Below are 55,303 nucleotides of genomic sequence, written 5' to 3'. Positions count from 1 at the left end.
GTCGATGCCATCGACACTGCCATGCGGCTCGGCGCCAATCACCCGATGGGACCGTTGCAGCTGGCTGACTTCATCGGCCTCGATACCTGTCTGTCGATCATGCAAGTGCTGCATGAGGGTCTGTCGGATTCGAAATACCGGCCCTGCCCGCTGCTGGTGAAATATGTCGAGGCCGGCTGGCTCGGCCGCAAGACCGGCCGCGGCTTCTACGACTATCGCGGCGAACATCCGGTGCCGACGCGCTGAAGCGGGCTAGACGCTCGTATTCGGCTGACGTCAGGACGCCGCGGCAAGCGGCGCCGGCGTCGTCTCGTCCTTGATATATTCGTCCGGCGCCGCCGAAACGCAGCCGCGGCCGGCGGCCTTGGCGGCATAGCAGGCGGCGTCGGCGCGGGCGATGATCTCGTCGACCTCGCCGCGCCCGGCGCGGATCGGCGCAAGCCCGATGCTGGCGCCGATCGAATGCGGGCGGCCTTCCCAGTTGAAGTTCAAATTGCGGATGGCATCGATGATCGAGCGCGCCGCGACCGGCGCGCGCGCCGCAGCGCCCGACTTCAGGATGACGGCGAACTCGTCGCCGCCGAGCCGCGCGACGATATCTTCCGACCCCAGCACGTTGCGGATGGCATCGGCCACGAGCTTCAAGAGAGCATCGCCCGCGGCATGGCCGCCGGTATCGTTGACCGCCTTGAAATGGTCGAGGTCGACGAACATGAACTGGTGCTCGCCGCCGTTGAGCCGGCATTGGTCGACCAGATCCTCCATGGTGCGGATGAAGCTCGAACGGTTGGCAAGCCCGGTCAGCGCGTCATGCGCCGCGGCGTAAGCCAGTTGCCGCTGCAGGGCGCGCGCGTCGGTGAAATCCTGGAAGACGATGACCAGACCGCAGAATTCGTTGCGGTCGTTCATGATCGGCGACACCACCTGGCGGATGCTGCAGCGCGTGTCGTCGCGCCGCACCAGAACGGCCCGCGTGTTCTGGTCGCAATGCGGCCGCTCGCTCGCGGAGGGGCGCGTCAGGCCGATCCGCTGCCCGGTCTCCTCATCGACCGCCCAATAGACATGGCCGAGCACCTTGCCGAGCGCCTCGCCGACGGCAATGCCGGTCAGCTTTTCGGCGACCGGGTTCATGAAGGTGATGCGATTTGCGGCATCGGTGCAGATCACCGCGTCGCCGATCGATTGCAGCGTGACCCTGAGCCGCTCCTTCTCGTCGGCCAGCATCGCTGCCGACACCATCAGCCGCGCCTCGGCTTCCTTGCGTTCGGTAATGTCGGTCAGGCTGCCGATCGCCCTTATCAGCCGGCCCTCGGCGTCGCGCTCGATCGTCTTGCCGCGGTCGAGGATCCAGATCCAGCGGCCGTCCTTGTGCCGCATGCGGAATTCGGCCTCGAAGAAGGGCGTCTCCCCGGCAAGATGCGCCCTGTCCGCTTCGGCGACGCGCTCGCGGTCGTCCGGATGGATCATGGTCAGCCAACGGTCGGGATCGCCGTCGAGTTCGCCATCGGCATAACCCAGCATCCTCACCCAGGTCTCGGAATAGGTGGTGCCGCCCTTGCGCATATCGAGGCTCCACACACCTTGTCCGGTGCTGGTGAGCGCGAAGTTCCAGCGCGTCTCCGCCTCGGCGATGCGCGCCTCGGCCAGCTTGCGCGCGTCGATGTCCTCGATCTGCGACACCAGATAGAGCGGCTTGCCGGTGTCTTCATCGCGAATGACCGAGCCCGCGAGCTGCGCCCAGACCGGCGTTCCGTCCTTCCTCAGATAGCGCTTTTCGAAATGGTAGGAACTGACCCTGCCTTCCTTCACACCCAGCATCGTCTCGCGGCCGATCGGCAGATCGTCCGGATGCGTGATCTGCGGAAAGGTCAGCGCCTCGATCTCAGCACGGCTGTAGCCCAGCATCGCGGCAAAAGCGGCGTTGGTTTGCTGGATACGGCCATCGAGACCAACGATCACGACGCCGATAGCCGAATCCTCCATGGCGCGACGGAAGCGCTGTTCGCTCTCGGCGATCTGGCGGCGATCATCGATGATGCGGTGGATGAACAGCGCCGATAGGAACAAGGTGGCGGCGGTAATGGCGACGCAGATCTGCAGCAGGAGCTTCAGCGCATCCGCGCCGAGTTCCAGGCGCGGCGACAGGACCGCCACGGCGGTAGCGGCCACGCCGAACGCCGTAAAGCCCAACGCGGCGTGCCTGTCGACACGAAGCCCTTTCCCGTTCAACCACGCCACAATGCGATACCACCCCAATGCGCAACTGCACGCGGCACAACCCTGGCGGATCGATTTTAAAGAAAGGTTGCGTAGGCGGGCGCGATCGCTCCGCCAACCGGCAAACAATTGCCGGCATGATTAAAGGACTGTTTCGAAATCGCTGCTGCGGCTACCAGCGCACGAAAAGCCGCCCGCCTATGGCGCCGAGCAAGGCGAGGAAGGCGATTGCGATCGTGTACCAGGTGGCGACGAAAAGCGGCGAATCGTCGAAGCAGTGCGCGGCGTAGAAGGTTGCCGCAAGCCCGCCCGCAAGCAGGCCGGCGACCGCACCCGCCAGCACCGGCCGCGTCGGCGCGCCGTAGCGCAGCATGCCGAGGAAAATCGCCAGCGGCCCGATACCGATCAGCGGGATAAAGCTCATGCAGATCATCATATTGGAACCGACCATCCGCGTGCCCCAGTCGGCTTGAGGCACGACGAAGAGCTCCAGCACCACGGCGATCACGACCAGCACAGGCGCCGCGACCATCCAGGCCATCGCCCGCCTGGTTGTGGCGCCCGGCATCGACAGGGCGCGGATCAGCGCGAAGGCGCTGGCGGCAAGCACCAGCGTGAAGACGAATTTCGACATGAATCGCATCGTGTGCATGGCCGGCATGATGTCGGGCCGCGGTCCGATGGTGGCGAAGAAGACCACCGCCGCGATCGCGACGGCCACGCCGAAGGCCAGCCACCAGGCCTTGCCGAGCGGCATCGCCTTGTCGCGAGCATCGGCGTCCAGCGCCTTTATGAGATCCTCTGTCTTCATGTCACTGTCGCCCAAATCGCTTGGCGATCGCGGTCAACCCGCGATGCAGCGACACCCGCACTGCCGTCTCGCTGATGCCGAGCTTCGAAGCTGTCTCGCCGATCGAATGGCCGTCGACCGAAATCGAGGAAACGACGGAGCGCTGCGCCGGCGGCAGCCCGTCGAGCGCCCGATTGATGTCGCGCTCGCTGACGGTCTCTGTTTCCGGCTCGGCGAAGGTCTCGGCGATCTCGTCGATCTCCACCTCGATGCGCCGCCCGCGCCGGCGGAAGGCGTCGATCAGCTTGAAGCGGGCGATCGCATAGACCCACGGCAGCACCGGCGCGTCCTGCCGCCAGGTGTGGCGTTTGACATGAATGGCCAGCAAGGTTTCCTGCACGACATCCTCGGGGTCGACCCCGCCCTGAACGATCTTGCGCCGAACGAAGCCGCGAATGAGGGCGGCTATCCGGTGCAGAAAATCTGCATACGCCTTCTCGTCTCCCGCGATCGCGGCCTTGAGCAGCCCGGAGAGTTCTGCCTCGTCCTTGCCGGTCACAAGAGTTTACCCCCGATGTTCGCGTCTCGGCCCCGGTTTGTTACGTGGCCGGCGAAATAATGTCCAAGCCAAATTGCCGCAAAGTCACGAAAGTTTGCAGGCGTGGCGGCCGATTGAAGCAGGGTCACAATGTTGACTAAGACGATCAGGTATTGGTAGGTCGGGCCGTGCCTGAATCCCTGTTTTTGAAATCGAGGACGACACCTATGAAATCTGCCCTTTCCACGCTCGCCGGCGCCGCATTGGCGTTCGGTCTGGTTACCGGTCCGGCCATGGCCGAGGACGCCGGCATCATCGTCTACAACGCCCAGCATGAGAGCCTTGCCAAGGAATGGGCCAAGGGCTTCACCAAGGAAACCGGCATCAAGGTGACGCTGCGCAACGGCGGCGACAGCGATTTCTCCAACCAGATCGTCGCCGAGGGCGCGGCTTCGCCGGCCGATGTGTTCCTGACCGAGAACTCGCCGGCCATGGCGCTGGTCGAGGCTGCCGGCCTGTTCGCGCCGGTCGATGCCGAGACGCTGGCCCAGGTGCCGCAAGAATATCAGCCGTCGAGCGGCAAATGGGTCGGCGTCGCCGCCCGCAGCACCGTCTTTGCCTACAACACGACGAAGCTGAAGGAAGACCAGCTGCCCAAATCGCTGCTCGACCTCGCTGATCCGAGCTGGAAGGGCCGCTGGGCGGCATCGCCCTCGGGCGCCGACTTCCAGGCCATCGTCAGCGCCCTGCTTCAGATCAAGGGCGAAGCCGCGACCGCCGACTGGCTGAAGGCGATGAAGCAGAATTTCACTGCCTATAAAGGCAACGGCACGGTGATGAAGGCCGTCAATGCCGGCGAGATCGATGGCGGCGTCATCTACCACTATTACTGGTTCGGCGATCAGGCCAAGACCGGCGAGAACAGCAAGAACGTGGCCCTGCACTACTTCAAGAACCAGGACCCGGGCGCCTTCGTGTCGGTCTCCGGCGGCGGTGTGCTGGCCTCCAGCAAGCATCCGAAGGAAGCCCAGGCCTTCCTGAAGTGGGTGACCGGGAAGGGCGGCCAAGAGGTGCTGAAGACCGGCACGTCCTATGAATACGCCATCGGCAAGGGCGCCGAATCCAACCCGAAGCTGGTGCCGCTGGCCGATCTGCAGGCGCCGAAAGTCGACCCGGCGACGCTGAATTCCAAGAAGGTCATCGACCTGATGACGCAAGCCGGCTTGCTTTAGTCCACGTTGGTCCTAAAAGGGCAAACGACCGTGCTCCCGCGGGAATCTGCTTTCCGTGGGAGCCTTTTTGTTTGGAGACCGCCTCGTCGATGACGATCGGCCGCGCTTCCCGCCGCATTCGCGACGCATCGGACCGCTGCCGCCGGCAGACGGCGGCGAGCCATTGGCCTGCCTGATGCAGTCGGCGATCGACATCACCCCCTCCAGGCCGGCTGCCCGGATGAAGAAGCGGCGGTCCGCGTCGTGGATAATGCTTGCCGCCGCGCTCATTTCGCTGATCGCGCTGTTGCCGCTCGGCTTCATCGTCTGGGTCGCAATCCAGACCGGCTGGGATACGGTGGTGGCACTGATCTTTCGTCAGCGCGTCGGCGATCTCTTGGTCAACACGATCCTGCTCGTCGCCGTCGCCGTCCCGGTCGCCATTGTGCTGTCGGTGGCGCTGGCCTGGCTCACCGAGCGCAGCGACCTGCCCGGCGCCCGTCTCTGGGCCTGGCTTTGCGTCGCGCCTTTAGCCATCCCCGCTTTCGTGCACTCCTATGCCTGGATCAGCCTGGTGCCCGGCCTGCACGGGCTCTGGGCCGGCGTGCTGGTCTCCGTGATCGCCTATTTCCCCTTCCTCTATCTGCCGATCTCGGCGGCGCTGCGCAGGCTCGATCCCGCGCTCGAGGATGCGGCGGCGGCCCTCGGCCTTGGCCCGTGGCGCGTCTTCGCGCGCGTCGTGTTGCCGCAGCTCAGGCTTGCCATATGCGGCGGCGCCCTGCTGGTCGGCCTGCATCTGCTGGCCGAATACGGCCTCTATGTCTTCATCCGCTTCGACACCTTCACCACAGCGATCGTCGACCAGTTCCAGTCGACCTTCAACGGACCGGCAGCGAACATGCTCGCCGCCGTGCTGGTCGCTTGCTGCTTCGTGCTGCTCGCCTTCGAGGTGATCCTGCGCGGCGAGGAGCGCTATGCGCGCGTCGGCGCGGGCGCGGCGCGCAAGCAGCAGCGGGCCCGGCTCGGCCGCGCCAACTTGCCCTGTCTGCTTTTGCCCGCCGGCGTCGCGCTGCTTTCGCTCGGCGTGCCTTTCATCACCGTCAGCCGCTGGCTCTTAGCCGGCGGCGCCGATGTCTGGCGCTGGGACGAGATCAGCCTGGCGCTCGGCCAGACGCTGTTCCTCGCCATTGCCGGCGCGCTGTTGGCCACGATCGCCGCCATGCCGATGGCCTGGATCTCCATCCGCGCGCCGGGTCGCCTGCAGCGCCTGTTGGAGGGCTGCAATTATATCGTCGGCGCGCTGCCGGGCGTGGTCATTGCGCTTGCGCTGGTCACCATCACGGTGCGGGTGGCGCTGCCGCTCTACCAGACGCTGTTCACCATCCTGTTCGGCTACGCGCTGATGTTTTTGCCGCGCGCGCTGGTCAGCCTGCGCGCCTCGATCGCACAGGCGCCGGTGGAGCTGGAACGCGCCGCTTCCAGCCTCGGCCGGCCGCCGATGAAGGCGCTGTGGTCGACGACCATCCGGCTCTCGGCGCCAGGGGCGGCTGCCGGCATGGCGATGGTCGCGCTTGGCATCACCAACGAGCTCACCGCCACCCAGATGCTGGCGCCCAACGGCACGCGCACGCTGGCCATGGCCTTCTGGTCCTATAGCGGCGAGATCGACTACGCCTCCGCCGCCCCCTACGCCCTGATCATGGTGGCGATGTCGTTGCCGATGACCTGGCTGCTCTATGTCCAGTCGAAACGGATGGCCGGACGATGAGCTTCCTCGAACTCAGCGGCGTGTCGAAAAAATACGGCCCGGTGACGGCGCTCGGCGGCGTCGACCTGAAGGTCGAAAGCGGCAGCCGCACAGCGATCGTTGGTCCGTCCGGATGCGGCAAGACCACTTTGCTGAGGCTGATCGCCGGCTTCGAGGCGCCCGACAGCGGCCGCATCGCGCTCGACGGCAAGGTGCTGGCCAACGGCCATGCCGCGGTGCCTGCGCATCGCCGCGGCATCGGCGTCGTGGCGCAGGACGGCGCCTTGTTCCCCCATCTCAGCATCGCCGACAATATCGGTTTCGGCATGGCGAGAGGCGAGGACAAGCGCCACGAGCGCATCGTCGAGCTCGCCTATATCGTCGGGCTTGACAAGGCCGTCCTGAAACGCCGGCCGCACGAGCTCTCCGGCGGCCAGCAGCAGCGTGTAGCGCTTGCCCGCGCCATGGCGATGAAGCCGAGGCTGATGCTGCTCGACGAGCCGTTCTCGGCGCTCGACACCGGCCTGCGCGCCTCGATGCGCAAGGCCGTGGCGGAGCTTCTGGAAGAAGCCGGCATCACCACTATCCTGGTCACCCACGATCAGGCCGAGGCGCTGTCCTTCGCCAGCCAGGTGGCGGTGATGCGCGACGGACTGTTCTCGCAGGTCGGCACGCCGCGCGAGCTCTATTTCCAGCCCAGGGACAGGATGGTCGCCGAATTCCTCGGCGACGCCATCATCCTTCCGGCGAAAATCGCCGGCGGCTTTGCCGTCACCCCGCTCGGCCGCATCGCCGTCGACACCAAGGAGCGCCGAGATGTCGCTCGCATCATGCTGAGGCCCGAGCAGGTCGTCGTCAAACGGACCTCGCGCGAGGGCATGTCGGGCACGCCGGACACCATGTTCGGCGAGGTGACCGAGGCGGAATTCGCGGGCTCTGTCTGCACGATCGCGGTGCGGCTGCTCAACAACCCCGACCCGCCGGATGCCGCCGCGATCGGCTCGACGCCGCTCATCCTGCGCAAGACCGGCGTCGACGCGCCGGCCGTCGGCGAGATCGTACGCCTTACCGTCTCCGGCAAGGCGCATGTGTTCGCCTGAAGGTCGAGTCTGAGCCCGGCCTTACCGCACGCGCTGGCCGGTTGCCGGCGACCACAGCGGCCATTGCTCGAGGAAATCGCAGCTATGGATGACGACGCGGGCGCCGTCGATCAGGATGATCGAATAGGCGGGCGGCGCCTGCTCGACCATTTCGTCGCCGACCAGGTCGAGCATGAAGCGGGCATGCAGCCCGCGCTGCACCGAGAACGGAATGCCGGCGACCGTGCCGGCGATGTCGCGATGCACATGGCCGAAAAAGATGTAGCGGACATTGCCGTGGCGGGTCAGCACATCGAGCAGCCGATGCGGCTGTTCGAGGCCGAGCGGGTCGAGCAACGTCAGCCCGAGCTCGACCGGCGGGTGATGCAGGAAGATATAGGCGCCCCTGCCCGCCGCCTCGCCGAGCCGCGCATCGAGCCAGGCGAGCCGGTCGTCCGACAATTCGCCGGTGACGCGGCCTTCGGCCAGGCTGTCGAGGAAGACCAGCCGCCCCTCCGGCGCATCGAAGACCGATTGCACGAAGCCGTTGCCGTCCGATCCGTTATCCGGGAAGGCGGCGATAAGATTGGCGCGCAGGTCGTGATTGCCGGGCAAAAGGCGATACGGCACGGTAAGCCGGCTCAACGCCGCCTTGAGGTCGGCATAGGCTTCGGGGTCGCCGGCATCGGTAAGGTCGCCGGTGAAGATGCACAGCGCCGCATCGCCGTGCCGGGCATTGATATGGTCGATGCAGCGATCGAGCCGCTCATGCAGATCGGCGCCGTAACGCAAGACGCCGCGACGGCCGAGATGGACGTCCGTGACCTGGATGATCTTCATGCAATGAACCCTCAATCAGCTTTCGGAAGTCCGGTCGCGTCGCCTACAGGGCCGGCTCCGGCACCGAAGCCTTGAAAACGTCAAGCCGGCCGCCGGTTTCGGACGAGAAGAAATGCAGGTCGGACTCCGCAAATTGCAACCCTATCGCGCTGCCTGGCTCCGGATGCACGGTTTCCGATGTCACCACCGAGAACGGCGCGCCGTCTAGATCGACATAGATGACCCGGCCGGCGCCGAGTTCCTCCACGAGATCGACGGTCGCCTCGAGCGCCCCGGGCGTGCCCGGCGCCACCATGCGCACGGCTTCCGGCCGGATGCCGACCGCGACCTTGGAGCCGACCGCCAGGCCGGCGCGCGAGACGTTGAGCTTGCGGCTGCCGCCGAGCAGCGACAGACCTTCGAGCGTGACCTCGCCCTCCAGCATGTTCATCGCCGGCGCGCCGACGAAGGTCGCGACGAAACGGCTTGCCGGCCGGCTGTACACCTCGGCCGGCGTCCCGACCTGCTCGACGCGGCCGCCATTCATCACCACCAGCCGGTCGGCCAGCGTCATCGCCTCGACCTGATCGTGCGTGACGAAGACCGAGGTGGCGCTAAGGCGTCGGTGCAGCTTGCGGATTTCCGAGCGCATCTGCACGCGCAATTTGGCGTCTAGGTTGGAGAGCGGCTCGTCGAAGAGGAAAACCTTGGGCTCGCGGATCATGGCGCGGCCCATGGCGACACGCTGGCGCTGGCCGCCCGACAGCGCCATCGGCTTGCGGTCGAGGAGATGTTCCAGTTCCAGGACGCGGGCGACCGCCTGGATGCGCTGGGTGCGTTCGGCGGTGGGAACGCCGGCCACCTTGAGCGAATAGCCGATGTTCTGCGAAACGCTCATATGCGGATAGAGCGCGTAGTTCTGGAACACCATGGCGCAGCCGCGCTCGCGCGGCTCGAGCTTGTTGACCACCATGTTGTCGATGGCGATGGTGCCGTCGGAAATCTCCTCCAGCCCGGCGATCATCCTGAGCAGCGTGGACTTACCGCAGCCGGACGGCCCCAGGATAACGACGAATTCGCCTGAGGCGAAGTCGAGGTCGACGCCATGCACGACCTGTGTCTTGGCGTAGTTCTTCTTGACGCCGCGGATGGTGATGGAGGCCATTTGTCGTCTCCCTATTTCTCGGTGGCGATCAGGCCGCGCACGAACCAGCGCTGCATCAGCACCACGACGACCAGCGGCGGCAGCATGATGATCAGCGTGCCGGCCATGGCGATATGCCATTCCGGCGCGCCGCCGACATTGGGGATGAGCTGCTTGAGCTCGGTCACCGCCATCGCGTGCGACTGGTCGGTGGTGATCAACAGCGGCCACAGATACTGGTTCCAGGCCCACAGGAACATGATGGTGCCGAGTGCGGCCATGTTGTTGCGCGACAGCGGCAACAGGATATCGACGAAGAAGCGCATCGCGCCGGCGCCGTCCATGCGCGCGGCTTCCGTCAATTCGTCCGGCACGGTCAGGAAGAACTGGCGGTAAAGGAAGGTGCCGGTGGCGGTCGCCACCAGCGGCAGGATCAGGCCGCTATAGGAATTGAGCAGTCCCAGGCTGAGTTGGACCTGGACCCCCGATATCTTCTGGATCAGCCAGGAAATCCCGGTCAGATCCAGGATCGCCTGATAGGGCTCCAGCACATTGGCGACCACCGCATAGGTCGGCACGATACGGACTTCGAGCGGCAGCATCAGCGTGATGAAGATCAGCCAGAACATCAGCATGCGGCCGGGATAGCGGAAATACACGATCGAGAAGGCGGTGAGCGCCGAGATGATCACCTTGCCGGCAGCGACGCCGAACGCCATGATGAAGGAGTTGAGCAGCTTCGGGCCGAGATCGGCGGTCGTCCACGCCGTCTTGATGTTGACCCAGAAATCGCTGCCCGGCAGCAGCGACATCGGCACGTCGTTGACGTCCTTCAGATTATGCGAGGCCGCAATCGCTACGATGACGAACGGCGCCACGCAAAATACGAAGCCGGCAAACAGGATCAGATGCGTGAAGAAGTTGAGGATCGGAGTGCGCTCGACCATGGCCCGCCTCAGCGATAATGCACGCGCCGCTCGATGAAGCGGAACTGGACGATGGTGAGGGCGACGATCAAGATCATCAGGATGATGCTCTGCGCGGCCGCGCCCGAGTAATCCAGGCCTTTGAAGCCGTCGGAATAGATCTTGTAGACCATCAGGTTGGTGGCATTGGCTGGGCCGCCGGCGGTCATGATATCGACGATGCCGAAGGAATCTTGGAAACTCTCGGTGATGTTGATGACCAGAAGGAAGAAGATCGTCGGCGTGATCAGCGGGAGCTGGATATCCCAGAAGCGCCTGATGACCCCCGAACCATCCATCGCCGCCGCTTCGATCAGCGACCTCGGGATGGCCTGGAACGCGGCGAGGAAGAAGATGAAGTTGTAGCCGACATATTTCCAGGAAAAGGCGACGATGATGGAGGCCATGGCGTCGGCGCCGTCGAGACCCGGATCCCATACGCCGGGCCAAAAATGGTTGACGACGGCCATGAAGCCGGCTTCGGGCGCCAGGATGAAGCGGAACGCCAGCGCCAATGCGGGCGCGGCGATGCCGTAAGGCCAGATCAGCACCACGCGGTACAGCCATGAGCCGGCAAGCTGCCGGTCAGTCAAGGCCGCAAGCACAAGCGCGATGAACATCGCAAGGCCGGTGCTGATCCCGGCGAAGACGAGGCTGGCGGTGATTGAATTCCAGTAGTCGGCGTTGGACAGGATCGAGCGGAAATTGTCGAGACCGACCCAGATGTTGCCGCCGCCCCAGGGCTGCTGCAAGGTCAGCGACCAGTAGACCGCCTGCCCGGCCGGCCAGTAGAAGAAGGTGAAGATCAGAAGGAGCTGCGGCACCGCGAACAGGATGCCGATCCGCCATTTGCTGAAAGTGACGCGTTTTTCCATCGATCCGCCGTTGCCGCTGAACCGCCGACCCGCTTTTTGGTAACCCTAGATATGAAATGGCCGCCCGTCGAATCTCGGCGGGCGGCCGTTCCGCTATCCGGGATCAGGGCAGGGTCTTGCCCGGATAGGTCTGCTGGAAGCGCGCAAGGATCGCGTCACCGTTCTTGACCAGATTGTCGAGGCCTTCCTGGACGCTGACCTTGTTGGCGAAGATCGCCTGCATCTGCGTGCCGAACTCGGCGCGGATCTGGGTGAAATTGCCGAGGCGGATGCCACGTGTGATCTCGTTCGGCTCCGAGGCGGTGAGGCTGGCGATCGCCACTTCGCGGCCCTTGTAGGGCGCCTTGTCGTAAAAGCCCTGGCTTTTCATGTATTCGAAGCCGGATTTGGTCACTGGGATATAGCCGGTGTTGGTTGACCAGAACAAAGCGGTCTTGGGGTCGTGGATGAAGTTCAGGAATGCGGCAGCGCCCTTATACTCAGCGTCCGACTTGCCCGACAGGACCCACAGCGAAGCGCCGCCGACCAGCGAATTCATGCGCTGGGTACCGGCATAGACCGGCAGTTCGGCGACATCCCAGTTCATGCCTTCCTTCTGCGTGCGGCCGACCGTGCCGTGATCGCCGACCGAGGTCAGGATGACCTGGCAGGTCCCGGTGGCGAAGGCCTGCACCATGTCCTGTCCAAGATCCTTCGACTTGATCTTGATCAGGCCGGCGTCATACCACTTCTTGAGATCGGTGACGTATTGGACAAACTTGGTCTTGTTGACTTCGAGTTGGGCGTCGAGACCGTCATAGCCGTTGTTCTTGGTGGCGATCGGCTGGTTGTGCAGCGCCGAGAACTGCTCCATCAGCTGCCAGCTTTCATTGGCCGAGATGTTGATCGCCATCGGGCAATCGTAGCCGGCATCCTTAAGCGCCTTGAGGTCGGCGCCGACGTCTTCCCAGGTCTTCGGCGCTTCGGTCTTTCCGATCTTGGCGAAGGCGTCCTTGTTCCAATACATCAGCGGGGTCGACGAGTTGAACGGGAAGGACAGCATCTCGCCCTTCGAGGTCGCGTAGTAGCGGGCGATGCCGGGGAAATAGTCCGCGTAATCGATCTTATAGCCGTTCTCTTCCATCAGCTTGTCGGCGGGCTTGTAGGCGCCCGACAGCATCATGGTGGCGGTGCCGACGTCATAGACCTGGACGACGGTCGGCTGCTTGCCGGCGCGGAAGGCTGCGATGGTGTTCTGCAGCGTGGCGTCGTAATTGCCCTGGCTGGTGCAGACCACCTCGTAGTCGGACTGCGAGGCGTTGAAGTTCTTGCACAGCGTGTCGACGACGCGGGCGAGATCGCCCGACAGGCCGAACCAGAAATCGAACTTTACCGGCTCTGCAAAGGCAGGAACCGCGAGCGCGGCGCCGAACGCGCCGGCGGCAAGGGCAGTAAGGCCCCGCTTGATGATCGTCATGATTTGTCCCTCTTGAATGGCAGTGTGACAAGGGTTTTGCGCAAGTCCTTGCCCGCTCTCATAGAGAAGGTATGTGACAGTTCTGTTGTGGCCTCCGGACCGTTAGGCAAGCCCTGCGAACAGCCAGTCTCTCCTCCCTGGCAGCGGTCGCGCCGGCATGAAACCGTCACATCGGCGCTCTAGGAAGCTAGGGCGACTCGAAGCGATGAAAAGACCTTCCGTGATTAACCGGCTAACTGGATGAATGACATGCTTGTCCCGCAGCTCACGCACGTGCCCCTTGCCGAACGCAACGCCATGCGCGACGGCCCGCGCGACAGCGCCACCCATCTGCGCCACGCCGCCGCCGTCCCGGCGCTGGGCGAGATCGAGATCGGCGGCAAGACATCGCGCGAACGGGCCGGCGACAGCCTCACCGTCATGGCCTGGAATGTCGAGCGGCTGCGCCATGTCGACGCCATCGCCCAGACCATCGCCGGCCAGGCGCCCGAAATCGTGCTCTTGTCGGAGGTCGACAAGGGCATGGCGCGCTCCGGCAACACCCATCTTCTGAGCCGGCTAGCCTACAGGCTCGGCCATGCCTACGCCTATGGCATCGAATTTCTCGAATTGGGCAACGGCAATGAAGCCGAGCAGGCGGCCAATGGCGGGGCGCAGAACACGGAAGGTTTCCATGGCAACGCCGTGACCAGCGCCATACCTTTGCTTCGTCCGTTCCTCATTCGCTTCGATGCCGCCGGCGCCTGGTTCCTGCCGGAGCACGGCCAGCCGCGCGTCGGCGGCCGCATGGCGATCGGCGGCCAGCTTATGCTCGGCGAGCGCCGGGTTACGGTGATCTCGGTCCATCTCGAGAACCGCACCACCCCCGCCGGGCGGGCCGACCAGACGCGCCATTTGCTCGACGCCATCGACAAATATGACGCGGACGCGCCGGTGTTGATCGGCGGCGACCTCAACACGCTGACCGCCACCTATCCGGAACGCAATGACGACCCGGCGGCGTGGCGAGCGCGCATCGCCGCAGAACCAGACCGGCTGATGTATCCCGAACGCCACGAGCCCCTGTTCGCGGTTTTCGCTGAGTACGGCTACGATTGGCGCGACGCCAATGCGTTCGACAAACCCACCCAGCGGCGCGCGGCGGGCGACCTGACACCTGCCGGGCACATAGACTGGTTCTTCACGCGGGGCCTTGTGGCAAGCCAGCCGGTGACGCTACCGGCAGTCCTGCCGGACGGCAGCCCGAGCTCCGACCACGAAGCGCTGGTGGTCACCGTGCGGGTGGCGTGACCACTTGCCAACCCCGGTCGGTCCGGTCGGTCCTGGTATCGGTTCCGGCGCATGATCTTCTCAGGAAATACAACCTGGCAGGCGCGCGAGTGTTGCGGGCGGCATAACCGATTCTTCCGCCATCTTGCCGGGGGATCGGTCTGAATTCGCTACGGCGCCAGCGCCGCCTCCACCAGCCGCTTGGCGTCGGGGCTCGACCATTCGGCCGGGCCGTTCATATGCGCGATCAGGCACCCTTCGCCGTCGATCAGCATGGTGACGGGAAGGCCAAGCGCCAGTCCGCGCGTCTTGGCCTCGTTGAACAGGGCGATCGTCGGATCCCGGTAGAAGCCGAGCGTCTGCACGCCGATCTCGCTGAGGAACTTCTTCGGCTTGGTGTCGTCGCCGGTGTCGACATTGACCGCGACCACCTCGAAGTCCTTGCCGCCCTTTTCCTTCTGCAGCGCGTCGAGCGCCGGCATTTCGGCCCGGCAGGGCGCACACCAGGTTGCCCACAGGTTGAGCAGCACCGTCTTGCCGGCATGGTCGGCGATCGTCATCGGCTTGCCATCCGGGCCGTTGAAGGCGAGGCTTTTCAGCGATTGCGGCGGCTCGGCCGGCTGCAGCGCCGCGACCTGGCCGACGGCTTTGGCGGCGACGGCCTTGGCCCGCCCGGCCTTCGCCGCGCAGGCGACGTCGTCCTTGCTGTCGCCGACGGCGACCTGGGCTACAGGGGCATTGTTGCCAGACCGGCTCTCGCTGACATATACCGCGACCGCGCCGGCCAGCACGCCCGCCACCAGGGCGGCGAGGATGAGGCGCGGGGCCGGGAAGAATCTATTGCCGTCTGCCATGTCTCAAACTGCCATGTCTCAAAACTGCTCCGGAACGCGGGTTATATAAATGAGCGACAAGAAGGCCAGCAACCAGATGTGGGGCGGACGTTTTGCCTCGGGTCCGGCCGCCATCATGGAAGCGATCAACGCATCGATCTCGTTCGACCGCAAACTCTACGCGCAAGACATTCGCGGCTCGATCGCCCATAGCGAGATGCTGGCCGAAACGGGCATTATTTCGGCGGCCGATCAAGAAAAGATCGCGCACGGCCTGAACGCGATCCTGAAAGAGATCGAGGCCGGGACGTTCGAATTCTCGACCAGGCTGGAAGACATCCACATGAATGTCGAGGCCCGCCTTGCCGAGCTGATCGGCCCGGCGGCGGGACGCCTGCACACCGCGCGTTCGCGCAACGACCAGGTGGCGGTCGATCTGCGCCTCTGGGTCAAGGAAGAATGCCAACGCGTTGCCGAGGCGCTGAAGGAACTGATCGCCGCCTTCCTCGAACGCGCCGAGGAGCATGCCGCGACCGTCATGCCCGGCTTCACCCATCTGCAGGCGGCGCAGCCGGTGACCTTCGGCCATCATCTGATGGCCTATGTCGAGATGTTCGGCCGCGACCTGTGGCGCGTGCGCGACGCCATCCAGCGCATGGACGAAAACCCGCTCGGTGCGGCTGCCCTTGCCGGCACCAGCTTCGGCATCGACCGCCACAAGACGGCCAAGGCGCTCGGCTTCCGCGAGCCGACGCGCAATTCGCTGGACAGTGTCTCGGACCGCGATTTCGCGCTCGAATTCCTGAGCGTGGCCGCGATCTGCGCCACGCATCTGTCGAGGCTCGCCGAAGAGATCGTCATCTGGTCGACGCCGCAATTCGCCTTCATCCGCCTGTCGGACTCATTCTCCACCGGCTCCTCGATCATGCCGCAGAAGAAGAACCCGGACGCCGCCGAGCTGGTGCGCGGCAAGACCGGCCGCGTCAACGGCCATCTGATCGGTCTGCTCACCGTCATGAAAGGCATGCCGATGAGCTACGGCAAGGACATGCAGGAAGACAAGGAAGCCGTCTTCGACGCTGCCGAGACGCTCGACCTGATGCTGGCGGCGACCACCGGCATGGTGCGAGACATGACGGTCAACGCCGCCGCCATGAAGAAGGCCGCGGGCGCCGGCCACGCCACGGCGACCGACCTCGCCGACTGGCTGGTCCGGAGCCTTGGCCTCCCCTTCCGCGAAGCCCATCACGTCACCGGCCGCGCCGTGGCGCTTGCCGAGGAAAAGAAAATCGGGCTGGAAAAGCTTTCGCTGGAAGACCTGCAATCGATCCACCCGGGCATCACCGGCGACATCTTCTCGGTGCTGGCGGTGCAGAATTCGGTGAAGAGCCGGGTGAGTTTCGGCGGCACCGCGCCGTCGGAAGTGAAGAAGCAGATCCGCTACTGGAAAAAGCGCCTGACCAAGGCTTGATGCATGTCGCCCGGAAGCGTGCAGCGGTTCTGGGACAACGACATGCATCAAGGCAATTGCCAGGGGTGCAATGCGCTGAAAACTCCGCTAAAAGCGGCAGCACGACAAAACAGTTTCGAACGGATGGATCGATGACCGGACGCAGGATTTTGGTGACGCTCACGCTGCTCGCAGCGATGGCGGCAGTCACGGCTTGCGGCCGCAAGAGCGGTCTCGATACGCCCTACGAAGCCGCCGAGCAGGCGCGCAAGGATGCGGAAAAGGCCAAAGAGCCGCTGCCGCCGGAGCCGGAGAAACCGGTCAAGGACAAGAAGTTCATCCTCGACCCCCTTCTCTGACCTCGATCTCCGGAACCAAGTGACGTGAACCATTTCGATTACCGCGACGGCGTGCTCCATGCCGAGGACGTCGCCATCCCCGATATCGCAGCCGCAGTCGGCACGCCCTTCTACTGCTATTCGACGGCGACGCTGACCAGGCATTTCCGCGTCTTCAAGGAGGCTTTCGCCGGCCTCGACGCGCTGGTCTGCTACGCCATGAAGGCGAATTCCAACCTTGCGGTGCTGAAGACGCTGGCCAGGCAAGGCGCCGGCGCCGACGTGGTCTCGGAAGGCGAGTTGCGCCGCGCTCTGGCCGCCGGCATTCCGGCCAGCAAGATCCTGTTTTCCGGCGTCGGCAAGACCGCGCGCGAAATGGATTTTGCCCTCAACGCCGGCATTCTCTGCTTCAACGTCGAATCCGAGCCTGAGCTCGAATTGCTCTCGGCCCGAGCCGCGGCGCTCGGCAAGGTGGCGCCGATCTCCTTGCGCATCAACCCGGATGTCGATGCCAAGACGCATAAGAAGATCTCGACCGGCAAGGCCGAGAACAAGTTCGGCATTGCCTGGCAGCGAGCCCGCCAGGTCTATGCCCGCGCGGCCGAATTGCCCGGCATCAAGGTGACCGGCATCGACACCCATATCGGCAGCCAGATCACCGAGTTGCAGCCCTTCGACGACGCCTTCGCGCTCTTGGCCGAGCTGGTCGGCACTCTGCGCGCCGACGGGCATGCGATCGAGCATGTCGATCTTGGTGGCGGCCTGGGCATACCCTACCGCGTCGACAACAGCCCACCGCCGCTGCCCGACGCCTATGCCGAGATCGTCAAGAAGCATGTCACCAAGCTCGGCCTCAAGGTGATGTTCGAACCTGGACGCCTGATCGTCGGCAATGCCGGCATCCTGGTGTCGGAAGTCATCTATGTGAAGGAAGGCGACGCCAAGAACTTCCTCGTCGTCGATGCCGCCATGAACGATTTGATCCGGCCGACGCTTTACGACGCCTTCCACGACATCCGGCCGGTGGTGCAGCCGCCGGCTTCGACGCCGCGCATGAAGGTCGACGTCGTCGGCCCGGTCTGCGAGACCGGCGACTTCATCGGCCTCGACCGCGATCTGCCCAGGTTGAAGGCCGGCGACCTGATCGCCGTCGCCACCGCCGGCGCCTACGGCGCGGTGCAGGCCGGCACCTACAACACCAGGCTGTTGGTGCCGGAAGTGCTGGTCGACGGCGACCGCTTCCATATCGTGCGGCCGCGCCAAACTTATGAGGAATTGCTGGGGCTGGATTCTATTCCCGACTGGCTGAAGTAGCAGCCCAAGGAGCAAGATCATGCCGGATGCCAAAACCATCACGCGCGAGCGCATCGCGGCCGTCGAACCGCGCATCCGGCCTTATGTGCGCCACACGCCGGTGATGCGGGTCGACATGGCGGATTTCGGCAAAGCGCCCTTTCCGGTCGATCTCAAGCTCGAATGCCTGCAGCATTCCGGCTCGTTCAAGGCGCGCGGCGCCTTCACCAATCTGCTGACGCGACCGGTGCCGGAAGCCGGCGTCGTCGCGGCCTCGGGCGGCAATCACGGCGCGGCGGTCGCCTATGCCGCGATGAAGCTTGGCCACAAGGCGTCGATCTTCGTGCCCGAGGTCAGCCCGCCGGCCAAGCTCGAACGCATCCGTGGCTATGGCGCCGACCTGGTGGTCGGCGGCGCGCGCTATGCCGAGGCGCTTGCCGCCAGCGAGGCATTTGCTGAAAAGACCGGCGCCTTGCAGATCCACGCCTTCAACCAGGAGGAGACGCTGCTCGGCCAGGGCACGCTCGGCCTCGAGATCGAGGCCGATCTGCCCGATATCGACACGCTTCTCGTCGCCGTCGGCGGCGGCGGGCTGATCGGCGGCATCGCCGCATGGTTTTCCGGCCGCATCCGCATCATTGCCATCGAGCCCGAAGGCGCGCCGACGCTTTACCGCGCCTTAGAGGCCGGCAAGCCGGTCGATGCGCCAGCCGAAGGCGTCGCCGCCGATTCGCTGGCGCCGAAGCGCGTCGGCGAGATGATGTTCCCAATCGCCGAGGCTTTCGTCGAGCGCTCCATCCTGGTCAGCGACGACGACATCACCGCAGCGCAGAAGGCGCTGTGGGACCGGGCGCGAATCATCGCCGAGCCAGGCGGCGCCGCGGCCTTCGCCGCCATGCTTTCCGGCCGCTACACGCCGGCCGAAGGCGAGCGCGTCGCCGTTCTGGTCTGCGGTTCCAACACGAATCCAGCGAATTTCTGATCATAACCGGCCCCAGCCGCTTCACGATTTGGGAACGCGCCTCGCCTTTGCCGTGTTTGCTGGTATTCTTCTCTTCGTGACGTCTGGGCATTGTGCCCGGGCAGGAAGGGCCGATGACCGAACGACCCACTTCCGGCAACGAACGCGGCCTGGCCAGCGGTGAACGCGGCCTGGCCGGGCGCTTGGCGCTCAGCCGGCTGGCCACGCGGGCCGCCATGATCTTCGAGCGCGGCTGGCCGCTGCTCCTGCCGCTCTTGATCGTCGCCAGCCTGTTTCTGAGTTTCTCCTGGCTCGGGCTCTTCGCGCGCCTGCCGGACGCGGCCCGCATCGGCCTGCTAGCGCTGTTCGCTCTCTCGGCGCTTGCCGCTCTCTATCCGCTGCGCTTCTTCCGCCTGCCGTCGGCCGCCGAGGTCGACAGGCGCATCGAAGCGGCGAACGAATTACTGCACAGCCCGGTGCAAGTGCAGACCGACCGCCCAAGCGGCGCCGACAGCGTCTTTTCGCAGGCATTGTGGCGCGAGCACCAGAAGCGCATGGCCGAGCGGCTCTCCAGCCTCGGCCCCGACAAGCCGCGCACCGGCGTGCCGGACCGTGACCGCTGGGGCCTGCGCGCCGTTGCCGGGCTTTTGCTGGTCACCGCCTTCGCCTTCTCCTTCGGACCCTTTGGCGGCAGGATCAGCGATGGTTTCGTCGCCCGCGCCGCGCGCGATGCGGTGCCGCCGCGCATCGACGCCTGGGTGACGCCGCCCGCCTATACCGGCAAGCCGCCGCTGTTCCTGACCGCCGACGCCAACCAGGCGGCGCAGACCTTCACCGTGCCGCAAGGCAGCGACGTGTCGCTGCGCGTCACCGGCGGCAACGGCGAGGAGACGCTGAGCTATGCCGACACGGACGGCAATGCCCGCAACATCGACCCCGCCGCGCCGAAGACGCCGGCGCCGGCCAGCCAGACCGCGCCCAAGGTGCGCCAATTCACCGGCAAGCTGAACTCAAACGGCACGCTGACGCTGAAATCCGGCGAGGACAATCTCGGACGCTGGGCCTTCGCCGTCATCGCCGACAAGCCGCCGGCGATCCGTTTCGTCGGCGAGCCGAAGCGCGCCGTCAACGGCTCGATCGAGCTCAACTACCAGATCGACGACGATTATGGCGCGGCCTCCGCCAAGGCCGTCTTCGAACTGGCCGATCCGCCGCAGGCCAACGCACACCCGCTCTACGGCGCCCCCGACATGCCGCTGACGCTGCCGCGCCGCGGCGGCAAGGCGACCGCCGCCAAGACCACCAAGGACCTGACCGAGCATGTCTGGGCCGGCAGCACGATCAAGCTGACGCTGAGCGTCACCGATGATGCCGGCCACACCGCGACCAGCGAAACCAAGACCTGGACGATGCCGGAACGTCCCTTCGGCAACCCGCTGGCGCGTGCCGTGCTCGAGCAGCGCCGGCTGATCGCGCTCGACACCAACGCCAAGCCGCGCGCGCTCGACCTGATGGACGCCATCACGCTGCGTCCCGAGGACACGATCGACAACATGTCGAACTACCTCGCCATCATGAGCGCCAGGAGCCGGCTGAAGCTTTCCGAGACCGACGATCAGCTGCGCAACGTGGTGTCCTACCTCTGGGAGATCGCGCTCGGCATCGAGGAAGGCAATCTCTCGGCCGCCGAGCGGCGGCTTCGCCAGGCGCAGCAGGCGCTTCAGGACGCCATCAAGAACGGCGCCAGCGACGAAGAGATCGAAAAGGCGATGAAGGAACTGCGCGAGGCGATGAACCAGTTCCTGCAGGAATTCGCCCAGCGCGCTCAGCAGAACCCGAACGCGCCGCAGATGCAGCAGAACGGCCGCGAGCTGCGCCAGAGCGACATCGATCGCATGATGGACGAGATCGAGAAGCTCGCCAAATCCGGTGATCGCGACAAGGCCCAGCAGCTTCTGTCGGAACTGCAGGACATGATGAACAACCTGCAGGCCGGCCGCCAGCAGCCGGGCGGCGAGCAGGACGGCGAGATGCGCCAGCAGATGGACAAGCTCGGCGACATCATGCGCCGCCAGCAGGAGATGATGAACGACACCTTCCGCCTCGACCAGATGCAACGCGGCCAGCGCGGCCAGGATGGCGACCAGCAGCTTGGCGAGGATGGCGACCCGCAGCAGGGTCAGGACGAACAGCGGCCAGGCCCCGGCCAGGATCGCGATCCGCTCGGACGGCCGAAAATGTCGCCGAAGGACCTAGCCGACGCGCTGAAGCAGCTACAGGAAGGCCAGGGCCAGTTGCAGAGCGAGCTCGACCAGCTGAAGAAGGGTCTCGAAGGCATGGGCATGGAGCCCAATGAAGGCTTCGGCGAGGCCGGCAAATCCATGGGCAATGCCGAAAAGTCGCTCGGCGAGGCCGAGGGCGACCAGGCGGTCGGCCACCAGGGCCGCGCGCTTGAGGCGCTGCGCCGCGGCGCCAAGGAGATGATGAAGCAGATGCAGGCCATGCAGGGCGACCAGGGCGGCAGCGAGCAGGGCGGGCGCCAGCAGGGCGCCGACCGCGACCCGCTCGGACGGCCGCGCGCCACCAACGGCCCGGATGACGGCAACTCGGTCAAGGTTCCCGACGAGATCGACGTGCAGCGCGCCCGCCAGATCCTCGACGCCATCCGCAAGCGGCTCGGCAATGCGCTGAGCCCCGACATCGAGCGCAGCTATCTTGAGCGGCTGCTGGAATTGAAATAGCCAGCCCGCATCATTCTCGGATCGCAATCACACCATGCCGAAGCTTGGAGCCGTCACCCCGATCCTGCGCATGTTCGACATCGCCAAGGCGCGGGAGTTCTATCTCGGCTTCCTCGGTTTCGAAGTCCGCTTCGAGCACCGTTTCGACGACAATGCACCGCTCTACATGGGCATCGCTCGCGATGGCTGCGAACTGCATCTGAGCGAGCATCACGGCGACGGCTCGCCCGGCACTCATATCCGCATCGAGGCGGTCGACATCACCGACCTGCACCGCGAGTTGACGGCCAAGAAATATCGCTTCAACAGGCCCGGCCTGGAGACGACGCCGTGGCAGACGAAGGAAGTCACGGTCATTGATCCCTTCGGCAACCAACTGACCTTCTACGAACCATCTCAAATTTAAGGCTCGATCGTCGCGGCCGCCTGTCTGGTCAGCATGAATGCCTCGCGGATCGCGTTCTCCATGCCGTCGATCGCCTCGCCGGTCGCCAGCGGATTGCGGTGCAGCACGACATTGGACGAATCGATATCGCCGAACCCGTCGGCAGGCGTCAGTTCCCGGCAGTCCGGCGGAATGTTGCTGCGCGAGATCGGCGCGATCGCCAGGCCGGAGGTCACGGCGAGCGTCAGCCCGCCATTGGTGTCGCTGGTATAGGCGACGCGGTAGTCGAGACCGCGCTGGTGCAGCGATTTGATGGCGAAGTCACGGCACCAGCCATTGCGGCTGTAGAGCGCAATGGGCACCGGCCGTTCCTCATGCATATGGTGCAGCGTCGAGGTCACCCATACCGTCGGATCGTGCATCAGCACCTCGCCGCCCGAAGAGCCTTCCCATTCGAACACAACGGCGAGGTCGAGCTCGCCCGCCGCAAGCGCCCTCACCTGCGAATCCGAATGCGCATAGCGCACGGTGACCTCGACGCGCGGATGCCGCTTGGCGAATTCGCCCAGCGCCCGCGACAGGATCGAGCGGCCGTATTCGGCCGGAATGCCGATGCGCACCAGCCCGCCGAGCGGCGGCGCCACCAGCGAGGCGGCCGTCTCGTCGAGCAGCGAGACGATGCGCCGGGCATTGCCGATCAGCTCGCCGCCGCGGCGCGTCAGCACCACGCCGCGCGAGCCGCGCTCGAACAGATCATCGCCGACCATGTCCTCCAGCTTCTTCATCTGCATGGAGACGGCCGATTGCGTGCGCCCGGCCTTCTCCGCCGCGCGCGTGAAATTGCCGGTTTCGGCCACGGCCACGAAGGTGCGCAGAAGGTCGCTGTCGAGAACGGGCTTCATCGATTCCGCCATAAGAATTTCTGATTGCTGGCATCATTCCAATTCGTTTGCAACATGTCAAACACCACAGGATAGTCGCCATACCCATTGGATATGTGGCCGCGAAAGCGGCGGCGGACCAATCGAAGAGTCCTCACTCATACCCGCTGCCTGAAAACGGTAGCGGGTTCTTTTTACGAGCATGATCCCGGAAAGTGGGAACCGGTTTTCGGGCAAGATCATGCTCAAACGACAAGAGTTGGAGCAGGATGACGATTCAACGAAGCGTCATCCTGCTCCAGGAGCAATTCCAGGAAAAGTGCTTCGCGGTTTCCGTCCGGAATTGCGTGAAACACGGGTAAGACGACGGCTCGCGGGGGGCCGAAACTGATGCAGAACCGGATGGTGCTCGGCATTCTGAGCCTCTGCCTCGGCGTGCTGGTGTTTTCGCTGCAGGATCCGCTGGTGAAGGCGGTGTCCGGCGGCTATCCGGTGACCGAGGTTATGGCGATTCGCGCCATCGTCGCGCTGCCGATCCTGATCGTCATCGTCCAGGCCGATGTCGGCCTGAAGGCGCTGTTGTCGAAGCGGGCAGGCTTGCTGACGCTGCGCGCCTTCATCCAGTTCTCGTCCTACACGGTCTACTACCTGGCGATCGCCGCCTTGCCGCTGGCCGACGCGGTGGCGCTGTATTTCATGGCGCCGCTGTTCATCATGGCGATGGCCGGGCCTTATCTCGGCGAGCGCGTCTCGTGGAAGACGCTGGCGACGGTGCTGATCGGCCTTGTCGGGGTCCTCGTCATGCTGCGCCCCGGCGCCGGCGTGTTCGACTGGGCGGCGCTTCTGTCGCTCGGCTCGGCCTTCCTCTATGGCTTCTCGCAACTGATGGCGCGCCGCATCGGCGACACCGAATCATCGACCGTGATGGCCTTCTATCAGAACGGCGCCTATCTCAGCGGCGCCGTGGCCGTCACAATCGTCTTCCATCTCGCCGGCATCACGCATGCGGCGCATCCGAGCGTCGAATTCCTGGTGCGGCCCTGGGTATGGCCGACCATGCCGGATTTCCTGAAAATGGCCGCCTGCGGCTTGGTCGCTTCCGCAGGCATGATCCTGTTGTCCCAGGCCTACCGCATGGCGCCGGCCAACCGCGTCGCCACCTTCGAATACACCGGCATCCTGTGGTCGCCGCTCTGGGGTTTTCTGTTCTTCGCGGAAGTGCCGCGCGAGACGACGGTGCTGGGTGCTGCGCTGATCATCGGCGCCGGCCTGCTGGCGCTCAACAATGAGCGCAGGCGAAGTGCCGCGCCGACAGCCGCTTCGGTCTCAGGCGAAGCAGCTTAATGCCTTGCCGACACGGGCGCGGATCTCGGCCAGCGTGAACGGCTTCTGCACGACATCGAGGATGATGCCGTTCAATTCCTCGGCGCGTTCGCGCTGGTCGGCATAGCCGGTCATCAGCATGATCCTCATCGCCGGGAACTGTCTTGCCGCAGCCGTCGCCATCTCGATGCCGTCCATCTCCGGCATGCGGATGTCGGACACCACCAGATCGTAGCCGCCCGCCGCGCGCCGGATCATTTCCAGCCCTTGCGCGCCATCGCTGGCGATCGTCACTATATGGCCGTCGCGTTCGAGCGCGCGGGCTGCAAGGGTGCGGACGGACTCATCGTCTTCGACAATCAGGAGCTTTGCCATGGCGCAAATACATGGCCCCGAAACGTTGACGTTTTCTGAAAATCTTACGTGCCCCCGCGAAACTCAGGCATCACCTTTGACGACCCCGACGAACGGCAGTTCGCGGAACGCGTGCGCGACATCCATGCCGTAGCCTACGACGAAATAGTCGGGGCAGTCGAAGCCGACATAGTCGGCGTTGAGCGAGGTCTGGCGGCGCATGCGCTTGTCGAGCAGCACCGCGATGGCGCAGCTCTTGGCGCCGCGCGACATCATCAGGTCGCGGGTGTAGGACAGCGTCTTGCCGGATTCCAGAATGTCGTCGATCAACAGGACGTCGCGGCCGGCGACCTCGTTGTCGATGTCGCGCAGCACGCGCACCTCGCCGCTCGTGGTGCCGGCGCCGTAGCTGGAAATGAAGATGAACTCCACCTCGGGCGACAGGCCGACATCATGCATGGCGCGGATCAGGTCGGCGGCGAAGACGAACGAGCCCTTCAGGATCGAGATCACCAGAAGGTCGTGGTAGTCGCGCCCGGCGATTTCCTTGGCGAGCTCGAGATTGCGGCGCGCGATCGCCGACGCCGAAAACAGGACCTCGATGTCCTTGTCGCGCACAACTGGCATTCTTTTGTCCCTCAGAAATTGGCAGCAGCTTCGATAGGCGGGTTGAGATTCAGGTCAGGCCGAGCCGAAAATAGTGGCTTCCGAGAACCGGAGCGGAGCGTACATTTCAGTACGTGAGCACCGGAAGCGCAGCCGGCTTCACCTGAATATCGACCCGCCTAGCCGGCGAAGATGACAGCAACGGTCCTTACGCCGTCTTTAGGCACATCGAGGCGGCTGGAAAAGCCGAATCTTTCGCCTGGGGCCAGGGAACGGTTCAATGTCCCCAGCCTGTAGCGGATGATGTTGGCGTTGTTGTCGGTGACGCGGATTTCGAGCGGCGGCAGCGTCTCCGATCGTGCCCCGTCATTGGCCGCCTCTCCGTCCACGAACAGCACCGGCTTCAGCCCCGAGTCGTCGATTCGCGACGTGACGGCGGAAATGGTGAGCGCGCCGGCCGGCTCGGCATGCGCCCAGAACGGACTCTGCCGCACCAGCGCGTGCCCACCCGACACCCAGAAGGATGCCAGCGCGATCCCAACGCCTGCCATCCAGAACAGCGGACCGCCGCGCGACGAGCGCGACGGCGCCGCCTCCGGTTTGCGCAGCATGCCCATGCCTTCGATCGACGGCGCCGAAGCCCCCGGCGGCAGCGGAATCGTCGTCATCGGCTCGGGGCGGACGTCGGAACGCGGCAGCACCACATAATCGGCATCGACGATGTCGGCCGCGGCGTCGCGCATGACGCGTTCGGCCGCGGCATCTGCTGCGGCACCGGTCATGATTTCGCCGGAAACAAGGCGCGCGGTTCTGTCGTCAGCCATGAAGGCACCAGTGCAGTCTTCGTTTCTTTTGGGTAAACGCAATTGGTTAACGCTTCCCCACCGTGACAGTCGTAAGAGGCGTTAATGCGCGGAAATTAACCGCCGGTTAACCATGCCGGCCGATGGTTTGTTCATGTAGATTGTGGCGCGTCGCCGCCGAGAATTCAGGTCGCCGAACGTGATCCGCTTCGAAAATGTCGGCCTCCGCTATGGCATGGGTCCGGAAATCCTCCGCGACATCTCCTTGCACATTCCGGAGCGCTCCTTTCAGTTCCTGAGCGGCCCCTCGGGCGCCGGCAAGACGACCTTGCTGCGTCTGTTGTTCATGTCGCTGAAGCCGACGCGCGGCCTGATCACCATTTTCGGCAAGGATCGCTCGCGCATCTCGCGCAGCGAATTGCCGCTCATGCGCCGCCGCATCGGCGTCGTGTTCCAGGATTTCCGCTTGCTCGACCACATGACCACCTATGAGAACGTGGCGCTGCCCTTGCGCGTGCGCGGGCGCGAGGAAGCGAGCTACCGAACCGACGTCACCGAGCTGCTGAAATGGGTCGGCCTCGGCGACCGCATGCATGTGCTGCCGCCTGTGCTGTCGGGCGGCGAGAAGCAGCGCGCCGCGATCGCGCGCGCGCTGATCGAACAGCCCGAGATTCTTTTGGCCGACGAACCCACCGGCAATGTCGATCCGCCGCTGGCGCGCCGGCTGCTTCGGCTCTTCATCGAGCTCAACCGTCTCGGCACCGCGGTGGTGATCGCCACGCACGACCTCGGCCTGATGGAGCAGGTCGATGCGCGGCGCATGATCCTGGCCGGCGGGAGGCTGGACGTCTATGACTGACATGCCCGCCGACGACCTGCAGGAAGAAGTCGCCGAGACGCCGGCGACCGTGCGGCGCGCCCAGCGCAAGATGGCGCCGATCGTGCCGGCGCAGAACATCGCCGGCCGCGCGCTGGTGCTGGTCATCGCCATCATGACCTTCCTGTCCTGCCTCACCTTCGGCGCCGTGACGCTGGTACGCGATACTGCTTCGGTCTGGGAAAACCAGATCTCGCGTGAGGCGACGATCCAGATCAAGCCGGCCGAGGGCCTCGACATGGAAGCCGCCCTTGCCCAGGCCTCGCAGATCGCCGGCGAGTTCCCCGGCGTGAAGGGCACCAAGATCATCGACCGCGACGCCACCGCTCGCCTGCTCGAACCATGGTTGGGCAGCGGCCTCAACATCGACGAATTGCCGGTGCCGCGTCTGATCATCGTCACCATCGATGAGGCGAGCCCCCCGGACTTTGCGGCCATGCGTGCCGCGATCACGCCGAAAATCCCGACAGCAGCCCTCGACGATCATCGCACCTGGGTCGATCGCCTCGTCGCGATGGCGCACACGACGGTGACGATCGGCATCGCTGTTCTGGTGCTGATGCTGTCGGCAACGGTGCTGACGGTGGTGTTCGCCACGCGCGGCGCCATGGCCGGCAACGGCCATATCATCGAGGTGCTGCATTTCGTCGGCGCCGAAGCGCGCTTCATCGCGCGCGAATTCCGCTGGCACTTCCTGGTCACCGGCATGAAGGGCGCGGCCGCCGGCGGCGCGCTCGCGATCATCGTTTTCATCGTCTTTTCCTGGTGGTCGTCGCGCAACATGGCGACGCCCGAGGCCGACCAGGCGACCGCTTTGTTCGGCAATTTCGCCATCGGTTCGGCCGGCTATCTCGGCGTCGGCCTGATGGTGCTGGTGATCGGCGCGCTGACCGCTGCGACTTCGCATGTGACCGTCGTCACCTATCTCAGCGACATCGACGTTCGCCAGCCGGATGCGGGCTGATCCATGAACTCCAGGAGAAAGCCGGCGCAAGGCGTTATATTCAAACCGGACAACGATCACGGCTTGGCCGGTTGCCGTAACGCAAATTGCGCCCGTTTAATCTATCAAAGGCCGCATTTCAGGGTTAACCATTGGATATTTCAGGATTAACCTGAGGATGATGAACGCGCAGGAGCAGACCGGGAGAGCTGGCGTGATGCCGACGGTGGCAGCGCACCCCGCTGCTTCGGCCGAAACCGGTCGGCTGAGGCTTGCGCTGCGTGTCTGCGGTTTCGTCGCCCTCGCCATAGGGGTGCTTTTCGCCGGCGGCTTCGGCTGGTTCGCCGACAAGGTGAGCCACATGACGACGCCGGTCGACCCGGCCAGGGCCGATGCCATCGTCGTGCTGACCGGCGGGCAGTCGCGGCTCGACGCGGCCATGGACCTCCTGGCATCCGGCAAGGGCAAGCGTCTGCTGGTCAGCGGCGTCCACCCCTCGGCCAGCCGCCACCAGTTGCAGGTAGCGATGGGCGGCGACAAGCAGCTGTTCTCCTGCTGCGTCGACATCGACCGGGCCGCACTCGACACCATCGGCAATGCCGAGGAGAGCGCCAAATGGGTGGAAAACCACGCCTATGGCAGCATCATAGTCGTCACCAACAACTATCACATGCCGCGCAGCCTGCTCGAAATGAGCCGACTGCTGCACGGTGCGCGGCTTGAGCCCTATCCGGTGGTCAACACCAATCTCGGCAATGGCGGCTGGCTGACCAAGCCGGAAGCGCTGCGCGTATTGCTCACCGAATATAGCAAATATGTGTTGGCGCTGGCGCGCGGCTTCCTGCCGCCTCGTGCGACGCCCGACGGCACGACCCTGGCCGACGCCGCCGCGGTCAGCAGCGTGAAGCCCGAACACGTCACGCCGTAGCTGTCACGCCGCGCAGATGCGCGACCTCCTGCTCCAGTGAAGCAATGCGCCGGTCGCGTTCGGCCAACGCCGCAGCGACGTCCGCTGCTTCGAAGCGCTGCGGAATATGCTGCGGACAATTGGCATCCCAGGCCGAGACGGTGAACAGGATCGTCTGCTCCGGCCTCGCCTTGTAGCCTCCCGGCATCAGCTTCGCCGTCAGCTCCGGATCGTTTTCGACGACGAGCGCCCTGCCCCAGATCTTGATGCGCCGGCGCAGCATGTAGTCGATCAGGAACAGGAAGGCCTGATCGTTGTCCTCGAGATTGCCCTGGGTGATGAATTGCCGGTTGCCGGAGAAGTCGGCAAAGCCGATCGTATGCTCGTCCAGCACCTTGAGGAAGCCTGCCGGGCCGCCGCGATGCTGGATATAGGGCTGTCCCTCGGCATTGGCCGTCGCCAGGAAAACGCTGGTCTGCGCCTCGATGAAGGCGGCGAGATCGGGCGTGATGTTCGCTCGCCAGCCGCCACGCTGCTCGACGCGCGCATAGGACTCGCGCGACCCCTTGCGGGCCTGGATCGCCTTGACCGTCGGCGTGAAGGCGACATCGCTGGTGAAAGCTTTCATGGCGGCATTCCTCATGCAGGATCGCACATCAATTAGCCTCTTCCAGAAAGCGGATGTAGAGCGCATATATGCAACTCATCCTTCCAGATTTCGGAAGAATATGGATCGCCTCGACGCCATGTCCCTGTTCGTCGCCACGGTGGAGGCCGGCAGCCTTTCCGCCGCCGGGCGACGCGCCGGCATGCCGCTGGCGACGGTGAGCCGAAAACTCTCCGAGCTGGAAAAGCATCTGGGGACGCGCCTGCTCAACCGCTCGACGCGGCGTCTGACGCTGACAGACGCCGGCCAGTCCTATCTCGCCGCCTGCCGCCGCATCCTGGACGAGGTAAGCGAGGCCGAACGCGCCGCCGCCGGCGAATATCTCAACCCGACCGGCGAGCTGGTGATCAGCGCACCGGTCGTCTTCGGCCGCCTGCATGTGCTGCCTGTCGTCACCGATTTCCTCGCCGCCTATCCCGAAGTCGCCATCCGCCTGACCTTGTCGGACCGCATCACCCAGCTGGTCGAGGAGCATGTCGATCTTGCCCTGCGCATCGGCGAATTGCCGGATTCGGCCATGGTTGCGATCCGCGTCGGCTCGATCCGCCGCATCGTCTGCGCGAGCCCGGCCTACCTTGCCGGGCACGGCGTGCCGGCAAGGCCGCAAGACCTTGCCGGTCATGACTGCGTCACCTTCGAAGGCCTCGCCGCGCCCGCGACATGGGCTTTCGGCGCGGCCAAGACCGAAATCGTCGTGCCGGTGCGCTCGCGCCTGCAGGTCAACACCGCCGAAGCGGCGATCGACGCCGCGATTGCAGGGCTCGGCCTGACGAAGGTGCTCTCCTACCAGGCCGACGCCGCCGTGCGCGCCGGCGCACTGCAAGTGGTGCTGGAGCCGTTCGAGCCGCCGCCATGGCCGGTCAGCCTGGTGCATGCCGGCCAGGGCCGCCTGCCGGTGAAGCTGCGCGCCTTCCTCGACTTCGCCGCGCCGCGTCTCAAGGAGCGGCTAGCCGGATCGCTTTAAAGCCGCGCCCGGTGCGGCGCCGTTTCCTTTTTGCCGCCGCTTGGTGTAACCAACGCACACCTCCTCACCGGGCCCCTTGCATGCTCATCATCCGCTCGCTGGCGTTCAACCTCGTCTTCTATCTCAGCCTGATCGTCCAGATGATCATCTGGACGCCCTTCTACTTCCTGGCGCCGCGCCACCGCGCCTGGTTCGTGCCGAAATTCTGGTCGCGCACCTCGATGTGGCTTTATGACAAGATCGCGGCGACAAAGAGCGAGATCACCGGGGTCGAAAACCTGCCGGAAGGCTCCTTCATCCTGGCGCCGAAGCATCAGTCCTTCTGGGACGCGATCGCCTTCTACCCCTATCTCGACGACGCGCTCTACATCCTGAAGCGCGAGCTGACCTGGATCCCCTTTTTCGGCTGGTACATCATGAAGATGCGCATGATCCCGGTCGATCGCGGCAGCCGCTCGAAGGCGCTGAAGGCAGTCGTCACAGCGACAAGGCAAGAGATGGACCGCAATCCGCGCCAGCTCATCATCTATCCCGAAGGTACGCGCCGCGCGCCGGGCGCCGAGCCGTCCTACAAATACGGCATCGTCGAGATCTATTCGCAACTGGGCGTTCCTGTCGTGCCGGTCGCCCATGTCGCCGGTCTCTACTGGCCGCGCCGCAAATTCCTGCGTTATCCCGGCACAATCAAGGCCCGCTTCCTGCCGCCGATCCCGCCCGGTCTCGGCAAGGACGAATTCATGCAGCGGCTGATCGGCGAGACCGAAGCCGCATGCGACCAGATGCTGGTCGAAGTCGCGCAGGGGCCGAACCCGCCGCCAATGCCGCCGACGGCGGTGAAGCGCCTAGCCGAACTCGGCGTAACGGCAAAAAGCTGATCTCGCTCAACGCAACGCCGCCCAGGCGGTCGTCAGCACCAGCGTCGCGGCAAACACCAGATTGATGATCCGCGACGCCGGCGGATGACGCAGGAACCTTGCGAAAGCGGTTCCTGCAAGCAGCCACGCCGCATGGATGACGACGATCATCCCTGTAAGCACCAGCAGCCTGGCGGAACCACCCAACGCGTCGGTCTGCGAGGAAGCTCCGGCAAAAACGGCGGCGATCGCCACATAGGCCTTCGGATTGGCGATGGCGAGCATGAAGCCGCCCATAAAGGTCGGACGCGCCGCTTGCCTTCCGCTTTCAGCCAGCGGCGGCGCCGTCGCGATCTTGTAGGCGAGATAAAGAATGTAGGCGGCGGACAGGATGGTCAGCAGCTTGGCCAGGCCGGGCATCGAAGCCAGCATGCCGATGATACCGGCCGCCACGACCACGAGCACCGCGATCGTTCCAAGCACCATCCCTGACGCGTAACCCAGCGATGAACGCAGGCCGAACGCCGCTCCGACGGCGGTGACGCTGACGGTCGATGGCCCCGGGCTGCCCATGACGACACTTGCCGCCACGATGAGCGCCAGCACTTGCTGCCACGGCTGCGCTTCGGTCAGAACGCTTGCCATGCCGAACCTTCCTCCTGCCGAGATGCGACAGGACTTTACGAAGGATTGGTCGCAACCGTCTTGGACGATCGTGCGCGCGCCTCTGCGTCAAGGCGTGTCGAGATTCGGGTCAGGCCGAGCCGAAAGTGGCGGCTTCCGAGGCAGGAAGCCGCCATTTGCAGGCCGGCCTCACCCGAAGATCAATACGCCTTAGGAACTGGCGCGGTCTAGCGCCCCAACGTCATCCGCCGAAAGCTTGAGCGTACCGGCGCGGATCAGACTGTCCATCTGGGCCGGCGTTGTGGCGCTGGCGATCGGCGCGGTGACGCCTGGTCGTGCGATGATCCAGGCCAGCGCCACTTCCGCCTGCTTGGCCGAATGCCGCTCGGCAATGGCGTCGAGCGCCGACAGGATGCGCGTGCCGCGCTCGTTGAGATATTCGGCAACGTCTTCGCCGCGTTCGCTCTGTCCGAGATCGGCCTTGCTGCGGTATTTGCCGCTCAAAAAGCCCTTGGCGAGGCTGAAATAGGTGATGACGCCGAGATCCTGAGCCTTGCAGAGATCGAGTAGCGGACCGTCGAGCGAAGACCGGTCGTACAAATTGTATTCGGGTTGCAGCACCTCGTAACGCGGCAGGCTGCGCAGGCTGGCGACGTCGAGCGCGGCGCGCAACTGTCCGGCATCGAGATTGGAGCAGCCGGGATAGCGGATCTTGCCCTTTTCGAGCAGGCGCTGATAGGCGCCGAGCGTTTCCTCGTAAGGCGTTGCCGGATCCGGCCAGTGCGAAAGATAGAGATCGATGACGTCGACCTGCAGCCGCTTCAGCGACGCGTCGACCGCCTTCTCGATATAGGCGGCGGAGAGGTCCTTCTTGCCCTGGCCCATGTCGGAGCCGACCTTGGTGATGACGACAACCTTGTCGCGGTTGCCGCGGCTCTTCATCCAATTGCCGATGATGGTTTCCGATTCGCCGCCCTTGTTGCCGGGAACCCAGCGCGAATAGGCATCGGCCGTGTCCACCGCGTTGAAACCTGCGCCGACGAAGCGGTCGAGCAGGTCGAAGGACGTCTTTTCGTCGGCGGTCCAACCGAACACATTGCCGCCCAGGACCAGCGGCGCGATGGAAAGGTCGGTGCGACCGAGACGGCGTTTTTGCAAGACTGATCTCCGTGATGCTGGGACGGGCCTGACGCCCGAGGATGAGTTGCGGCTAAGCTAGGTCGCGTCCGGCCGAGATCAAAGGCATGGTTTTGCTTTTTGATCGGGCCAGAGCAATTCCAGCGAAAGTGCCTAGCGGCTTTGCGTCCGGAATTGCGTAAAAACAAAGAGATAGAGCATTGGCGGCGAAAATCGTTTTCGCCGGAATACGCCTCACGAAGGCGCGACCTGGCGCCCGACCTCCTCCAGCCAATGGTCGCGTATGCCGAGCGCGTCGAGGTGCTCGAGCGTGCTCAGCACATAATCCTCGTTGTTACCGGATTGGCCGATGGCGCCGCGAACCACTTTTGCCGCCTCGTCGGCATCGAGCGCGCCGGCATATTGCTCATGATTGCGGTCGACGATGTAGACCACAGCCTCGACCGCTTCACCGCCATCCAGCCGGACACCGAGCATGCGTTCGAGATAGACGCTGGTGACCAGTTCGCGCTCGCGCAGATAGGTGAGAACTTCGTCACGCAGATTGCTGGGGACACGGTAGGCGAGCCCGATGCAGGAGCCACCGCGGTCCAGCCCGAGCACCAGGCCCGGCCGCTCGCGCGTGCCGCGATGCACGAAGGAATAGACGCAGAGCGAGCGACGATAGCCGTAAAGCCGGGCGCGGCGTGTCTCGACATGGGCAAACCCGGGCCGCCAGATCAGCGACCCATAGCCAAAAACCCAAAAATCGCCCATATCGCCAGCCTGATTGCATTTCGAGTGACGACGCCGCACCGGCGGGTTTTTCTTCTGTTCCCGCTTGTGGCGCGCGACAATGAACAGCCTCTTCGCCACGTGAGGGGTTAACGAGAGCCGCAGCATGACGTCAAGTGACGAGCGACCATCCAAATCCCGCCGCTGGCTGTTCTGGCTTGTCGCGTTTGTCGTCGTCTTGTTCGCGCTCTACAGCGGCGGCTGGTTCTATCTCGCCGACCGGCTCAAGACCGAAGCAGACCAGGCCGTAGCGCAACTGGGCAGCACGGGCATTGCCGCCGGCTGCGCCAATTTGACCGTCAGCGGCTATCCGATCAGCTTTACGGTCTCCTGCGACAACATCGCCTATGAGGACGACGCCCGCAAAGTCGCCGCCTCCACCGGCAGCCTCAACGCCGTCGCCGACATCACTGCTCCCTTGTCGCCGGGAGCCGATCTGCGCGGCCCGCTGCGGACGATGGCGCCCGGCATGCCGCCACTCTGGATCGACTGGGACCAGTTGCACGCGAACGTCAAAGTGTGGTGGCCATTGCCGAGAAGCGTCTCGCTCAAAGCCGACGGCCTGAACGGCCAGACCGACCCGCAAGACGATTCCGACCCGGTGCAATTGTTCAGCGCCGGCAAGGCGGCCGGCGAGCTGCAGCCGGTCGACCGGGATATCAAATATATCGGCAGCTTCGGCGATCTGGAGATCAATGCGGACGCCATCGGCGGGCGCGTGCTGCCGGCGCTCGACGGCAGCGGCGAGGTGACGCTGAAGAATGGTGTCGCCTTGATCGCGACGCCGCCGAAGAGCCTACGCGGCCAGTCGATCGACATCGCCAAGCTCGACCTGTCGTCGGGCACCGCGCGCATCACGGTGTCCGGGCCGGCTTCCGTCGATGCCGAGGGCCTGATCGACGCCAATCTGACGATCAGGCTCAAGGACCCGAAGGCGGTCGCGGCCATCCTTGGCGGCGCCATCCCGGAGCACAAGAGCGAGATCGAGCAAGGCTTTGCCGCCATCGCCATGCTCGGCAAGGAGCCATCGATGCCGCTCAGGATCGTCAAGGGCAAGGCCTCGCTGGGCTTCATCCCGCTCGGCAAGATCAAACCGGTCGACTGAGCCCAGAGATGCCCGAGCCAGTGAAACTGCTCAGCGTCGGCGCCTTCACTCTCGACACGATCCTGCGCGTCGAGACCTTGCCGACGCATCAGGGCAAGTTCATCGCCAGCGACGGCGTCCAGATCGCGTCGGGCATGGCGACAAGCGCCGCCTGCGCCGCGCATCGCCTCGGCGCCGCAGTCTCGCTTTGGGCGAGCGCCGGCGACGATCCGGTCGGCGACCAGTTGATTGCCGACATCGAGGCCGAGGGCGTCGACTGCAGCCTGATCCGCCGCGTCGCCGGCGCGCGCTCGGCGCTCGCCGCCATACTGATCGACGCGCATGGCGAGCGCGTCATAGTGCCCTTCTACGACAAAAAGGCGCAAGCCGATCCCGAAGAGCTGCCGCTTGCCGATCTTTCCGCCTTCGATGCCGTGCTGGTCGACGTCCGCTGGCCGGGCGCGGCGGCACTTGCCTTGACCGCCGCGCGCAATGCCGGCCACCCGGCGATCCTGGATGCCGACACCGCACCGGTCGAGGTGCTGGAACGCCTGCTGCCCCTGGCTTCGCATATCGTCGCCTCGGAGCCGGCGGCCCGCATCGTCTGCGGCCACGCGCCGGATCCCGAGAGCGCCTGCGCCGACCTCGCCTCGCGCACCGACGCCTTCGTCGCAGTCACCGGCGGCGCGGCCGGCACTTGGTGGCATGACCGGGCGACCGGGCGCGTGCGCCATGTCGAGGCGCCGAAGGTCAAGGCGGTGGACACGCTTGCCGCCGGCGACGTCTTCCACGGCGCCTTCGCCGTCGGCCTCGCCGAGGCCATGCCCATGGAGGAAGCCCTGCGCTTCGCCAGCGCCGCCGCAGCGCTCAAATGCCTGCGCTTCGGCGGCCGGTTGGGAGCGCCAGATCGCGCCGAAACTCTGGCCATGATGGCAGATCACTGGCCGCCACGACAATAACGCTGAGGAATCCGCTTACGATTTAGCGGGATGTTCGATGGCCTGCCGGCCGAAGTCTGGGGTGTCGATATCCTGCCCTGCTTGGATGATCGAACGGCGGATCGCCCGCGTGCGGGTGAAGAGGTCGAACAGCTTCTCGCCGTCGCCCCAGCGGATCGCCCGCTGCAGCGAGGCCAGATCCTCCGAGAACCGCGCCAGCATCTCCAGGATCGCGTCCTTGTTGTGCAGGCACACATCCCGCCACATAGTTGGGTCGGAGGCGGCAAGACGGGTGAAATCGCGGAAACCGGAAGCCGAATACTTGATGACTTCGCTCTTGGTCACCGCTTCCAAATCGTCGGCCGTGCCGACGATGTTGTAGGCTATGATATGCGGTAGATGCGAGACGATCGCCAGCGTCATGTCGTGATGCTGCGGGTCCATCGTGTCGATGTTGGAGCCGCAGCGCCGCCAGAATTCCGAAAGAGTCTCGAGCGCCGCTGCATCGGTGCCCGGCAGCGGCGTGAATATGCACCAGCGATTGTCGAAGAGGTCGGCGAAACCGGCGTCCGGACCGGACTTTTCCGTGCCGGCCAGCGGATGCCCGGGGATGAAATGCACGCCTTCGGGCACATGCGGCTCAATCTGCGCGATAACGGAGGCCTTGGTCGAGCCGACATCGGTGAGGATGGCGCCCTTCTTCAGCGCCGGCGCGATCTCGGCGGCGACCTCGCCGGACGAGCCCACCGGCACCGAGACGATAATGAGATCGGCGTCGCGCGCCGCTTCGCCGGCATCGGTCGTGTAGGAATCGCCGAGGCCGAGCTCCTCGGCGCGCTTCAGCGTCGAGGAGCTGCGCGTCGCGATCGCGATGTGCCTGGCCAAGCCCTCGCGGCGGATGACGCGAGCCAACGACGAGCCGATCAGGCCGATACCGACCAGCGCTATCTTTTCGAACATCGGTGATGCCATGGTGTTCTAGCTTTTCAGGAAGGTCGTCAACGCCTCGACGACGCCGCGATTGGCCTCTTCGGTGCCGACGCTCATGCGCAACGCGTTCGGAAAACCATAGCCGGTCACGCGGCGCAGGATATAGCCGCGCTGGCTGAGATAGTCGTCGGCGGCCGCTGCCGAATGCTTCTTGTCGTCTGGGAAATGGATCAAGAGGAAATTGCCGACGCTCGGTGTCACGCGCAGCCCGAGCCCGATCATCTGCTCGCTGAGCCAGGCCAGCCATGTCTCGTTGTGCAGCGCGCTGCGCTCGATATGGGCGCGGTCGCGGATCGAAGCGATACCGGCCTCGATGGCCGTGGCATTGACGTTGAAGGGACCGCGCACCCGGTTGATGGCATCGACGATATGCGCCGGCCCGTACATCCAGCCGATGCGGGCGCCGCCCAGGCCGAGCTTGGAGAAGGTGCGCGTCATCACCACGTTGTCGGCGCTGCCGGCAAGCTCGATGCCGGCTTCGTAATCGTTGCGGCGCACATATTCGGCGTAAGCCGCGTCGAGCACCAGAAGCACGTTCTTCGGCAGGCCGGCATGCAGGCGGCGCACCTCGCTGAACGGCAAGTAGGTGCCGGTCGGATTGTTCGGGTTGGCGAGGAAGACGATGCGCGTTGCGGGCGTCACGGCCGCAAGGATCGCATCGACATCGGCGCGTTCCTCGGTTTCCTTGACCGCCACCGGCCTGGCCCCGGCCGCCTGGATATAGATCTTGTAGACCATGAAGGCGTGCTCGGTGAACACCGCCTCGTCGCCGGGCGCGAGGTAGGTCTGCGCCAGCAAGCCCAGGATCTCGTCGGAGCCGTTGGAGCAGATGATGTTTGCCGGGTTCAGCCCATGCGCCTCGGCGATCGCTTCGCGCAGCCGGCGGGCGGTGCCGTCGGGATAGACATCGAGCTTGGCGGCAACGTCCCGCGCGGCCTCGATCGCCTTCGGCGACGGTCCGAGCGGATTCTCGTTCGACGACAGCTTGTAGACTTTCGTCACGCCGGCCGGCGCCGTGCTCTTGCCCGGCACATAGGCTTCGATGTCCATGATGCCCGCGCGGGGCGTCGGACGCGGCTGATCCTGCTTCATGTCAAAAATCCGTCGAGAAGGCCTTCAAGGCCGCAGCGGAAATACAAGCCATGGCCCGGAATGTCGAGTGCCAGCGCTTGCGCTATGGATGCCTGCCGTTGACGAAGTGCCGCGCTGGTCCTAGAAGAGCAGCCAGACTCCCGTGGTGATTTGGCCGGTCGGCTTGCAGCCACGTTAAACAACTCGCTAAAGGGCCGTTTGCAACCTGTAACCGGCTTTGCGACGGCAATGCCGGTTTTTTGTTGTCCGCGGCCGGCCGGACACCACATCAGGCAAACCGATGTGGGACAGGATGAGGACGGACATGGCCGCTCAGCGCGCTGCAAGAACCAAGGACGAGGCCGACCATCCGTCGAGCCCGGTGCTGCAGTTCGGCCCCGACAAGCCGCTGAAGCTCGACGCCGGCACGCTGCTCTCGCCCTTCCAGATCGCCTACCAGACCTATGGCGCGCTCAACGCCGCGCGTTCCAACGCCATTCTCGTCTGCCATGCGCTGACCGGCGACCAGCATGTTGCCAACACCAATCCGGTGACCGGCAAGCCGGGCTGGTGGGAGGTGCTGATCGGCCCCGGCAAGATCATCGACACCAACCGCTTCTTCGTCATCTGCGCCAACGTCATCGGCGGCTGCCTCGGCTCGACCGGTCCCGCCTCGACCAATCCGGCAACCGGCAAGCCCTATGGGCTGGAACTGCCGGTCATCACCATCCGCGACATGGTGCGCGCGCAGGCTATGCTGGTCGACCATTTCGGCATTGACCAGCTGTTTTGCGTGCTCGGCGGCTCGATGGGCGGCATGCAGGTGCTGGAATGGGCCGCCAGCCATTCGGAGCGCGTCTTCTGCGCGCTGCCGATCGCCACCGGCGCGCGCCATTCCTCGCAGAACATCGCCTTCCATGAGGTCGGGCGGCAGGCGGTGATGGCCGATCCCGACTGGCATGGCGGCAAGTATCTCGATTTCGGCAAGCGCCCGGAAAAGGGGCTGGCCGTCGCCCGCATGGCCGCCCACATCACTTACCTGTCGGAAGCCGCGCTCCACCGCAAATTCGGCCGCAATCTGCAGGACCGCGAGGCGCTCACCTTCGGCTTCGACGCCGATTTCCAGATCGAAAGCTATCTGCGCCACCAGGGCATGACTTTCGTCGACCGCTTCGACGCCAATTCCTATCTCTACCTGACCCGCGCCATGGATTATTTCGACCTTGCCGCCGACCATGGCGGGCGATTGGCCGATGCCTTCGCCGGCACCAAGACGCGCTTCTGCCTGGTCTCCTTCACCAGCGACTGGCTGTTCCCGACCGAGGAGAGCCGCTCGATCGTGCATGCGTTGAATGCTGCCGGCGCATCCGTCTCCTTCGTCGAGATCGAGACCGACCGCGGCCACGATGCCTTCCTGCTCGACGAGCCGGAACTGTTCGCGGCCATCAACGGCTTCATCGGCTCGGCCGCGCGAGCGAGAGGGCTCGGCGCATGAGCAAAAAGCAATCTCAGGACCGGACGGTGTTGCCATGAGCGTCAACCGCGCCCAGCGTGTCGACCTCGACGTCGTCACCGACCTCATCCCGCCGAACGCGCGCGTGCTCGACGTCGGTTCGGGCGACGGCGTGCTCCTGGAGCTTCTGCAGGAAACCAAGCATATCGACGGCCGCGGCCTTGAACTGTCGCAGCGCGGCGTCAACGAATGCGTGGCGCGCGGCCTTTCCGTCATCCAGGGCGATGCCGACACCGACCTCAAATTCTATCCCGACAAGGGTTTTGATTTCGTCGTTCTGTCGCAGACCATGCAGGCGACCCGCAACCCGAAGGTCGTGCTCGACGAATTGCTCAGGATCGGCAACCGCGCCATCGTCTCCTTCCCCAATTTCGGCCACTGGCGCGTGCGCCTGTCGTTGTTCGTCAAAGGGCGGATGCCGGTCACCAAGGACCTGCCCTATTCCTGGTACGACACGCCCAACATCCACTTCTGCACCATTCGCGACTTCGTCAATCTGTGCGAGGAGCTCGGCGCGACCGTCGAGAAGGCGACCGCGCTCGACGCCAACGGGCAGAAGATCGGCCTGTCGATGCCCTGGTGGTTCTGGAACTTCTTCGGCCAGCAGGCGGTGTTTTTGCTGAAGCGTTGAAGCAAATGCATCTCTTTCGTCGACCACCAGCAGTCATTGAAATCCCGCGGAACACCCTGTCCGAAATACGGGCGGGAATTGTCGTGTGCACATCGCCACGCAGCGGCAGCAATCATCTTGCAGGATTGATGGCTTCCGCCGGGCTGGGCCATCCGCTGGAATGGTTTGGCGGGCGACGTCTGCTGGAACGGCCGGATTACCCGCGAGACCCCCGCGCGCAGCTTCTGCGCGCGCTGACGGAGGGGCGGTCCTCCACCGGGATCTACGCAATCAAGCTCTTTGCGAGCCAGTTCGCACAACTTGCCAAGAAGGTGAACCTGCCTGCCAGCCTTCCAAAGCCGAACTATGTGCGCTTGACCCGTGACGATCTGCTCGGCCAGGCGATCTCATGGGCACGTGCGCGTCAAACCCGCGAATTCCGATCCACAGAGATCGGTCATGCGCCACCACGCTACAATGGCCAGGCAATCGCAGAGTGTCTGGAAAAGATCTTGGCGGAGAATCTGGCGTGGGATGGCTGGTTCGCGAAGAATGGCCTGTCCTTCCTGCCCCTGACCTACGAGCAGATTCAGCGCGATCCTGCAGGAAGCCTGACGAAAGTCGCCCAGTTGGTGGATGTGGAGCCCAACTGGGAGACCAACCTTCGGTCGGGCCTGGAAATCCAGCGCGATGCGCTCAATGAAGAATGGCGAAAGCGTTTCCTGTCCGAATATGCCGACCCGTCCAGCTTCCGATACCGAACGATTAAATAGTCCACCTAACAAATTCGTAGTGCAGAAAAGCATCTCGATCGTTTGACAGCATGCTGTTACGGCGATAGCCACGAGTTGATTAACTGGCTGTGTCGCGATGGCAGAACGTCCCACCTATTCTATCGTCGTAGAGATGGAGAATGCCAAATCCATCGACTGGGACGAGATCGGCGTCGGGCTGAAGGCCCTGGCGCGGGAGATCGCCGCCGTCTCGGCGACCGGTTTTTCGAAGCCCAAAGTCGTCGTCTCACACAGCGGGCCGGCGGTGGACGCAACCGCGCTGCAGGACAATATCGATGCCGAAGCGCCTGATTTGGCGAAGCTTGCCGACCTCGTCTTCGCCGCTTGCCCCGGCGGCCGCTACTACGACCTCAAGAACAACGGCATCGCGCTGACCGAAGGCGACGTCGTCGTCTATATGGATTCCGATACGGTTCCCGAGCCGGGCTGGCTCTCCAGCCTGCTTAAGCCGTTTCAACAGGCCGGCACCGTCTGCGTGAACGGGCACACCTATCTTTCACACGACGATTTCTTCTCCAGAACCTTCGCTTTGATATGGTTCTTCCCGATGGCCCAGGGCGATGAGCGCTTCGCCGCGAAGCGGGCGATCAACGCCAACAACGTGGCCTTCCGCCGCGACTGGATCGCCGGCCATCCCTTTCCACAGCACAAGGGCTTCAAGGTTTCCTGCACGCTGCTGATGCATCAGCTTTGGCGCGAAGGCCACGCGATCGTCAATGCCGACGCCCGCGTCTACCACTATTCCCCGCGCGGCTGGCGGTTCTTCTACTGGCGCGCGCTGGTGACCGGCAGAGATGCCGACCGCAAATATGTCGAGCTCCATTCGCCCCGGCGCGCCCAGCGCATCGTCAAGTCCTTCACGCGTTGGGGAACGATGTCGTGGCGCACGATCCGGCGCGTGACAGGCCATGCGCCCTCGACGGGCATGCCGTTCTGGCAGATCCCGTTCTCGGTGCTTGTCGGCCTGGCCTTCTACACGCTGGCGTTTTTCGGCCATTTCGGCCTCTCCGCCGGCCTCGTCCGCGACGAGGCCGAATTGGTGCCGGACTATGTCGGACACAGCTGAAGCAGCTCCAGGAAAAATGTGACGCGATTTTCCGTCCGGAATTGCGTTAAAACCGAAGAGATAGGGCGCTCAGCCAAGCACATCCGTAGCCTTGTGCGGATGCTCGACACCGTCAACGATTATCACGTCGGATTGGGAATTCCCGGTGCGCAAGGGCAGGATCGCCTGATAGGCAGGCGAACCGTACCAGTCGCGCACATGCCGCCGGTCCGGGAATTCAATGACGATCAGATGTCCGGGCCAGTCGTTTTCCACGACCTCCACCTCGCCGCCATGGACGAGGAAGCGCCCGCCGAAAGGCGCCAGCGTGGCATCGATCTTCTCCAGATATTCGGCGATCCAGGGACCGGGCGTGACATGACGCATATGGGCAACGGCGTAAGCGGTCATCGATTCTGCTCCTTCGTTCGAAGCCGACTGTCGGCTGGATGGAGGCAGGTTGCCGCATCGAGGTATTCCGGTCGATTACCTCCCAGGTCATCATTTGCGGTTCTGTTTGTTCCGGGAACTGTCCTTCTAGCGAAGGCCGGAGCACGACGGCGAGCAGCCCATAGTGTCGTCTTGGCAACGTGGCCCAAGAAAAACAGACACCCGTCAAGGCACATCGACGTGACAGCGAGACCTGCTTGTTGTTAGCCTGTCTACGCAACTGGGAAGAGTTGCACACCGCGAACAGCGGATTCTTCCAGCAATTTGCGGAGCGGGGCCCAACCAAACCAGATGTCGACCGAGGCGGCGCCGCTGATCTCTATCATCACGCCGACGCATAACCGGCGCAGCCAGGTCGTGCGGGCGGTGGAAAGTGTTCTGGCTCAGACACTTACCCGCTTTGAGCATATCGTCGTCGACGATGGCTCGACTGACGGCACGGCCGCCGCGCTCGCCGAGATCCGCGATCCGCGTCTGATCTATGTCGGCGCCAAATGGCGCGGCGCCAATGCCGCGCGCAACGCCGGTATCGAGCTGGCGCGAGCGCCGGTGGTGACCTTCCTTGATTCGGACGATGTCTATCTGCCCGACCGTCTGGAGCGGACGCTGGCGCGGTTCGACCAGAACCCCTCGCTCGAGGTGCTGATCAGCTCCTTCGTGTCGCAGAAGGGCCGCCGCAGCAGCAAATGCATCAATCGCGAGGCCTTGCTCGACAAGGGCGCGCTGCAGCGCGCGCTGGTGGCGCAGACCATCTTCATCGCCGGATCGGCAATCACGGCCCGCTATGAAGCGCTGCTGGCGATCGGCGGCTACGACAGCGACGTCACCCGCATGCAGGACCGCGAGCTGTTGCTGCGCTTTGCCCAGCGCGGCGGCGCCATGCTGTCCGAGGATATCGACTGGAAGAAATTCAATTCCGAGAATTCGATCTCCGGCCGCCGCGACGGCTATATCGAGGCCTATGCCAATCTGATCGATAAGCACCCCTATATCGCCGACCGCTATCCGGACGTTCCACCCTATATGATCTCGCGCCAGATCATCGCCGACGTCTTGAAGGGCCGGCTGCCGCAGGCTTTCTCCGGCTATCTCGCCAACCGTTCATCCAAGGCGCTCGGCTATTCGGCGGCCGAACTGCTGCGCGGCTATATCGTCGGCCGCCGCTGGCGCCGCGATTGCTATGACGAGTTCCGCGCCAAATACGGCGCCCGGCCGATCTGAGGATCATTGGCCTCGACTTACCTGTCGAGTTCCGGAAAATACGGATCGGAATATTTGCGCCGTTCGCGCTCGCCCTGCAGACAGTCGACGGACGCCGCCATATCGATGCGAATGGTCTTTGCCCCGGTGATGCCGCTTACCTCCTGGATCAGCTTGCGGCGTATGGCGGTCGAAAACTCGGAAGCCGCATAGATCGGCAGTACGAACGAGCCTGGCCCGCCGGTGACGCAGTCGGCGTAATAGCGGTCGAGATGGCTGAAGCTGGGCGACGGGCTGATCAGGACCGGCAGACCGTTGATGACGATTCCCTTGGCCAGCGCAGCATCGCGCATCACGGCGACCGGCGGCCCGATATTGTTGGGTCCATCGCCCGATATGTCGATGACCCGGCGCGGCGCCGCGAAGTCTGCCTGTTCCAGAAGCCCCGCGCCGAAGCTCAGCGCGCCCGAGATCGAGGTGCCGCGAAAACTGCGGAACGGGCGGGACGCGACCCGGTCGGCAAAGGCATTGGCGCTGTCGTCGCCGTCGATCACCTGCCAGGCAAGGATGCCGTCGTCGCGCACCACGCCCGCCCATTCGAAATAGGCGAGCGCGATGCGGCCTCTTGGGCCGGAACGCACCGCATTGATGAAATCGGGGTGGCGCAGCGCCTCGACATACCCGGCGCGCTGCAGCGCGAACTCCTCCTCGTCCATCGACTGCGAGATGTCGACCGCGAGCACGAGCTCCACATCGACCGGCAATGCTTCGCCGCGCGCGGGCAGCGGCGCCCCCTCGGCGCAGGCGAGGCAAGCAAGCAGGCCGAACATCTCGAACATGGCAGCCTCCGACGATGTCGGGGATCAGCTATCGCAGCAGAATAAGCTACTTCTTCCTGGCGCGATGCACCACCGGCGGCGGCTCGATTGCGCCGGCCCGCATCCGCGCCGGCTTGAGCGGCGCGCTGCCGCTGTCCTTGACGATGGTGAGCGAGCGCGGGAAGAACTGGCTGTTGTGCAGGCCGCGTCCGATGTTGATGATGGCGGTGCCCGGCAGGCGCTTCTCCATCATCGACAGCACCCGCCGCAGTGACGGTCCGTCGAAGGCATCGAGCGCCTCGTCGATGATCACCCATTTCGGCTTGCGCAGAGCCAGCCGGGCAAAGGCGAGCGAGCGCTGTTCGTCATCACCGAGCTCGCGCTCCCAGCGCGCGGAGCGGTCGAGCGACGGCGACAGCCGCTCGAGGCCGACCTCGGCGAGCACCGCCGAGAAATCGGCATCGCTGGCAGGCGCCGCGCCATTCGGATGCAGCACCTCGCGCAGCGTCCCGGCGGGGAAATAAGGCACGCGCGGCACGAAGATGGGGGTTTCGCCGGCAGGCAGGCCGATCCGCCCCTTCCCCCACGGCCACAGGCCGGCAATGGCGCGGAAGAACAGCGTCTTGCCGGCGCCCGGCTCGCCGGTGACCATGACGCGCTCGCCCGGACGGATCTCGACATGGCCGTCCGCCAACTTGGTGCAGCCCTCCGGCGAGGACACCTGGAGCGTCTCGAAGGTCATGCTGCCATTGGCGTTGTCGCCGAACTCGATGCGCTTTTCCTTGTCGTGCAGCACGTCGGTCTCGACGAGCGCGATGCGGAAATCGGCGACACGCATCAGCGTGGCGCGCCAATCGGCGATGGCGCCGATATTGTTGATGAACCAGCGCAGCGAGGAATTCACCTGGTTGAAGGCGCCGACCGCCATCATCAGCCCGCCGAAGCTGATGTCGCCCGAGAAATAGACAGGCGCCGCGACCAGGATCGGCGCCACCACGGTGATCCAGCCATAGCCGTCGGTGACCCAGGACAGGTTGATCTGCGCCGTGTAGATGCGCCGCATGGCGGCAAGCACGGTGCCGAGGTCGATTTCGAGCCGCCGCCGGGCATCGGCTTCGCCATGATAGAGCGCAATCGCATCGACATTCTCGTTGACGCGCACCATCGAGGAGCGCAGCTCGGCTTCCCTTGTATAGCGGTCACTGTTGAGCACGATGAGCGGGCGCCCGACCAGCCAGCTCAGCCAGGACGCGACGCCCGCATAGATGAGCGCGGCCCACACCATGTAGCCGGGTATCGCCAGCGAATAGCCGCCGACATGGAAGACGAAGCCCGACGACAATTCCCACAGGACGCCGACGAAGGAGACCAGCAGGATGAACGACTGCAGCAGGCCGACACCGAGATCGGTCGACAGATCCGACAGATGCGCGGCGTCCTGCTGCATGCGCTGGTCGGGATTGACGCCGATGGCGCCGGCATTGGCCAGCCGGAAGGCGCGCGCCGGCCGCATCCACTGGTCGATCAGGTCGAGCGTCAGCGCCTCGCGCAGCTTCAGCCGGATCATCTGGTTGAGCCAGGTCTGGCCGATGTTGAGCACCAGAAGCCCGCCGGCGATCATGGCGAAGACCGTGAGCTGATGCAGGAAGGCCGCCATGTCGCGGCGCGCCAGCGCGTCGTAGAAGGGCTGGTTCCACCTGTTGAGCAGCACCTGTCCGATCGAGGTGGCGATGATGACGGCGACAATGCCGACCGACGTCCAGGCGAGCCATTTGCGGACCGGCGATGCCGCCAGCCCATGCTTGATCGTCGCCAGTTGGTCGCTGAGGCTGCTGGCCTCGACCGAGACGGCGGCGCCGGGCTTGGTATCTGCTTGCTCAGCCATTGAGGAAATCCATGTTTTCGGAAGCGGCAGTCAGCGCCGATGGCGCGCCGCGGCTTTTGCTCTGAGATAGGGTGACGATCGCGGCTTTGCACAAGGCGTGGCCGCGATCACGAACGCGTCACCCGTCCCGGCGCGGGATCGGCGGCCTGCCGGCCGAGCCGCGTCGCGCCTTGCGGCGAGAAGACCGGCACGAAAACGCGGCGCGAGGCGCGCTGCGCCACCGGCACGCCCTGGTAGAGCCGCTTCTGCGCCTCGACGACGATGACGCCGGAAAAGATCGGCCAGAACCGCCGCCCGGCCTTTTCCAGCACATTGTGGAAGCGCATCATGAAGCGGCGCGGCGAAGGCGGGAAGAACAGCGCGTCGCACCATGTGGCCGGGGTGAAGTTGGCCTCGCGCAGCAACTCGGTGATCTGGCCGCGCGAAAACGGCCGGCCGTTGCCGAAGGGCGTGTGCTCGAAGCGAGCCCACACGCCGCGCCGGTTGGGCACGACGATGACGACGCGCCCTGCCGGCGACAACACCCGCCAGATCTCGTTCAGGGTCTCGCGCGGATTCTCGGCATGTTCGAGCGAATGGACCAAAAGCACGCGGTCGATGCAGGAATCGACCAGCGGCAATTCCTCGTCGAAGACCAGCGCGGTCGCCGACGGCCCGGTCGCCGGCCACACCACCGCGCCCTGCGTTGCCGGCATGAAGGCAAAGACACGCTCGGCATCGGCGCCGAAGCGCTCCAGCCACGGCAGCGTATAGCCGAGGCCGACCAGCCGCTCGTTCGGCACCGTCGCCCAGATCGACGACAGCGCCATGGTGATCGAGCGCTCTGCCAGGCGTCCGAGCGTGGTCGAATAGAAGGAGCGCAGATCGACGATATCCGAATGCATGCGCGGGACGGTAGCCGCGAAGAAGCCTAAGTTCAACAAAGCCCGATGACATCGGCGGGCAAGCGCCCTATGTCTGCCGCGACAATGGAGAGCAACGAGATGCCCGTCGAAATCGAGCAGTTCATGTGCCGCACCGACAATTTCGGCGTGCTGGTGCACGACCCCAAAAGCGGCCAGACGGCGATCATCGATGCGCCGGAGGAAGCGCCGATCCTGGCCGCGATCAAGCGCACCGGATGGACGCCGACGCTGATCCTGACCACCCATCATCATGGCGACCATGTCGAGGCCAATCTGGCGCTGAAGGAGCGCTTCAAGCTGCGCATCGTCGGGCCAGAGGCCGAGAAGGCGAAGATCCCCGGCATCGACGAGACGGTGAAACAAGGTTCGGTCGTGCATCTTGGCGACGAACGGATCGAGGTCATCGAGACGCCCGGCCACACCGCCGGCCACGTCTCCTATTACCTGCCGGATTCGAAATTGGCCTTCACCGCCGACACGCTGTTTGCGCTGGGCTGCGGCCGCCTGTTCGAAGGCAAGCCACCGATGATGTATGAGTCGCTGAAGAAGCTCGCGGCCCTGCCGGCCGAAACGACCATCTATTGCGGTCACGAATACACCTTGGCCAACGCCCGCTTCGCGGTGACGGTCGACCCGACCAATCCGGCGCTGAGAGAGCGCGCGGCGAAGATCGAAGCACTTCGCGCCGACAACAAACCGACGTTGCCGACGACCATCGGCGAGGAATTGTCGACCAATCCGTTCCTGCGCTGGCACGATCCGGCGATCCGCAAGCATCTCGGCATGGAAAAGGCCTCGGACGCCGAGGTGTTCGCCGAGATCCGCAAGCGCAAGGACAATTTCTGATGTATGTCGCCCAAAGTGTGCAGCGGTTTTGGGGTAACGACATGCATCAAAGCAAAGACTTCGCATGACCGCCAGCGCCGCCGAAATCATCGCAACGCTTGACCTGCAACCGCATCCGGAAGGCGGCTGGTACGCGGAGACCTTTCGCGACACCGCGGCGGGCGGGCGGGGCCATTCCACCGCGATCTACTTCCTGCTCGAAAAAGGCCAGCTTTCGGCCTGGCACCGGGTGAAGGACGCCGCCGAGGTCTGGCACTTCTATGCCGGCGCGTCGCTGGCGCTGTCGATGCATGAGGAAGGCTCGGGTAACGTCATCGAGCAGGTGCTGGGCGCAGCCCTTGCCGCCGGCGAGCGACCGCAGATCGTCGTGCCGGCCGGCTGGTGGCAGTCGGCTCGCAGCCTCGGCGAATGGACGCTGGTCGGCTGCACGGTGGCGCCGGGTTTTGATTTTGCCGCATTCGAGCTGGCGGAGCCGGGCTGGCAGCCGAAGACTGCCTAAACGAGCAGGAACCCAAGCGTAATCGCCAGTTGCGCGGCGTAATAGAGCACCCAGACCGCGTAGCGCATCCAGACACGCTGCGGCGAGATCGCCGCGAGCAGGAAACGCTCGGTCGCCAGCAGCCCGTCCGACGCCATGAACAGCACCGCGCCGGCGATGACCCAGATCTTGTCGGTGGTGAGCGCAGATATGCCCATGGCCAGGATCGCCGCGATGTAGACGGCGATCGGGATGCGAAGTTGCGGTCCGACGCGGCGCCAGAGCGCGGCAAGCATGACGATGACGAAGGCCGCCATGGCGAGCGCGAGCGCGCCCCGCCACGATTCGGCGCTCAACAGGCCGAGCCCGCCGCCGGCCTGCACAAACAGCGCGACATAGACGATGTGGGCGGCGAGGAAGCTCGCCAGCCCGCCGAGAAATTCTTTTTCGCCGTCGCTGGACAGGAAGGCGTCGCCGACGGCGCTCAAGCCCAGCGCCGCGACCAACAGCAGCGGGCCGCCCTGCATCGCGGCGAGCACCGCCAGAAAGGCGATAGCGGCCGTCTTTGTCGCTGTACGCGACCATTTCGGCGGCATGTCGAGCGCAAAGGCGTAGATCACCGCCGCGACGAACGAGAACAGCAGCGTCGCGTTGGCATTGGCCTCGATGCCGCCGGGAAACGGCATCATGCGCTCACCTCTCTGGCCGCCGGCTTGCGCATCAGCAGCGATTTCGCCGCGAGTGCCGCGCCGCCGGTGATCAGCACGCAGGCCGCGAGAATGTGCCGCGACGGCTCGGCGACGCCGGCTGCGATCAGCACCATCGTCGACAGAAGCGGCGCGGCGTAGCTCGCAGCGCCCAGCACCTGGATGTTGCCGCGTTTGACGCCAATATCCCAAGCGTAGAAGGCCGCGCCCACCGGCATCAATCCCAGTCCAACCACCGCAAGCCATTGTCCTGGGCCATCCGGCAGCACCGTCTTCTCGAGCAGCAGATGGCAGGCCAGCGACAGCACCGAGGTCGCTGCGCAGAACCAGGTGACGATCGACGTCGGCACCGACGGGAAACGCCGCGACAAAAGCGAATAGGACGACCACAGAACCGCGCAGACCGCGGCCATCGCGTAGCCGAAGGCATAGCGCGCGTCGAAAGCCAGGCCGCCGCCCTTGGTGACGATCAGGACCGTGCCGGCAAGGCCGAGCAACGCGCCGACGACATGGTTCCAGGCCAGCCGCTCGCCCGGCATCAGCGACGAGCCGAGCACGATCAGCAGCGGCCAGAGATAGGCGATCAGGCTCGCCTCGACAGCCGGCGCGTTGCGCAGCGCGGTGAAGTAGAAGAAATGGTAGCCGAACAGCCCGGCGATGCCGATCACCCACACCTGTGGCGGTATCTTCTGGCTCTTGTCGGACGCCGGCATCAGCAGCCGGGCAGCGAGCCCGACGCAGGTGCCGATGGCGAAGGTGATGGCCGACAAAAGGAAGGGCGGCACCTGGCCGGAGGCGTCGGTGAGCAGCGCCAGCAGCGCCCACATGGCGACCGCCGAGAACCCGATCAATGTTGCGCGCCCCATGCGTTTCCCCGGCGGCGCGCCGGGCGCCGCAAAGCAATTCCAGGAAAAGTGCTTCGCGGTTTTCCGTCCGGAATTGCGTAAACTAGATTAGTTGACCGCTTCGAACCGTCCCGCGCTGATGGTCAACGGACCGATCTGGGTCCCGACGGTGGCGCGGATCGGCGCATATACGCCGGATTGGCCGACCGGCGCAAACGTCACCAGCATGCGGCTCTTGTTCTTCAGGAACTCCAGCGCCTTGCGGCCCTTGCGATAGCCCGCCACCGGCTCGAAACCCATCTTGCAGGTCACGGTGTCGCCCTTGTAGCCCTTGACCGAGATCGAGCCCTTCGAGGCATAGGTCAGCGTCAAATCGGCGCGCATCTCGCCGTCATAGAATTTGACGGTGCGCCCGCAGACCTTGTCGAGGCTGTCGGCATGGATGACGGTTGCCGCCATCGGGTCGAGCACCGCCTTCAGGTCGCCGGCGCCCATCGGCACCCAGGTCTGGGGATTGCGCTTGCCGGGCGCAGGCACGACTTGCGTCGACGTGACGGCGCCGTTGGTGAAGCGGATGTCGACCAGCGATGCCTTCTTGCCGGAGGTGTAGTCGGCCCGAAACACCTGCGGCTGCATCTGCGTATCCGACATGGTGCCTTTCGACGAGATCGTGCCTTTGGTGTCGTCGAAAAGCTTGCCGAGGCCGGCGGCCGAGACCGTACCGTCGATCGCATAATTATTGCCTTCATAGCGGCTGGAGAAACTTGCTCTGGCGATCGAAAGGCCGAGGAAGGACACCGTATATTCGCCCTTGAAGGATTGCGGCGAGGCGGCGAAGCTTGTTGCCGGCGCGGCTGCGGCAAGCAGCGCGGCAAGTGCATGAGACGGACGGAGCATGGCGGCTGGCGAACCCCTGGCTTTTCGGCCGGAAACGCAAAGGTACCAGCCTGGCAAATCCCTTCGTGGAGGGCTTATAAGGTGAAATCCGGCCTTAATATGGAGCGCGCCTGACCGCCGGCCACCTGCCGGAGCTTGACGCAGTGGTGAAATGCCACTATGGAACGCCAACTTTTCCAAAGGCCGCCTGACCGAGACCGCGCGCCGCCCGGCGCGGGCAGAATGGTTTGGCAGGCTTAGAACTGAGGTTATACAAAATGTCCCGCACCTGCGAGCTCACCGCCAAGGCAGTCCAGACCGGCAACAATGTGAGCCATGCCAACAACAAGACCAAGCGTCGCTTCCTGCCGAACCTGGTCAATGTCACGCTGATTTCGGAAGCGCTGAACCAGAACGTTCGCCTGCGCATTTCGGCCAACGCGCTGCGTTCGGTCGAGCATCGCGGCGGCCTCGACGCCTTCCTGGTGAAGGCCGACGCCAAGGAGCTGTCGCAGCGCGCCCGTCTGCTCAAGAAGCAGATCGCCAAGAAGCTCGCCGAGCAGCCGGCCGCTTAACAATTTCAGGCGGGGGACGACCGCCTCGGGTATCGGAGCGATCCGGTGCTCGGTATTGGCGAGCGGCAACGCTCGGCTGGTTCCATTACCCAGGATAAAAAAATGAACTTCCTGACGCGATATCTGCCTTTCGTGGCCGCCATGGCGCTTGTCGTCGTGGCCTCCAACATCCTTGTGCAGTTCCCGATGCAGGGCCAGGTCGGCGGCCTGGCGCTGGCCGACGTGCTGACCTGGGGCGCCTTCACCTATCCCTTCTCCTTCCTGGTCACCGACCTTGCCAACCGCCGCTACGGCCCGGCCGTGGCGCGCAAGGTGGTGTTCATCGGCTTCATGACCGCGGTGACCTGCTCGATCCTGATCCCGCCCTTCCTGTTCCGCCACGGCCTGATCGAATTCGAGACCGCCGCCGACCGACTGGTGCGGATCGCCGCTGCTTCGGGCGCCGCCTTCCTCACCGCGCAGTTGCTCGATGTCACGGTGTTCAATCGGCTGCGCCGGCAGAGTTGGTGGCGCGCGCCGATCATAGGCACGCTGGTCGGCTCTGTCTTCGACACCATCGTCTTCTTCGGTGTCGCCTTTTCAGCCGCCTTCTCCTTTGTCGGGCCGAACGACAGCTTCGCGCTCGAAACCGCGCCGCTGATGGGCGTGCTCCCGGTCGAGACGATGCGCTGGGTGTCCTGGGCGCTGGGCGATCTCTCGGTCAAGCTGATCATCGCCGTTGTCGCCTTGATCCCCTACCGTCTGCTTGCGGCGCGCTGGAGCCAGCCGGCCGCAGTCGTAACACCTTGATCCCCTGGGTCCAGCTCGATTCGGCCCGCACGCCGGACGGCGCGCAGGAACTTCGCCTGAAGCGGCGCGGCGCCGAATTCTCGATCATGCTGGGCACCAATGAGCTGATGAACAGCCGCCTCAGCGGCTCCGAAGAAGCGCTTGCCACGCTGTCCTGTCAGCGGCTTGCCGGCCGCCTCCGCCCAAACATCCTCATCGGCGGGCTCGGCATGGGTTTCACCTTGCGCGCCGCTCTCGCCGCCTTCGGCGCCGATGCCGCCATCACTGTCGCCGAGCTCGTCCCGGCGGTCGTCGCCTGGGCGCGCGGCCCGATGTCCGAGATTTTTGCCGGCTGCCTCGACGATCCCCGCGTCGCCATTCGCGAGGCCGATGTCGGCCAATTGATCGGGGCCGGGAAGGCCGCCTGGGATGCCATCCTGCTCGATGTCGACAATGGTCCCGAAGGCATCGTCCACAAAGGCAATGACCGGCTCTACAACGCCGCCGGCCTGGCAACCGCGCTTGCTGCCCTGAAGCCCGGCGGCTTGCTTGCGGTCTGGTCGCAAGGACCGGACAGCGGCTTCACGCGGCGGCTGAAACAGGCGGGGTTTGCCGTCGAAGAGATCAATGTGCGCGCCCGCGCCAAGCGCGGCGCCCGCCACGTGATCTGGATTGCGGCAAAGCCGTAATCTGGATTGCAACCAAGGGCCGCTGATTCTCATACCGGCCGCTCGCTTCCTGCCCGCTTTACGCTTTGTTACGCCCAATGGTGCAGGATCGCGAAAACCTCTCTCTTGATTAGGACGCAATTCCGGACGGAAAACCGCTTCGCACTTTTCCTGGAATTGCTTGGGAACACCGCGACAAGTCATGACCGCGCAAGGCACCGGCTGGAAACACGATCTCCTGCTTGCGTTCTGCGCCATGCTGGTGGTGCTGGCGATCAACTGGGTGTCCGGCTTTCCGACGCTTGTCGACTATGGTTCCGACAATGACAGCATGCTGCAGCTGGTCGAGGTTCGAGACCTGCTCGCCGGCCAGAGCTGGTTCGACCTGCATCAATACCGGATGGGCCTGTCGGGCGGCTTCCTGATGCATTGGTCGCGGCTGGTCGACGGACCGATCGCGTTGATCATCCTTGCCACCGAGGCCCTGGGCGCCAGCGCGCAAACCGCGGAAAGAGCCGCGCAGATCATCTGGCCGACCCTGCTCTACGGGCTGACGATCTTCGTCATCATACGCGCCGCGCGCCGCTTCGCCGGAACGGATGTGGCGATGCCTTCCCTGATCCTGTCGACCGCCGGGCTTTTCTTCTTGCTCATCTTCAGCCCGGGCGTGATCGACCATCACAATGTCCAGGTGTTTTTGACCGCGGCGAGCCTCTGGCTACTGATGGAAGCGCCCTTCTGGCGGCCGGCCGCGCTGCTTTCCGGCGTCTGCGCGGGCCTGACGCTTGCCGTCGGCATGGAAACTGCCCCTTATGTGGCGGTGCTGGGCATCTGCGCCGCCGTGTTCTTCATCCTCGATGAAAGGGAGCGTCTGACGGCACGGGGTTTTGGCCTCGGATTTGCCGGCATCGCGACAATCGTCTTCGTCGCGACCATCCGGCCGTCCGCCTGGAGCGTCGCCCAGTGCGACGCCTTCTCGTCCTTCCAGTTCGCGGTTGCAGCCCTGTCCGGTTTCGGCATCGCGGCGATCGCCGGCATGTCTGCCGGCTCGACGGTCAGGTCGCGGCTCATCCTGATGGCGGTGCTGGCGGCGATTGTCGCGGCCATCGTGGTCGTGTTCTTTCCGCAATGCCTGGCGCCGCCCTATGCCGGCATAGACGAGCGCATCCGCACCTATTGGCTGAACGACGTCGTCGAGGCGCAGCCCTTCTGGAGCGTCGCCGTCAATCAGCCGAAGCTCATGGCGGCGCGCTACGTCACGCCCTTCATCGCCATCCTTCTGATCGGCTTCCAGCTTCGCAGCCGCCGCCTGCGCCGCGAAGAAGCAATTGCCGCAGCTCTGCTCGTCGCCGCCTTCGCCGTCAGCCTCTGGGAGGTGCGCGCCTCGACCTTCGCTGTGGCCTTCGCGGTGCTGCCGCTCTCGGCCTGGATCGCGAAAATCCGCCTGCAGGCAGGCGCTATCCGCATTGCCGCGGCCTGGCTGGTCTCGCTCAATGCCACCTGGGCCGGGGTCGCCGCGGCCGCGCAGTCCGTGGTCCAGAAAACCCCGCCTCAGATCAATTCCGACGCGGACCATGCGGTCACCTGCGGCAAACCTGGCGACTTCGGCAATCTTGCCGCCATGCCGGCAACCACGGTGCTTGCTTCGTCCAATCTCGGCTCGGGCATATTGATGTTCACCGGCCACCACGCGCTGGCCGGCCCCTATCACCGCAACATCGCCGGCAATCTCGCCATGTTCGACGCCTTCATGGGGACGCCGGACGCCGCGCGCACCATCATCGAGCGCGAGCATGTCCGGCTGATCGCGATCTGCCGCGACAACACCGAAGAAATCTCTCTCGCGAAAGACGCGCCCTCGGGCCTGGTTGCACAATTGCTGCGCGGCGAGGCGCCGGACTGGCTCGAGCTGGACAGCGCGACCGCCGGCAAGCCGATCGAGATTTACAAAGTCCGCTGAAACATCTGAAAAAGCGCGCTCAGTCCTGGTGGAGAATGAACTCCAGATAGAGGTTGCGCTGCAGAATCGAATGGTTGTCGTCGGACATCAGCGAAACCATCACCGCGCCGTCGTCGCGGGTCCAGACGTCGAGCCCTTCCATATTGTCGATCTGGTAGCCCATGTCGGCCTCAAGCAGCACAGGCCCGTCGGCGATCGCGCCTTTCTCGACGCTCTCGCCATAGATGCGCCTCAGCCGCATCTTCACCCCGCGCGCCATCGAAAAGCTGCGCTCCAGAAGCAGAAGGTCGCCGTCCGGCAGGAAGGCGCCGTCGGTGATGTCGAAGTCGCCGTTGCGCTTGACGGTGAAGATGCCCTTGTGCGGCCCTTCGATGATCGCGGCGTAGACATTGCCCGATTTGTCGAGGCTTCGCTCCGAGACAACGACCAGGCCGCCTTCATGCTGCCCGTAG

The 55,303-nt window shown here is 64.7% G+C and carries 57 protein-coding genes and 1 riboswitch (2 of these 58 running past the window's edge); of the genes, 30 read left to right on the top strand and 27 right to left on the bottom strand.

Features of this window, described 5'->3' with window-relative positions:
* Positions 1–246: the 3' end of a 3-hydroxybutyryl-CoA dehydrogenase gene (locus FJ988_RS27270; protein WP_140821845.1), read on the top strand. It extends 633 nt beyond the left edge of the window; the window shows 246 of its 879 coding nt (coding positions 634–879); the start codon falls outside the window, past its left edge; the stop codon is at positions 244–246.
* Positions 247–276: 30 nt separating this feature from the next.
* Here FJ988_RS27270 and FJ988_RS27265 read toward each other — a convergent pair whose 3' ends face one another.
* From FJ988_RS27265 to FJ988_RS27255, 3 genes are all read right to left on the bottom strand, one after another.
* Positions 277–2,169 carry a PAS domain S-box protein gene (locus FJ988_RS27265; RefSeq protein WP_246688670.1) on the bottom strand — a complete coding sequence of 631 codons (1,893 nt, stop codon included), beginning with the start codon at positions 2,167–2,169 and terminating at the stop codon, positions 277–279.
* Positions 2,170–2,389: 220 nt separating this feature from the next.
* The gene (locus FJ988_RS27260; protein WP_140821841.1) at positions 2,390–3,028 is read right to left on the bottom strand and encodes an NrsF family protein; all 639 of its coding nucleotides are present in this window, start codon (positions 3,026–3,028) and stop codon (positions 2,390–2,392) included.
* Between the two features lies 1 nt (position 3,029).
* Entirely contained in the window at positions 3,030–3,566 is a 537-nt protein-coding gene (locus tag FJ988_RS27255) for a sigma-70 family RNA polymerase sigma factor (RefSeq protein ID WP_140821839.1), read from the bottom strand.
* A 206-nt stretch (positions 3,567–3,772) separates the two neighbouring features.
* Here FJ988_RS27255 and FJ988_RS27250 point away from each other — a divergent pair, with 206 nt between their 5' ends.
* The 3 genes from FJ988_RS27250 (at position 3,773) to FJ988_RS27240 (ending at position 7,603) form a co-directional block, all read left to right on the top strand.
* Complete coding sequence (locus FJ988_RS27250; protein WP_140821836.1) at positions 3,773–4,777, top strand: iron ABC transporter substrate-binding protein; 1,005 nt, start codon at positions 3,773–3,775, stop codon at positions 4,775–4,777.
* Positions 4,778–4,952: 175 nt separating this feature from the next.
* Positions 4,953–6,524, top strand: coding sequence for an iron ABC transporter permease (locus FJ988_RS27245; protein WP_140821886.1), 1,572 nt, complete (start codon positions 4,953–4,955; stop codon positions 6,522–6,524).
* Positions 6,521–7,603, top strand: coding sequence for an ABC transporter ATP-binding protein (locus tag FJ988_RS27240; protein ID WP_140821834.1), 1,083 nt, complete (start codon positions 6,521–6,523; stop codon positions 7,601–7,603). Before FJ988_RS27245 ends, FJ988_RS27240 begins: the two co-directional genes overlap by 4 nt.
* A 21-nt stretch (positions 7,604–7,624) precedes the next feature.
* On the opposite strand, the gene FJ988_RS27235 is transcribed toward FJ988_RS27240, so the two are convergent.
* The 5 genes from FJ988_RS27235 to FJ988_RS27215 all read right to left on the bottom strand — a co-directional run bounded on the left by FJ988_RS27235 (position 7,625) and on the right by FJ988_RS27215 (position 12,841).
* Positions 7,625–8,422, bottom strand: coding sequence for a phosphodiesterase (locus tag FJ988_RS27235; protein WP_140821832.1), 798 nt, complete (start codon positions 8,420–8,422; stop codon positions 7,625–7,627).
* A gap of 43 nt (positions 8,423–8,465) precedes the next feature.
* Positions 8,466–9,566: a sn-glycerol-3-phosphate ABC transporter ATP-binding protein UgpC gene (gene ugpC, locus FJ988_RS27230; protein ID WP_140821830.1), complete on the bottom strand. Its 1,101-nt coding sequence runs from the start codon at positions 9,564–9,566 to the stop codon at positions 8,466–8,468.
* Positions 9,567–9,577: 11 nt separating this feature from the next.
* On the bottom strand, positions 9,578–10,492 hold the full coding sequence (locus FJ988_RS27225) for an ABC transporter permease subunit (protein WP_140821828.1): 915 nt from the start codon (positions 10,490–10,492) through the stop codon (positions 9,578–9,580).
* An 8-nt stretch (positions 10,493–10,500) separates the two neighbouring features.
* Positions 10,501–11,385, bottom strand: a complete 885-nt coding sequence (locus FJ988_RS27220) for a carbohydrate ABC transporter permease (RefSeq protein ID WP_140821826.1) — start codon at positions 11,383–11,385, stop codon at positions 10,501–10,503.
* Between the two features lie 103 nt (positions 11,386–11,488).
* Entirely contained in the window at positions 11,489–12,841 is a 1,353-nt protein-coding gene (locus FJ988_RS27215; protein WP_140821824.1) for an extracellular solute-binding protein, read from the bottom strand.
* Positions 12,842–13,090: 249 nt separating this feature from the next.
* Between FJ988_RS27215 and FJ988_RS27210 the strand changes: the two genes are divergently transcribed.
* Entirely contained in the window at positions 13,091–14,131 is a 1,041-nt protein-coding gene (locus FJ988_RS27210) for an endonuclease/exonuclease/phosphatase family protein (protein ID WP_140821822.1), read from the top strand.
* Positions 14,132–14,280: 149 nt separating this feature from the next.
* Here FJ988_RS27210 and tlpA read toward each other — a convergent pair whose 3' ends face one another.
* On the bottom strand, positions 14,281–14,964 hold the full coding sequence (gene tlpA / locus FJ988_RS27205; protein ID WP_140821820.1) for a thiol:disulfide interchange protein TlpA: 684 nt from the start codon (positions 14,962–14,964) through the stop codon (positions 14,281–14,283).
* Positions 14,965–15,013: 49 nt separating this feature from the next.
* Between tlpA and argH the strand changes: the two genes are divergently transcribed.
* The 6 genes from argH (at position 15,014) to FJ988_RS27175 (ending at position 22,132) form a co-directional block, all read left to right on the top strand.
* Positions 15,014–16,414: an argininosuccinate lyase gene (gene argH / locus FJ988_RS27200; RefSeq protein ID WP_140821818.1), complete on the top strand. Its 1,401-nt coding sequence runs from the start codon at positions 15,014–15,016 to the stop codon at positions 16,412–16,414.
* 131 nt (positions 16,415–16,545) lie between these two features.
* Positions 16,546–16,752, top strand: coding sequence for a hypothetical protein (locus tag FJ988_RS27195; protein WP_140821816.1), 207 nt, complete (start codon positions 16,546–16,548; stop codon positions 16,750–16,752).
* A 24-nt stretch (positions 16,753–16,776) separates the two neighbouring features.
* Complete coding sequence (gene lysA / locus FJ988_RS27190; protein ID WP_140821814.1) at positions 16,777–18,045, top strand: diaminopimelate decarboxylase; 1,269 nt, start codon at positions 16,777–16,779, stop codon at positions 18,043–18,045.
* A 19-nt stretch (positions 18,046–18,064) separates the two neighbouring features.
* Complete coding sequence (locus tag FJ988_RS27185; protein WP_140821812.1) at positions 18,065–19,006, top strand: threonine/serine dehydratase; 942 nt, start codon at positions 18,065–18,067, stop codon at positions 19,004–19,006.
* A 113-nt stretch (positions 19,007–19,119) separates the two neighbouring features.
* Complete coding sequence (locus FJ988_RS27180) at positions 19,120–21,726, top strand: TIGR02302 family protein (RefSeq protein ID WP_140821810.1); 2,607 nt, start codon at positions 19,120–19,122, stop codon at positions 21,724–21,726.
* A gap of 34 nt (positions 21,727–21,760) precedes the next feature.
* Positions 21,761–22,132, top strand: coding sequence for a glyoxalase superfamily protein (locus FJ988_RS27175; RefSeq protein ID WP_140821808.1), 372 nt, complete (start codon positions 21,761–21,763; stop codon positions 22,130–22,132).
* Here the strand turns inward: FJ988_RS27175 and FJ988_RS27170 are convergent.
* The gene (locus tag FJ988_RS27170) at positions 22,129–23,013 is read right to left on the bottom strand and encodes a LysR family transcriptional regulator (protein WP_140821806.1); all 885 of its coding nucleotides are present in this window, start codon (positions 23,011–23,013) and stop codon (positions 22,129–22,131) included. The genes FJ988_RS27175 and FJ988_RS27170 overlap by 4 nt on opposite strands.
* Positions 23,014–23,382: 369 nt before the next feature.
* Here FJ988_RS27170 and FJ988_RS27165 point away from each other — a divergent pair, with 369 nt between their 5' ends.
* Positions 23,383–24,336, top strand: coding sequence for a DMT family transporter (locus FJ988_RS27165; protein WP_140821804.1), 954 nt, complete (start codon positions 23,383–23,385; stop codon positions 24,334–24,336).
* Here the strand turns inward: FJ988_RS27165 and FJ988_RS27160 are convergent.
* The 3 genes from FJ988_RS27160 to FJ988_RS27150 form a co-directional block, all read right to left on the bottom strand.
* Complete coding sequence (locus FJ988_RS27160) at positions 24,319–24,690, bottom strand: response regulator (RefSeq protein WP_181183684.1); 372 nt, start codon at positions 24,688–24,690, stop codon at positions 24,319–24,321. The genes FJ988_RS27165 and FJ988_RS27160 overlap by 18 nt on opposite strands.
* Positions 24,691–24,753: 63 nt before the next feature.
* Positions 24,754–25,296: a hypoxanthine phosphoribosyltransferase gene (gene hpt / locus FJ988_RS27155; protein WP_140821800.1), complete on the bottom strand. Its 543-nt coding sequence runs from the start codon at positions 25,294–25,296 to the stop codon at positions 24,754–24,756.
* 158 nt (positions 25,297–25,454) lie between these two features.
* Entirely contained in the window at positions 25,455–26,099 is a 645-nt protein-coding gene (locus tag FJ988_RS27150; RefSeq protein ID WP_140821798.1) for a hypothetical protein, read from the bottom strand.
* 178 nt (positions 26,100–26,277) lie between these two features.
* Between FJ988_RS27150 and ftsE the strand changes: the two genes are divergently transcribed.
* The 3 genes from ftsE to FJ988_RS27135 all read left to right on the top strand — a co-directional run bounded on the left by ftsE (position 26,278) and on the right by FJ988_RS27135 (position 28,826).
* Positions 26,278–26,937: a cell division ATP-binding protein FtsE gene (gene ftsE, locus FJ988_RS27145; protein WP_140803441.1), complete on the top strand. Its 660-nt coding sequence runs from the start codon at positions 26,278–26,280 to the stop codon at positions 26,935–26,937.
* Entirely contained in the window at positions 26,930–27,919 is a 990-nt protein-coding gene (locus FJ988_RS27140; protein ID WP_140821795.1) for an ABC transporter permease, read from the top strand. Before ftsE ends, FJ988_RS27140 begins: the two co-directional genes overlap by 8 nt.
* Positions 27,920–28,076: 157 nt before the next feature.
* Positions 28,077–28,826 carry a YdcF family protein gene (locus FJ988_RS27135; protein ID WP_140821793.1) on the top strand — a complete coding sequence of 250 codons (750 nt, stop codon included), beginning with the start codon at positions 28,077–28,079 and terminating at the stop codon, positions 28,824–28,826.
* On the opposite strand, the gene FJ988_RS27130 is transcribed toward FJ988_RS27135, so the two are convergent.
* Positions 28,816–29,433, bottom strand: a complete 618-nt coding sequence (locus FJ988_RS27130; RefSeq protein WP_140821791.1) for a pyridoxamine 5'-phosphate oxidase family protein — start codon at positions 29,431–29,433, stop codon at positions 28,816–28,818. The two genes, FJ988_RS27135 and FJ988_RS27130, sit on opposite strands and share 11 nt — an antisense overlap.
* Before the next feature lie 100 nt (positions 29,434–29,533).
* On the opposite strand from FJ988_RS27130, the gene FJ988_RS27125 reads away from it, so the two are divergent.
* On the top strand, positions 29,534–30,436 hold the full coding sequence (locus FJ988_RS27125) for a LysR family transcriptional regulator (RefSeq protein WP_140821789.1): 903 nt from the start codon (positions 29,534–29,536) through the stop codon (positions 30,434–30,436).
* Between the two features lie 80 nt (positions 30,437–30,516).
* Complete coding sequence (locus FJ988_RS27120) at positions 30,517–31,311, top strand: 1-acyl-sn-glycerol-3-phosphate acyltransferase (RefSeq protein WP_140821787.1); 795 nt, start codon at positions 30,517–30,519, stop codon at positions 31,309–31,311.
* A gap of 6 nt (positions 31,312–31,317) precedes the next feature.
* Here FJ988_RS27120 and FJ988_RS27115 read toward each other — a convergent pair whose 3' ends face one another.
* The 3 genes from FJ988_RS27115 to FJ988_RS27100 all read right to left on the bottom strand — a co-directional run bounded on the left by FJ988_RS27115 (position 31,318) and on the right by FJ988_RS27100 (position 33,807).
* Positions 31,318–31,935 carry a LysE family translocator gene (locus FJ988_RS27115; RefSeq protein ID WP_140821785.1) on the bottom strand — a complete coding sequence of 206 codons (618 nt, stop codon included), beginning with the start codon at positions 31,933–31,935 and terminating at the stop codon, positions 31,318–31,320.
* Between the two features lie 189 nt (positions 31,936–32,124).
* Positions 32,125–33,072 (bottom strand): aldo/keto reductase, encoded by a 948-nt coding sequence (locus FJ988_RS27110; RefSeq protein WP_140821782.1) that lies wholly within the window; start codon positions 33,070–33,072, stop codon positions 32,125–32,127.
* Positions 33,073–33,285: 213 nt separating this feature from the next.
* Positions 33,286–33,807 (bottom strand): gamma-glutamylcyclotransferase, encoded by a 522-nt coding sequence (locus FJ988_RS27100; protein WP_140821780.1) that lies wholly within the window; start codon positions 33,805–33,807, stop codon positions 33,286–33,288.
* A gap of 124 nt (positions 33,808–33,931) precedes the next feature.
* On the opposite strand from FJ988_RS27100, the gene FJ988_RS27095 reads away from it, so the two are divergent.
* Positions 33,932–34,930, top strand: coding sequence for a DUF2125 domain-containing protein (locus FJ988_RS27095; RefSeq protein WP_140821778.1), 999 nt, complete (start codon positions 33,932–33,934; stop codon positions 34,928–34,930).
* Between the two features lie 8 nt (positions 34,931–34,938).
* Entirely contained in the window at positions 34,939–35,868 is a 930-nt protein-coding gene (locus tag FJ988_RS27090) for a sugar kinase (RefSeq protein WP_140821776.1), read from the top strand.
* Positions 35,869–35,883: 15 nt separating this feature from the next.
* Here FJ988_RS27090 and FJ988_RS27085 read toward each other — a convergent pair whose 3' ends face one another.
* Positions 35,884–36,819 carry a prephenate/arogenate dehydrogenase family protein gene (locus FJ988_RS27085; RefSeq protein WP_181183683.1) on the bottom strand — a complete coding sequence of 312 codons (936 nt, stop codon included), beginning with the start codon at positions 36,817–36,819 and terminating at the stop codon, positions 35,884–35,886.
* A gap of 6 nt (positions 36,820–36,825) precedes the next feature.
* Entirely contained in the window at positions 36,826–37,929 is a 1,104-nt protein-coding gene (gene hisC / locus FJ988_RS27080) for a histidinol-phosphate transaminase (protein WP_140821771.1), read from the bottom strand.
* Positions 37,930–38,061: 132 nt separating this feature from the next.
* Positions 38,062–38,139, top strand: a riboswitch (SAM riboswitch).
* Between the two features lie 94 nt (positions 38,140–38,233).
* On the opposite strand from hisC, the gene FJ988_RS27075 reads away from it, so the two are divergent.
* The 4 genes from FJ988_RS27075 (at position 38,234) to FJ988_RS27060 (ending at position 41,891) form a co-directional block, all read left to right on the top strand.
* Positions 38,234–39,403 (top strand): homoserine O-acetyltransferase, encoded by a 1,170-nt coding sequence (locus FJ988_RS27075; protein ID WP_140821769.1) that lies wholly within the window; start codon positions 38,234–38,236, stop codon positions 39,401–39,403.
* A gap of 34 nt (positions 39,404–39,437) precedes the next feature.
* Positions 39,438–40,052, top strand: a complete 615-nt coding sequence (gene metW / locus FJ988_RS27070) for a methionine biosynthesis protein MetW (protein ID WP_140821767.1) — start codon at positions 39,438–39,440, stop codon at positions 40,050–40,052.
* Positions 40,001–40,804, top strand: coding sequence for a Stf0 family sulfotransferase (locus FJ988_RS27065; RefSeq protein WP_140821765.1), 804 nt, complete (start codon positions 40,001–40,003; stop codon positions 40,802–40,804). The genes metW and FJ988_RS27065 overlap by 52 nt, the downstream gene beginning before the upstream one ends.
* A gap of 97 nt (positions 40,805–40,901) precedes the next feature.
* Positions 40,902–41,891, top strand: a complete 990-nt coding sequence (locus FJ988_RS27060; protein WP_140821763.1) for a glycosyltransferase — start codon at positions 40,902–40,904, stop codon at positions 41,889–41,891.
* 69 nt (positions 41,892–41,960) lie between these two features.
* Here the strand turns inward: FJ988_RS27060 and FJ988_RS27055 are convergent, their stop codons facing one another.
* Positions 41,961–42,281 carry a DUF1330 domain-containing protein gene (locus tag FJ988_RS27055; protein WP_140821760.1) on the bottom strand — a complete coding sequence of 107 codons (321 nt, stop codon included), beginning with the start codon at positions 42,279–42,281 and terminating at the stop codon, positions 41,961–41,963.
* Between the two features lie 330 nt (positions 42,282–42,611).
* Here FJ988_RS27055 and FJ988_RS27050 point away from each other — a divergent pair, with 330 nt between their 5' ends.
* Positions 42,612–43,541, top strand: coding sequence for a glycosyltransferase family A protein (locus FJ988_RS27050; RefSeq protein ID WP_140821758.1), 930 nt, complete (start codon positions 42,612–42,614; stop codon positions 43,539–43,541).
* 17 nt (positions 43,542–43,558) lie between these two features.
* On the opposite strand, the gene FJ988_RS27045 is transcribed toward FJ988_RS27050, so the two are convergent.
* The 3 genes from FJ988_RS27045 to FJ988_RS27035 form a co-directional block, all read right to left on the bottom strand.
* Entirely contained in the window at positions 43,559–44,359 is an 801-nt protein-coding gene (locus FJ988_RS27045; protein ID WP_140821756.1) for a DUF1194 domain-containing protein, read from the bottom strand.
* 46 nt (positions 44,360–44,405) lie between these two features.
* Positions 44,406–46,223 carry an ABC transporter ATP-binding protein/permease gene (locus FJ988_RS27040; RefSeq protein WP_140821754.1) on the bottom strand — a complete coding sequence of 606 codons (1,818 nt, stop codon included), beginning with the start codon at positions 46,221–46,223 and terminating at the stop codon, positions 44,406–44,408.
* A 107-nt stretch (positions 46,224–46,330) separates the two neighbouring features.
* Positions 46,331–47,107 (bottom strand): class I SAM-dependent methyltransferase, encoded by a 777-nt coding sequence (locus FJ988_RS27035; RefSeq protein WP_140821752.1) that lies wholly within the window; start codon positions 47,105–47,107, stop codon positions 46,331–46,333.
* A 99-nt stretch (positions 47,108–47,206) separates the two neighbouring features.
* On the opposite strand from FJ988_RS27035, the gene gloB reads away from it, so the two are divergent.
* Complete coding sequence (gene gloB / locus FJ988_RS27030) at positions 47,207–47,974, top strand: hydroxyacylglutathione hydrolase (protein ID WP_140821750.1); 768 nt, start codon at positions 47,207–47,209, stop codon at positions 47,972–47,974.
* A gap of 64 nt (positions 47,975–48,038) precedes the next feature.
* Positions 48,039–48,473, top strand: coding sequence for a cupin domain-containing protein (locus tag FJ988_RS27025; RefSeq protein ID WP_140821749.1), 435 nt, complete (start codon positions 48,039–48,041; stop codon positions 48,471–48,473).
* Here the strand turns inward: FJ988_RS27025 and FJ988_RS27020 are convergent.
* The 3 genes from FJ988_RS27020 to FJ988_RS27010 form a co-directional block, all read right to left on the bottom strand.
* Positions 48,470–49,141, bottom strand: coding sequence for a lysoplasmalogenase (locus FJ988_RS27020; RefSeq protein ID WP_140821747.1), 672 nt, complete (start codon positions 49,139–49,141; stop codon positions 48,470–48,472). The genes FJ988_RS27025 and FJ988_RS27020 overlap by 4 nt on opposite strands.
* Positions 49,138–50,025 carry a DMT family transporter gene (locus FJ988_RS27015; RefSeq protein WP_140821745.1) on the bottom strand — a complete coding sequence of 296 codons (888 nt, stop codon included), beginning with the start codon at positions 50,023–50,025 and terminating at the stop codon, positions 49,138–49,140. The genes FJ988_RS27020 and FJ988_RS27015 overlap by 4 nt, the downstream gene beginning before the upstream one ends.
* An 87-nt stretch (positions 50,026–50,112) precedes the next feature.
* On the bottom strand, positions 50,113–50,901 hold the full coding sequence (locus FJ988_RS27010; protein ID WP_140821743.1) for a DUF3108 domain-containing protein: 789 nt from the start codon (positions 50,899–50,901) through the stop codon (positions 50,113–50,115).
* Between the two features lie 257 nt (positions 50,902–51,158).
* Here FJ988_RS27010 and rpmB point away from each other — a divergent pair, with 257 nt between their 5' ends.
* From rpmB to FJ988_RS26990, 4 genes are all read left to right on the top strand, one after another.
* Positions 51,159–51,455 (top strand): 50S ribosomal protein L28, encoded by a 297-nt coding sequence (rpmB, locus tag FJ988_RS27005; protein WP_140821741.1) that lies wholly within the window; start codon positions 51,159–51,161, stop codon positions 51,453–51,455.
* A gap of 102 nt (positions 51,456–51,557) precedes the next feature.
* Positions 51,558–52,244, top strand: a complete 687-nt coding sequence (locus tag FJ988_RS27000) for a queuosine precursor transporter (protein ID WP_140821739.1) — start codon at positions 51,558–51,560, stop codon at positions 52,242–52,244.
* A complete protein-coding gene (locus FJ988_RS26995) occupies positions 52,241–52,912 on the top strand; it encodes a hypothetical protein (protein WP_140821737.1) in 672 nt (223 codons plus the stop codon). Before FJ988_RS27000 ends, FJ988_RS26995 begins: the two co-directional genes overlap by 4 nt.
* Before the next feature lie 181 nt (positions 52,913–53,093).
* A complete protein-coding gene (locus FJ988_RS26990) occupies positions 53,094–54,851 on the top strand; it encodes a GtrA family protein (RefSeq protein ID WP_140821736.1) in 1,758 nt (585 codons plus the stop codon).
* A 19-nt stretch (positions 54,852–54,870) separates the two neighbouring features.
* Here the strand turns inward: FJ988_RS26990 and FJ988_RS26985 are convergent, their stop codons facing one another.
* On the bottom strand, positions 54,871–55,303 hold the end of the coding sequence (locus FJ988_RS26985) for an esterase-like activity of phytase family protein (protein ID WP_140821734.1). The gene runs 593 nt beyond the window's last position; 433 of the gene's 1,026 nt are visible here — the last part of the coding sequence; its start codon lies beyond the right edge, outside the window — the gene reads right to left on this strand; its stop codon occupies positions 54,871–54,873.

Source organism: Mesorhizobium sp. CU3, from assembly GCF_006442965.1.
Classification (GTDB): Bacteria; Pseudomonadota; Alphaproteobacteria; order Rhizobiales; family Rhizobiaceae; genus Mesorhizobium.
This window is presented reverse-complemented; position numbering and strand designations above follow the sequence as displayed.

Excerpts from the sequence above, each read along its gene's own strand:
- FJ988_RS27240 (WP_140821834.1), top strand. The coding sequence starts at position 6,521 with ATGAGCTTCCTCGAACTCAGCGGCGTGTCGAAAAAATACGGCCCGGTG.
- FJ988_RS27035 (WP_140821752.1), bottom strand. The coding sequence starts at position 47,107 with ATGCATTCGGATATCGTCGATCTGCGCTCCTTCTATTCGACCACGCTC.
- FJ988_RS27235 (WP_140821832.1), bottom strand. The coding sequence starts at position 8,422 with ATGAAGATCATCCAGGTCACGGACGTCCATCTCGGCCGTCGCGGCGTC.
- hpt (WP_140821800.1), bottom strand. The coding sequence starts at position 25,296 with ATGCCAGTTGTGCGCGACAAGGACATCGAGGTCCTGTTTTCGGCGTCG.
- FJ988_RS27170 (WP_140821806.1), bottom strand. The coding sequence starts at position 23,013 with ATGAAGCCCGTTCTCGACAGCGACCTTCTGCGCACCTTCGTGGCCGTG.
- FJ988_RS27140 (WP_140821795.1), top strand. The coding sequence starts at position 26,930 with ATGACTGACATGCCCGCCGACGACCTGCAGGAAGAAGTCGCCGAGACG.
- FJ988_RS27125 (WP_140821789.1), top strand. The coding sequence starts at position 29,534 with ATGGATCGCCTCGACGCCATGTCCCTGTTCGTCGCCACGGTGGAGGCC.
- FJ988_RS27075 (WP_140821769.1), top strand. The coding sequence starts at position 38,234 with ATGGCCGCTCAGCGCGCTGCAAGAACCAAGGACGAGGCCGACCATCCG.
- FJ988_RS27160 (WP_181183684.1), bottom strand. The coding sequence starts at position 24,690 with ATGGCAAAGCTCCTGATTGTCGAAGACGATGAGTCCGTCCGCACCCTT.
- FJ988_RS27165 (WP_140821804.1), top strand. The coding sequence starts at position 23,383 with ATGCAGAACCGGATGGTGCTCGGCATTCTGAGCCTCTGCCTCGGCGTG.
- gloB (WP_140821750.1), top strand. The coding sequence starts at position 47,207 with ATGCCCGTCGAAATCGAGCAGTTCATGTGCCGCACCGACAATTTCGGC.
- FJ988_RS27000 (WP_140821739.1), top strand. The coding sequence starts at position 51,558 with ATGAACTTCCTGACGCGATATCTGCCTTTCGTGGCCGCCATGGCGCTT.
- FJ988_RS27090 (WP_140821776.1), top strand. The coding sequence starts at position 34,939 with ATGCCCGAGCCAGTGAAACTGCTCAGCGTCGGCGCCTTCACTCTCGAC.
- FJ988_RS27020 (WP_140821747.1), bottom strand. The coding sequence starts at position 49,141 with ATGATGCCGTTTCCCGGCGGCATCGAGGCCAATGCCAACGCGACGCTG.
- FJ988_RS27220 (WP_140821826.1), bottom strand. The coding sequence starts at position 11,385 with ATGGAAAAACGCGTCACTTTCAGCAAATGGCGGATCGGCATCCTGTTC.
- FJ988_RS27175 (WP_140821808.1), top strand. The coding sequence starts at position 21,761 with ATGCCGAAGCTTGGAGCCGTCACCCCGATCCTGCGCATGTTCGACATC.
- FJ988_RS27010 (WP_140821743.1), bottom strand. The coding sequence starts at position 50,901 with ATGCTCCGTCCGTCTCATGCACTTGCCGCGCTGCTTGCCGCAGCCGCG.
- FJ988_RS27045 (WP_140821756.1), bottom strand. The coding sequence starts at position 44,359 with ATGTTCGAGATGTTCGGCCTGCTTGCTTGCCTCGCCTGCGCCGAGGGG.
- FJ988_RS27055 (WP_140821760.1), bottom strand. The coding sequence starts at position 42,281 with ATGACCGCTTACGCCGTTGCCCATATGCGTCATGTCACGCCCGGTCCC.
- FJ988_RS27210 (WP_140821822.1), top strand. The coding sequence starts at position 13,091 with ATGCTTGTCCCGCAGCTCACGCACGTGCCCCTTGCCGAACGCAACGCC.
- FJ988_RS27195 (WP_140821816.1), top strand. The coding sequence starts at position 16,546 with ATGACCGGACGCAGGATTTTGGTGACGCTCACGCTGCTCGCAGCGATG.
- FJ988_RS27095 (WP_140821778.1), top strand. The coding sequence starts at position 33,932 with ATGACGTCAAGTGACGAGCGACCATCCAAATCCCGCCGCTGGCTGTTC.
- FJ988_RS27085 (WP_181183683.1), bottom strand. The coding sequence starts at position 36,819 with ATGGCATCACCGATGTTCGAAAAGATAGCGCTGGTCGGTATCGGCCTG.
- FJ988_RS27250 (WP_140821836.1), top strand. The coding sequence starts at position 3,773 with ATGAAATCTGCCCTTTCCACGCTCGCCGGCGCCGCATTGGCGTTCGGT.
- FJ988_RS27015 (WP_140821745.1), bottom strand. The coding sequence starts at position 50,025 with ATGGGGCGCGCAACATTGATCGGGTTCTCGGCGGTCGCCATGTGGGCG.
- FJ988_RS27130 (WP_140821791.1), bottom strand. The coding sequence starts at position 29,433 with ATGAAAGCTTTCACCAGCGATGTCGCCTTCACGCCGACGGTCAAGGCG.
- FJ988_RS27120 (WP_140821787.1), top strand. The coding sequence starts at position 30,517 with ATGCTCATCATCCGCTCGCTGGCGTTCAACCTCGTCTTCTATCTCAGC.
- FJ988_RS27245 (WP_140821886.1), top strand. The coding sequence starts at position 4,953 with ATGCAGTCGGCGATCGACATCACCCCCTCCAGGCCGGCTGCCCGGATG.
- FJ988_RS27025 (WP_140821749.1), top strand. The coding sequence starts at position 48,039 with ATGACCGCCAGCGCCGCCGAAATCATCGCAACGCTTGACCTGCAACCG.
- FJ988_RS27050 (WP_140821758.1), top strand. The coding sequence starts at position 42,612 with ATGTCGACCGAGGCGGCGCCGCTGATCTCTATCATCACGCCGACGCAT.
- FJ988_RS27225 (WP_140821828.1), bottom strand. The coding sequence starts at position 10,492 with ATGGTCGAGCGCACTCCGATCCTCAACTTCTTCACGCATCTGATCCTG.
- rpmB (WP_140821741.1), top strand. The coding sequence starts at position 51,159 with ATGTCCCGCACCTGCGAGCTCACCGCCAAGGCAGTCCAGACCGGCAAC.
- argH (WP_140821818.1), top strand. The coding sequence starts at position 15,014 with ATGAGCGACAAGAAGGCCAGCAACCAGATGTGGGGCGGACGTTTTGCC.
- FJ988_RS27060 (WP_140821763.1), top strand. The coding sequence starts at position 40,902 with ATGGCAGAACGTCCCACCTATTCTATCGTCGTAGAGATGGAGAATGCC.
- FJ988_RS27180 (WP_140821810.1), top strand. The coding sequence starts at position 19,120 with ATGACCGAACGACCCACTTCCGGCAACGAACGCGGCCTGGCCAGCGGT.
- hisC (WP_140821771.1), bottom strand. The coding sequence starts at position 37,929 with ATGAAGCAGGATCAGCCGCGTCCGACGCCCCGCGCGGGCATCATGGAC.
- FJ988_RS27185 (WP_140821812.1), top strand. The coding sequence starts at position 18,065 with ATGCCGGATGCCAAAACCATCACGCGCGAGCGCATCGCGGCCGTCGAA.
- FJ988_RS27115 (WP_140821785.1), bottom strand. The coding sequence starts at position 31,935 with ATGGCAAGCGTTCTGACCGAAGCGCAGCCGTGGCAGCAAGTGCTGGCG.
- FJ988_RS27150 (WP_140821798.1), bottom strand. The coding sequence starts at position 26,099 with ATGGCTGACGACAGAACCGCGCGCCTTGTTTCCGGCGAAATCATGACC.
- FJ988_RS27260 (WP_140821841.1), bottom strand. The coding sequence starts at position 3,028 with ATGAAGACAGAGGATCTCATAAAGGCGCTGGACGCCGATGCTCGCGAC.
- FJ988_RS27040 (WP_140821754.1), bottom strand. The coding sequence starts at position 46,223 with ATGGCTGAGCAAGCAGATACCAAGCCCGGCGCCGCCGTCTCGGTCGAG.
- FJ988_RS27100 (WP_140821780.1), bottom strand. The coding sequence starts at position 33,807 with ATGGGCGATTTTTGGGTTTTTGGCTATGGGTCGCTGATCTGGCGGCCC.
- tlpA (WP_140821820.1), bottom strand. The coding sequence starts at position 14,964 with ATGGCAGACGGCAATAGATTCTTCCCGGCCCCGCGCCTCATCCTCGCC.
- FJ988_RS27215 (WP_140821824.1), bottom strand. The coding sequence starts at position 12,841 with ATGACGATCATCAAGCGGGGCCTTACTGCCCTTGCCGCCGGCGCGTTC.
- FJ988_RS27135 (WP_140821793.1), top strand. The coding sequence starts at position 28,077 with ATGATGAACGCGCAGGAGCAGACCGGGAGAGCTGGCGTGATGCCGACG.
- FJ988_RS26990 (WP_140821736.1), top strand. The coding sequence starts at position 53,094 with ATGACCGCGCAAGGCACCGGCTGGAAACACGATCTCCTGCTTGCGTTC.
- ugpC (WP_140821830.1), bottom strand. The coding sequence starts at position 9,566 with ATGGCCTCCATCACCATCCGCGGCGTCAAGAAGAACTACGCCAAGACA.
- metW (WP_140821767.1), top strand. The coding sequence starts at position 39,438 with ATGAGCGTCAACCGCGCCCAGCGTGTCGACCTCGACGTCGTCACCGAC.